This is a genomic window from Nocardia sp. NPDC058658, from assembly GCF_042716665.1.
Lineage (GTDB): Bacteria > Actinomycetota > Actinomycetes > Mycobacteriales > Mycobacteriaceae > Nocardia.
In genome coordinates this window covers 561642-616662 of sequence record NZ_JBHXRR010000001.1, presented here as the reverse complement: position 1 = coordinate 616662, position 55021 = coordinate 561642, and the positions used below count along the sequence as shown (strand labels likewise).

59 protein-coding genes (1 of these 59 running past the window's edge) are annotated in these 55021 nt (G+C 66.6%); 34 read left to right on the top strand and 25 right to left on the bottom strand.

The features are described from left to right. Positions 1–156: the beginning of a helix-turn-helix domain-containing protein gene (locus ACFWUP_RS03025; protein WP_379230169.1), read on the bottom strand. 702 nt of this gene lie to the left of the window's left edge; only the first 156 of its 858 coding nucleotides appear in the window; its start codon is at positions 154–156; its stop codon lies off the left edge, out of view. 87 nt (positions 157–243) lie between these two features. On the opposite strand from ACFWUP_RS03025, the gene ACFWUP_RS03020 reads away from it, so the two are divergent. Then, the gene (locus ACFWUP_RS03020; RefSeq protein WP_379230167.1) at positions 244–1002 is read left to right on the top strand and encodes an SDR family oxidoreductase; all 759 of its coding nucleotides are present in this window, start codon (positions 244–246) and stop codon (positions 1000–1002) included. An 83-nt stretch (positions 1003–1085) separates the two neighbouring features. On the opposite strand, the gene ACFWUP_RS03015 is transcribed toward ACFWUP_RS03020, so the two are convergent. After that, on the bottom strand, positions 1086–1874 hold the full coding sequence (locus tag ACFWUP_RS03015; RefSeq protein WP_379230166.1) for an SDR family NAD(P)-dependent oxidoreductase: 789 nt from the start codon (positions 1872–1874) through the stop codon (positions 1086–1088). A gap of 306 nt (positions 1875–2180) precedes the next feature. Between ACFWUP_RS03015 and ACFWUP_RS03010 the strand changes: the two genes are divergently transcribed. Together ACFWUP_RS03010 and ACFWUP_RS03005 are read left to right on the top strand one after the other, a co-directional pair. Beyond that, a complete protein-coding gene (locus ACFWUP_RS03010) occupies positions 2181–2762 on the top strand; it encodes a TetR/AcrR family transcriptional regulator (protein WP_379230164.1) in 582 nt (193 codons plus the stop codon). Between the two features lie 2 nt (positions 2763–2764). Then, positions 2765–3940 carry a GDSL-type esterase/lipase family protein gene (locus tag ACFWUP_RS03005; RefSeq protein ID WP_379230162.1) on the top strand — a complete coding sequence of 392 codons (1176 nt, stop codon included), beginning with the start codon at positions 2765–2767 and terminating at the stop codon, positions 3938–3940. A 365-nt stretch (positions 3941–4305) separates the two neighbouring features. Here ACFWUP_RS03005 and ACFWUP_RS03000 read toward each other — a convergent pair whose 3' ends face one another. Continuing rightward, the gene (locus ACFWUP_RS03000; RefSeq protein ID WP_379230160.1) at positions 4306–5139 is read right to left on the bottom strand and encodes an enoyl-CoA hydratase/isomerase family protein; all 834 of its coding nucleotides are present in this window, start codon (positions 5137–5139) and stop codon (positions 4306–4308) included. A 123-nt stretch (positions 5140–5262) separates the two neighbouring features. Between ACFWUP_RS03000 and ACFWUP_RS02995 the strand changes: the two genes are divergently transcribed. Next, positions 5263–5643, top strand: a complete 381-nt coding sequence (locus ACFWUP_RS02995) for a winged helix-turn-helix transcriptional regulator (protein ID WP_379230158.1) — start codon at positions 5263–5265, stop codon at positions 5641–5643. Between the two features lie 283 nt (positions 5644–5926). Here the strand turns inward: ACFWUP_RS02995 and ACFWUP_RS02990 are convergent, their stop codons facing one another. Next, positions 5927–6511, bottom strand: coding sequence for a CGNR zinc finger domain-containing protein (locus tag ACFWUP_RS02990; protein WP_379230156.1), 585 nt, complete (start codon positions 6509–6511; stop codon positions 5927–5929). A gap of 84 nt (positions 6512–6595) precedes the next feature. Here ACFWUP_RS02990 and ACFWUP_RS02985 point away from each other — a divergent pair, with 84 nt between their 5' ends. Both ACFWUP_RS02985 and ACFWUP_RS02980 read left to right on the top strand, forming a co-directional pair. Beyond that, positions 6596–8050: an MFS transporter gene (locus ACFWUP_RS02985; RefSeq protein WP_379230154.1), complete on the top strand. Its 1455-nt coding sequence runs from the start codon at positions 6596–6598 to the stop codon at positions 8048–8050. Positions 8051–8068: 18 nt separating this feature from the next. Then, complete coding sequence (locus tag ACFWUP_RS02980; protein WP_379230152.1) at positions 8069–9190, top strand: epoxide hydrolase family protein; 1122 nt, start codon at positions 8069–8071, stop codon at positions 9188–9190. A gap of 93 nt (positions 9191–9283) precedes the next feature. On the opposite strand, the gene ACFWUP_RS02975 is transcribed toward ACFWUP_RS02980, so the two are convergent. The 11 genes from ACFWUP_RS02975 to ACFWUP_RS02925 form a co-directional block, all read right to left on the bottom strand. Continuing rightward, a complete protein-coding gene (locus ACFWUP_RS02975; protein WP_379230151.1) occupies positions 9284–9937 on the bottom strand; it encodes a TMEM175 family protein in 654 nt (217 codons plus the stop codon). A gap of 15 nt (positions 9938–9952) precedes the next feature. Beyond that, entirely contained in the window at positions 9953–10498 is a 546-nt protein-coding gene (locus ACFWUP_RS02970) for a DUF6790 family protein (RefSeq protein ID WP_379230149.1), read from the bottom strand. 82 nt (positions 10499–10580) lie between these two features. Next, positions 10581–11003: a MarR family winged helix-turn-helix transcriptional regulator gene (locus ACFWUP_RS02965; protein WP_379230147.1), complete on the bottom strand. Its 423-nt coding sequence runs from the start codon at positions 11001–11003 to the stop codon at positions 10581–10583. A gap of 93 nt (positions 11004–11096) precedes the next feature. Continuing rightward, on the bottom strand, positions 11097–12746 hold the full coding sequence (locus ACFWUP_RS02960) for a tannase/feruloyl esterase family alpha/beta hydrolase (protein ID WP_379230146.1): 1650 nt from the start codon (positions 12744–12746) through the stop codon (positions 11097–11099). A gap of 163 nt (positions 12747–12909) precedes the next feature. Further along, positions 12910–13434 carry a flavin reductase family protein gene (locus ACFWUP_RS02955; RefSeq protein ID WP_379230144.1) on the bottom strand — a complete coding sequence of 175 codons (525 nt, stop codon included), beginning with the start codon at positions 13432–13434 and terminating at the stop codon, positions 12910–12912. A gap of 8 nt (positions 13435–13442) precedes the next feature. Continuing rightward, entirely contained in the window at positions 13443–13790 is a 348-nt protein-coding gene (locus tag ACFWUP_RS02950) for a cupin domain-containing protein (protein ID WP_379230143.1), read from the bottom strand. 16 nt (positions 13791–13806) lie between these two features. Further along, positions 13807–15261 carry a 4-hydroxyphenylacetate 3-hydroxylase family protein gene (locus ACFWUP_RS02945; protein WP_379230141.1) on the bottom strand — a complete coding sequence of 485 codons (1455 nt, stop codon included), beginning with the start codon at positions 15259–15261 and terminating at the stop codon, positions 13807–13809. Position 15262: 1 nt separating this feature from the next. Continuing rightward, positions 15263–15946, bottom strand: coding sequence for a DUF2848 family protein (locus tag ACFWUP_RS02940; protein WP_379230139.1), 684 nt, complete (start codon positions 15944–15946; stop codon positions 15263–15265). Then, positions 15943–16755 carry a carbon-nitrogen family hydrolase gene (locus ACFWUP_RS02935; protein ID WP_379230138.1) on the bottom strand — a complete coding sequence of 271 codons (813 nt, stop codon included), beginning with the start codon at positions 16753–16755 and terminating at the stop codon, positions 15943–15945. Before ACFWUP_RS02935 ends, ACFWUP_RS02940 begins: the two co-directional genes overlap by 4 nt. Positions 16756–16768: 13 nt before the next feature. Further along, complete coding sequence (locus ACFWUP_RS02930; RefSeq protein ID WP_379230136.1) at positions 16769–17413, bottom strand: GntR family transcriptional regulator; 645 nt, start codon at positions 17411–17413, stop codon at positions 16769–16771. Positions 17414–17434: 21 nt separating this feature from the next. Beyond that, positions 17435–18805, bottom strand: a complete 1371-nt coding sequence (locus ACFWUP_RS02925) for an MFS transporter (RefSeq protein ID WP_379230134.1) — start codon at positions 18803–18805, stop codon at positions 17435–17437. 24 nt (positions 18806–18829) lie between these two features. Between ACFWUP_RS02925 and ACFWUP_RS02920 the strand changes: the two genes are divergently transcribed. The 4 genes from ACFWUP_RS02920 to ACFWUP_RS02905 all read left to right on the top strand — a co-directional run bounded on the left by ACFWUP_RS02920 (position 18830) and on the right by ACFWUP_RS02905 (position 21150). After that, a complete protein-coding gene (locus tag ACFWUP_RS02920; protein ID WP_379230133.1) occupies positions 18830–19051 on the top strand; it encodes a hypothetical protein in 222 nt (73 codons plus the stop codon). 111 nt (positions 19052–19162) lie between these two features. Then, positions 19163–19615, top strand: coding sequence for an NmrA family NAD(P)-binding protein (locus ACFWUP_RS02915; protein ID WP_379230131.1), 453 nt, complete (start codon positions 19163–19165; stop codon positions 19613–19615). Between the two features lie 271 nt (positions 19616–19886). After that, positions 19887–20303 carry a DUF732 domain-containing protein gene (locus ACFWUP_RS02910; protein WP_379230129.1) on the top strand — a complete coding sequence of 139 codons (417 nt, stop codon included), beginning with the start codon at positions 19887–19889 and terminating at the stop codon, positions 20301–20303. 337 nt (positions 20304–20640) lie between these two features. After that, the gene (locus ACFWUP_RS02905; protein ID WP_379230128.1) at positions 20641–21150 is read left to right on the top strand and encodes a hypothetical protein; all 510 of its coding nucleotides are present in this window, start codon (positions 20641–20643) and stop codon (positions 21148–21150) included. A gap of 589 nt (positions 21151–21739) precedes the next feature. Here the strand turns inward: ACFWUP_RS02905 and ACFWUP_RS02900 are convergent. Beyond that, positions 21740–23020, bottom strand: a complete 1281-nt coding sequence (locus ACFWUP_RS02900; RefSeq protein ID WP_379230126.1) for a cytochrome P450 — start codon at positions 23018–23020, stop codon at positions 21740–21742. A 399-nt stretch (positions 23021–23419) separates the two neighbouring features. Between ACFWUP_RS02900 and ACFWUP_RS02895 the strand changes: the two genes are divergently transcribed. Next, entirely contained in the window at positions 23420–23701 is a 282-nt protein-coding gene (locus tag ACFWUP_RS02895; protein WP_379230124.1) for a hypothetical protein, read from the top strand. Positions 23702–23719: 18 nt separating this feature from the next. Here the strand turns inward: ACFWUP_RS02895 and ACFWUP_RS02890 are convergent, their stop codons facing one another. The 3 genes from ACFWUP_RS02890 to ACFWUP_RS02880 all read right to left on the bottom strand — a co-directional run bounded on the left by ACFWUP_RS02890 (position 23720) and on the right by ACFWUP_RS02880 (position 25769). Beyond that, positions 23720–24595, bottom strand: a complete 876-nt coding sequence (locus tag ACFWUP_RS02890; protein WP_379230123.1) for a hypothetical protein — start codon at positions 24593–24595, stop codon at positions 23720–23722. A gap of 80 nt (positions 24596–24675) precedes the next feature. Beyond that, entirely contained in the window at positions 24676–25215 is a 540-nt protein-coding gene (locus ACFWUP_RS02885; RefSeq protein WP_379230121.1) for a hypothetical protein, read from the bottom strand. Next, positions 25212–25769 carry a hypothetical protein gene (locus tag ACFWUP_RS02880; RefSeq protein WP_379230119.1) on the bottom strand — a complete coding sequence of 186 codons (558 nt, stop codon included), beginning with the start codon at positions 25767–25769 and terminating at the stop codon, positions 25212–25214. The genes ACFWUP_RS02885 and ACFWUP_RS02880 overlap by 4 nt, the downstream gene beginning before the upstream one ends. A gap of 244 nt (positions 25770–26013) precedes the next feature. Here ACFWUP_RS02880 and ACFWUP_RS02875 point away from each other — a divergent pair, with 244 nt between their 5' ends. The 6 genes from ACFWUP_RS02875 to ACFWUP_RS02850 all read left to right on the top strand — a co-directional run bounded on the left by ACFWUP_RS02875 (position 26014) and on the right by ACFWUP_RS02850 (position 30640). Further along, positions 26014–26148 (top strand): hypothetical protein, encoded by a 135-nt coding sequence (locus ACFWUP_RS02875; RefSeq protein ID WP_379230117.1) that lies wholly within the window; start codon positions 26014–26016, stop codon positions 26146–26148. Further along, positions 26148–26438 (top strand): hypothetical protein, encoded by a 291-nt coding sequence (locus tag ACFWUP_RS02870; RefSeq protein ID WP_379230116.1) that lies wholly within the window; start codon positions 26148–26150, stop codon positions 26436–26438. The genes ACFWUP_RS02875 and ACFWUP_RS02870 overlap by 1 nt, the downstream gene beginning before the upstream one ends. Next, positions 26435–27145, top strand: coding sequence for a DUF6745 domain-containing protein (locus ACFWUP_RS02865; protein ID WP_379230114.1), 711 nt, complete (start codon positions 26435–26437; stop codon positions 27143–27145). Before ACFWUP_RS02870 ends, ACFWUP_RS02865 begins: the two co-directional genes overlap by 4 nt. Positions 27146–27236: 91 nt before the next feature. After that, positions 27237–28622, top strand: a complete 1386-nt coding sequence (locus tag ACFWUP_RS02860; RefSeq protein WP_379230112.1) for a serine hydrolase domain-containing protein — start codon at positions 27237–27239, stop codon at positions 28620–28622. Between the two features lie 279 nt (positions 28623–28901). Next, on the top strand, positions 28902–29123 hold the full coding sequence (locus ACFWUP_RS02855) for a hypothetical protein (protein WP_379230110.1): 222 nt from the start codon (positions 28902–28904) through the stop codon (positions 29121–29123). A 254-nt stretch (positions 29124–29377) separates the two neighbouring features. Next, positions 29378–30640: a lipase family protein gene (locus ACFWUP_RS02850; protein WP_379230934.1), complete on the top strand. Its 1263-nt coding sequence runs from the start codon at positions 29378–29380 to the stop codon at positions 30638–30640. Between the two features lie 3 nt (positions 30641–30643). Here the strand turns inward: ACFWUP_RS02850 and ACFWUP_RS02845 are convergent, their stop codons facing one another. Together ACFWUP_RS02845 and ACFWUP_RS02840 are read right to left on the bottom strand one after the other, a co-directional pair. Further along, on the bottom strand, positions 30644–31432 hold the full coding sequence (locus ACFWUP_RS02845) for an IclR family transcriptional regulator (RefSeq protein ID WP_379230108.1): 789 nt from the start codon (positions 31430–31432) through the stop codon (positions 30644–30646). A gap of 93 nt (positions 31433–31525) precedes the next feature. Beyond that, positions 31526–31975 carry a MarR family winged helix-turn-helix transcriptional regulator gene (locus ACFWUP_RS02840; RefSeq protein ID WP_379230106.1) on the bottom strand — a complete coding sequence of 150 codons (450 nt, stop codon included), beginning with the start codon at positions 31973–31975 and terminating at the stop codon, positions 31526–31528. A gap of 102 nt (positions 31976–32077) precedes the next feature. Between ACFWUP_RS02840 and ACFWUP_RS02835 the strand changes: the two genes are divergently transcribed. From ACFWUP_RS02835 to ACFWUP_RS02815, 5 genes are read left to right on the top strand one after another with little or no spacing between them, the layout of a single operon-like run. Beyond that, positions 32078–33166 (top strand): NAD(P)-dependent alcohol dehydrogenase, encoded by a 1089-nt coding sequence (locus tag ACFWUP_RS02835; protein WP_379230104.1) that lies wholly within the window; start codon positions 32078–32080, stop codon positions 33164–33166. Further along, positions 33163–34593: an aldehyde dehydrogenase family protein gene (locus ACFWUP_RS02830; protein WP_379230102.1), complete on the top strand. Its 1431-nt coding sequence runs from the start codon at positions 33163–33165 to the stop codon at positions 34591–34593. Before ACFWUP_RS02835 ends, ACFWUP_RS02830 begins: the two co-directional genes overlap by 4 nt. A 21-nt stretch (positions 34594–34614) precedes the next feature. Beyond that, the gene (locus tag ACFWUP_RS02825; protein ID WP_379230100.1) at positions 34615–36189 is read left to right on the top strand and encodes a bifunctional 3-(3-hydroxy-phenyl)propionate/3-hydroxycinnamic acid hydroxylase; all 1575 of its coding nucleotides are present in this window, start codon (positions 34615–34617) and stop codon (positions 36187–36189) included. 29 nt (positions 36190–36218) lie between these two features. Further along, positions 36219–37091, top strand: coding sequence for a fumarylacetoacetate hydrolase family protein (locus ACFWUP_RS02820; RefSeq protein WP_379230098.1), 873 nt, complete (start codon positions 36219–36221; stop codon positions 37089–37091). Positions 37092–37099: 8 nt separating this feature from the next. Next, entirely contained in the window at positions 37100–38029 is a 930-nt protein-coding gene (locus ACFWUP_RS02815) for a VOC family protein (protein ID WP_379230096.1), read from the top strand. 46 nt (positions 38030–38075) lie between these two features. Here ACFWUP_RS02815 and ACFWUP_RS02810 read toward each other — a convergent pair whose 3' ends face one another. After that, on the bottom strand, positions 38076–39437 hold the full coding sequence (locus tag ACFWUP_RS02810; RefSeq protein ID WP_379230094.1) for a DUF3533 domain-containing protein: 1362 nt from the start codon (positions 39435–39437) through the stop codon (positions 38076–38078). Positions 39438–39521: 84 nt separating this feature from the next. Here ACFWUP_RS02810 and ACFWUP_RS02805 point away from each other — a divergent pair, with 84 nt between their 5' ends. From ACFWUP_RS02805 to ACFWUP_RS02765, 9 genes are all read left to right on the top strand, one after another. Next, positions 39522–41216, top strand: coding sequence for a bifunctional 3-(3-hydroxy-phenyl)propionate/3-hydroxycinnamic acid hydroxylase (locus ACFWUP_RS02805; RefSeq protein ID WP_379230092.1), 1695 nt, complete (start codon positions 39522–39524; stop codon positions 41214–41216). Beyond that, a complete protein-coding gene (locus tag ACFWUP_RS02800; protein ID WP_379230090.1) occupies positions 41209–42135 on the top strand; it encodes a VOC family protein in 927 nt (308 codons plus the stop codon). The genes ACFWUP_RS02805 and ACFWUP_RS02800 overlap by 8 nt, the downstream gene beginning before the upstream one ends. Before the next feature lies 1 nt (position 42136). Next, entirely contained in the window at positions 42137–42970 is an 834-nt protein-coding gene (locus ACFWUP_RS02795; protein WP_379230089.1) for a fumarylacetoacetate hydrolase family protein, read from the top strand. Next, a complete protein-coding gene (locus tag ACFWUP_RS02790) occupies positions 42967–43938 on the top strand; it encodes a TAXI family TRAP transporter solute-binding subunit (RefSeq protein ID WP_379230087.1) in 972 nt (323 codons plus the stop codon). Before ACFWUP_RS02795 ends, ACFWUP_RS02790 begins: the two co-directional genes overlap by 4 nt. A 20-nt stretch (positions 43939–43958) precedes the next feature. Then, positions 43959–44957: a hypothetical protein gene (locus tag ACFWUP_RS02785; RefSeq protein ID WP_379230085.1), complete on the top strand. Its 999-nt coding sequence runs from the start codon at positions 43959–43961 to the stop codon at positions 44955–44957. After that, entirely contained in the window at positions 44954–46051 is a 1098-nt protein-coding gene (locus ACFWUP_RS02780; protein WP_379230083.1) for an alcohol dehydrogenase catalytic domain-containing protein, read from the top strand. Before ACFWUP_RS02785 ends, ACFWUP_RS02780 begins: the two co-directional genes overlap by 4 nt. 31 nt (positions 46052–46082) lie before the next feature. Next, complete coding sequence (locus ACFWUP_RS02775) at positions 46083–46751, top strand: MBL fold metallo-hydrolase (protein WP_379230082.1); 669 nt, start codon at positions 46083–46085, stop codon at positions 46749–46751. 15 nt (positions 46752–46766) lie between these two features. Next, the gene (locus tag ACFWUP_RS02770) at positions 46767–47465 is read left to right on the top strand and encodes a class II aldolase/adducin family protein (protein ID WP_379230080.1); all 699 of its coding nucleotides are present in this window, start codon (positions 46767–46769) and stop codon (positions 47463–47465) included. Positions 47466–47586: 121 nt separating this feature from the next. Continuing rightward, a complete protein-coding gene (locus tag ACFWUP_RS02765) occupies positions 47587–48897 on the top strand; it encodes a DUF1254 domain-containing protein (protein ID WP_379230079.1) in 1311 nt (436 codons plus the stop codon). A 109-nt stretch (positions 48898–49006) separates the two neighbouring features. Here the strand turns inward: ACFWUP_RS02765 and ACFWUP_RS02760 are convergent, their stop codons facing one another. Together ACFWUP_RS02760 and ACFWUP_RS02755 are read right to left on the bottom strand one after the other, a co-directional pair. Then, the gene (locus ACFWUP_RS02760; RefSeq protein WP_379230077.1) at positions 49007–49801 is read right to left on the bottom strand and encodes an SAM-dependent methyltransferase; all 795 of its coding nucleotides are present in this window, start codon (positions 49799–49801) and stop codon (positions 49007–49009) included. A 94-nt stretch (positions 49802–49895) separates the two neighbouring features. Beyond that, positions 49896–50300 carry an HNH endonuclease gene (locus ACFWUP_RS02755; RefSeq protein ID WP_379230076.1) on the bottom strand — a complete coding sequence of 135 codons (405 nt, stop codon included), beginning with the start codon at positions 50298–50300 and terminating at the stop codon, positions 49896–49898. 158 nt (positions 50301–50458) lie between these two features. Here ACFWUP_RS02755 and ACFWUP_RS02750 point away from each other — a divergent pair, with 158 nt between their 5' ends. Beyond that, a complete protein-coding gene (locus ACFWUP_RS02750; protein ID WP_379230074.1) occupies positions 50459–51367 on the top strand; it encodes a hypothetical protein in 909 nt (302 codons plus the stop codon). A 57-nt stretch (positions 51368–51424) separates the two neighbouring features. Further along, on the top strand, positions 51425–52513 hold the full coding sequence (locus ACFWUP_RS02745) for an acyl-CoA dehydrogenase family protein (protein WP_379230072.1): 1089 nt from the start codon (positions 51425–51427) through the stop codon (positions 52511–52513). A 6-nt stretch (positions 52514–52519) separates the two neighbouring features. Here the strand turns inward: ACFWUP_RS02745 and ACFWUP_RS02740 are convergent, their stop codons facing one another. After that, entirely contained in the window at positions 52520–53479 is a 960-nt protein-coding gene (locus ACFWUP_RS02740) for a helix-turn-helix domain-containing protein (RefSeq protein WP_379230070.1), read from the bottom strand. A 553-nt stretch (positions 53480–54032) separates the two neighbouring features. Between ACFWUP_RS02740 and ACFWUP_RS02735 the strand changes: the two genes are divergently transcribed. Continuing rightward, entirely contained in the window at positions 54033–54785 is a 753-nt protein-coding gene (locus ACFWUP_RS02735) for a hypothetical protein (protein ID WP_379230068.1), read from the top strand. The last annotated feature ends 236 nt before the right edge of the window (positions 54786–55021 follow it).

The following is a 55021-nucleotide window of genomic DNA, read 5'->3' as shown; positions in this document are numbered from 1 at the left end:
GTCGACCGATGCCCCGGCGAGTTGGGCCACCTCGTCGCGCCGGAGTCCGCGCACGCGCCGTCGCGGCCCGGACACGAATCCGACCTCTTCGGGCCGGATGCGCTCGCGGCGTGACCGCAGGAATGTGCCCAGTTCGGCGTACTTCGCGACGCTCATGACATCCAGTCTGCCGGACGTCGGTCCCGCGACACAGGGGATGACATCCCCTCGTACCCGCCGCCCGCGGCGCCGATAGTGGAGTACATGACATCCACCGACACCACATCAGGAAAGTTCGGACGGGTTGCCGTCGTCACGGGAGGTTCACGGGGCATCGGGCGGGCGATCTCGCTCGAGCTCGCGGCCCGCGGTAACACCGTCGTCGTCGACTACACCGACAACGCCGCCGCCGCCGAGGAAACGGTGGCCGCCATCGCCGCGGCGGGTGGCACCGCCATCGCGGTCGAGGCCGACGTCGCCGACGAGGACGCCGTCGCCGCGCTGTTCGACCGTGCCGAAGCCGAATTCGGCGGTGTCGACGTCGTCGTCAACTCCGCGGGCCGCCTCGCCCTGTCCACCATCGCCGACCTCGATCTGACTGTTCTCGACGCGCTCCACCGCGTCAACATCCGCGGCACCTTCGTCGTTGCAAAGCAGGCCGCACGACGGCTGCGTGACGGCGGCTCGTTCGTGAGCATGTCGACGTCGGTGGTCGGCACCCAGCTCCCCACCTACGGTGCCTATGCCGCCAGCAAAGGTGCTGTGGAGGCGATCACGCTGATCCTGGCCAGGGAACTGCGTGGCCGCGACATCACCGTCAACGCCGTGGCTCCCGGCCCGACCGCCACCGCGTTGTTCCTGGACGGCAAGAGCGAGGATCAGATCGCGACGCTGGCCAAGAATCCACCGCTCGAGCGCCTCGGCACACCCGAGGACATCGCCCGCGTGGTCGCCTTCCTCGCCGGTCTCGATGGGCACTGGATCAACGGCCAGATCCTGCGCGCGAACGGCGGCATGATCTGACGTCCACCCGACCCTGGCCGCCCAGGCCAGCAGCCCATCGGCACTTCTCGTGGGCTGAGCGGCTGTGACCTGTGGGATTTCAGCTACGGCAGGATCGCGTCGATATATCCGCCGTCGACCCGCAGCGCGCCGCCGGTGGTCGCCGAGGCCTGCGTCGAGCTCAGGTACACCACCATGTTGGCGATCTCCGACGGTTCGATCATGCGCTGGATCAGTGATTGCGGACGGTGCTCGCGCATGAACTCGCGCTGCGCCTGATCCCATGGCAACGACTTGTCGACCAGTTCGTAGACGAACTCCTCCACCCCGGCCGTGTGGGTCGGACCGGCGATGACCGAATTGACCGTGACGCCCGTTCCGGCGGCGTCCTTGGCGAATCCGCGGGTCACGGCCAGCAGCGCGGTCTTGGACACCCCGTAGTGGATCATTTCCACCGGCGTGACCACGGCGGAGTCGCTGGCGATCTGAATCGCGCGACCCCAGCCCTGGTCGATCATGCCGGGCAGGAATGTCCGGATGAGGCGGACCGCCGAGAGCACGTTGACGTCGAAATAGGTGCGCCATTGCGCGTCGGTGATCTCGCGCGCCGGTACCGATTCGAAAATGCCCAGATTGTTGACCAGGATGTCCACGGCGGGCAATTCCCGCACCAGGTGCTCGACGCCCTCTTCGGTGGTGACATCGGTGGCGATGCCGATGACATCGCCACCCGCACTGCGCAATTCAGCAACAGCGACATCCACGCGTTCGACATTGCGGCCATTGACCACCACCCGCGCCCCACTACCGGCAAGGCCCTGCGCGATCGCCAAACCGATTCCTTGCGTTGAGCCGGTCACCAGCGCTGTTTTTCCGGTCAGATCGATAATCACCAGTCCACTCCTCCATTGCGACATTGCGGCAAATAAGAACGCCTGACCTGCGCCACCTTAGTCGGGAGCGGCTGGCGGCGACCCGACCGGCGGGAGTGAGGAGGTCCTCGTTCACGGCGAGGGCGGCCAGGTGGAGGCGGGTGATCCAGCTGTCCATGGCGCCGACCACTTTCTGTGCGCGTCGACTGCTAGCCGGTTGATTGCCACAACGCTTGCCCTTGCAGATAGCTGGATCATTCGTCGAAGGTATTTTCCTATAATATGTAGGTAATTGCATAATGTTAGTAGCTAGATTGGAGAATGCTGATGGTTCGAGTGGGGTTGACCCCTGACCGGCTGACCCTCGCGGGTGTCGAGCTCGCCGACCAAGTGGGTTTCGAGCAGGTGACCGTGTCGGCGCTCGCGCGGCACTTCGGCGTGAAGCCCGCGAGTCTGTACTCGCACGTGAAGAGCACCGAGGACCTGAAGACGCGGATCGCGTTGTTCGCGCTCACGGAACTCGCCGACCGTGCGGCCAACGCGGTGGCCGGCCGGTCCGGCAAGGACGCGCTCGCCGCGTTCGCCGATGCCTACCGCGACTACGCGCGTGTGCATCCCGGCCGTTTCGACGCCGCCCGATTCCGACTGGATCCCGAGACGGCGGCGGCGAGCGCGGGAGTGCGGCACGCGCAGATGATGCGCGCGATCCTGCGTGGCTACGACCTGACCGAACCAGATCAGACCCACGCGGTTCGCCTGCTGGGCAGCGTCTTCCACGGCTACGTCACCCTCGAGCTGGCCGGTGGGTTCAGTCACACCGACGTCGACTCGCAGCAGTCCTGGGAGTGGGTCGTCGACTCGCTCGACATCCTGCTGCGCACCCGAGCAATCCCTGCCACCGAGAAGTAGGAATGATGAAGACCGACACCATGTGGGTGACCACGCCCATCACCCCTGATCTGCTGCGCGGATTCCTGGACCTGGAACCGACCCGACACGGTGTGCTGCCGCATCGTTTGCCTGCGGTGGCGCGCAGGCAGATTCCCGACAGCCAGCTCGCCATGGCCGAGGCGCAGCCGTCCGGAGTGCGGCTCGTGTTCCAGACCCGCGCCACCACCGTCGAACTGGACACCCTGCCCACGAAGCGGGCCTACCGCGGTATGCCCGCGGTGCCAGACGGGGTCTACGACCTGCTGGCCGACGGCGAACTCGCCGCGCAGGCGACGGTCGACGGCGGCAACGTCCGTACGATCACCGACCTGCGCACCGGGGCCGCCGAACTGACCGATGGGCCGGCGGGCACCGCGCGGTTCACCGGTCTGCCCGCCGGTGACAAGCGGATCGAGATCTGGATGCCGCATGCGGAGATCACCGAGCTGATCGGCCTGCGCACAGACGCCCCGATCGAACCGATCACCACCGACGGCCAGCGGGTGTGGCTCCACCACGGTAGTTCCATCAGCCAGGGGTCCAACGCCGCGCACCCGAGCGGCATCTGGCCTGCGCTCGCCGCGCGGCACGCCGGCGGGGTCGAACTGATCAACCTCGGCTTCGGCGGTAGCGCGCTGCTCGACCCGTTCACCGCCCGCGCCATGCGCGACACTCCCGCGGACCTGATCAGCGTCAAGGTCGGCATCAATATCGTCAACACCGACACTATGCGGTTGCGCGCGTTCGGTCCGGCGGTGCACGGATTCCTGGACACCATCCGCGACGGGCATCCGCACACTCCGCTGCTGGTTGTTTCGCCGATCCTGTGCCCGATCCAGGAGGACACCCCCGGCCCGCTGATGCCCGACTTCTCGACCGGCATCATGCGGTTCAAGGCCACCGGCGACCCCGCTGACGTTGCGGCGGGTCGCCTGACGCTCACGGTGATTCGCGACGTGCTGGCCCGGATCGTCGAACAGCGGGCCGTCGACGATCCGAACCTGCACTATCTCGACGGCCGGGACCTGTACGGGGACAACGACTTCGCCGAGTTCCCGTTGCGCGATGCACTGCACCCCGACCCGGACGGCCATCGCCGAATCGGAGAGAACTTCGTACGGCACGTCTTCGGGGCGGGACGCCCGTTTGCGGGCTGAGGTCACCTCGGCGCCGAGACCGTTCGGCATCAGGATCAGGTCAGCGGTGTCGGTGACGATCCGGCTGGTGGTGGCTCGACCCGATCGTCGGCCTCGACCTTGTTGTGCTCGCTCTCCACACCGGCAGCATCGCACGGACGATCGTTCCCCATCGGTCACACTCGGCCCGACCACTGTCGCCTTCACCGCGGCGTGAGCGGACGTTTCCTTCCGATGGCGTCCTGACACCAGATCGGTTGCACGCCAGGATTAATTGCCCCACGGCTCCCACGCCGAGTCGCCGTCACCGACCACATGCGAGACGAACCCGAACCGCGTTACTCGCCCATTCCGTCGCCGCCGCGTCTCACCGTGGTAGCCGGGTCCTATCCGGCCAGACCCCGGAGCAGACCCTCCAGATCGCGCTCGCCCGCGCGAGTCTGGGCACCGTTGGCCATTCCGCCGCGGATCAATCGCTCGGCCGCGGGACGAGCGAATGTGCCTGCCCAGGCGAGGTGCTCGCGCCGCAGGCCCTCGCCGAGGTCCTCGGGGGCGACGGCACGCTTGGCCGCCGCGATCACCCCGTCGGGCAGGGCCGCGATGTTGCGGGCGAGGCGGTCGACCAGGTCGTCGAGCTCGTCGGCGGGAACAGCCCGGTTGATCCAGCCGTAGGTCTGTGCGGTCTCGGCGTCGAACAGTTCGGCGCCGAGCACCGCCTCCAGCGCGCGGTGCCGCCCGACTCGGGCGGCCAGGTACTGTGTGCCGCCACCACCGGGGACGATGCCCATGAGCGCTTCGATCTGACCGATCCCCGCGCGACCGATCGCCGCGAAGGACATGTCCGCGGCCGCAACGAATTCCGCTCCGCCGCCGCGCGCCATCCCGGCGAGTTTGACGATGGTCACCTGGGGGTGGTGCCGGAGCAATTCACCGAGAGCTTGGAAGACGTTGACGCCGTCCGGCAGGTCGGTCGCGAGTCCTGCGAAAGCGTCGGGTGTGTCGACCAGCGACATGTCGACGTGCGCGATGAAGAACTCCGGGTCGGCGCTGTCGAACACGATCACCCGAATCGAATCGTCGTCGCGGACTGCGGCCAGCAGGTTCCGCAGGTCGCTCATCATGGCGACATTCAGCACGTTGACCGGCGGGTTGTCGAGCGTGACATAGGCGATGCCTGCGGCACGGCGCACTCGCAGGGTCGTGTAGGCGTCCTGGTTCATGGAGATCTCCCGATTCGTACCCGATAGGCATCTAGGTTCCTGATGCATACTTACCCTGCGGCGACGGGAGACCGGCGTCAATAACGCACTTTCAGCATCGTAAGGATTGCGGAGGATACCGATATGACCAGCTCCGACCCCGGCATCGTCTTCCGATCCGACTGCCCGAGCCGCCCGATCCTCGATCAGATCGCCGACAAGTGGTCGATGATGGTGATGGCGATCCTCGACGAGCCCCGCCGGTTCAACGAGATCAAGCGCCGCCTCGACGGTGTGACCCAGCGGGTCCTGACCCAGACCCTGCGGCGGCTGGAACGTAACGGGATGATCGTTCGCCGCGTGCTGGCGACGTCTCCGGTCGGGGTCGAGTACTCGCGCACCCCGCTCGGCGAATCCCTGCGGGAGCCGTTCGATCGGCTGTACGCCTGGACGGTCGCCAACGCCGATGAAATCCAAGCGCGCCAAATGGATTACGACCGAAGGCAACCCGCGCCGAATCAGTGACAGGAAGTCATCCGAACTCCGAAAGGGTTGGCGCGCGTTACGTTTTGGTCACCGCGCGACAGCACCGATGTGGTCGAACATCACCGGCCGACTGACCGACTCAGCCGAAGGGTCTCTCGCGGACGAACCGGGTCAGTGTCGCGGCGAAAGCCTGTGCTTCCGCCTCGGGCCACGCGGTGAGATGCTGGTCGAAGCGGCGGGCGAGCCGGTCACGGTGACATGGGCAGTCGAACCGCGCGCCCCGCGGCATGAGTGCGGCGCGCACAGGGGCAGGTGCGGGCGCTCAGCGTGTGCTGATCCGGCTCCGGTAAGCCGCGACGCTGGCCCGGTGTGCGCATGTTCGGGTGCAGTACTGCTTCGAGCCGTTGCGCGAGAGATCCACGAAAGTGGCCCGGCAGGACGGCCCGGCACAGACGCCGAGGCGAGCGGGACCGAGCGTGGCGATCACGGAGGCGAGTGCGCTGAGCGTAGTCGTGGCAAGATGCGCCGAGCGGCGGTCGGTGTCGGAGGTCACCTCGGTCCACCAGCGGCCGTCCTCGTGGCGCAGTACCGGGGTCGCGCGGCTGCGGCGCAGGCCGTCGTTGATCAAATCCACAGCTTCGTCCGCGTCCGTGTTCGCCCGTTCGAGCACCGCGCGCACCGTCTCGCGCAACGCGCGGGCTTCCGTCAGGTCGGCGTGGGTGAGATGCCGCGGACCGGTCCCGTGGTTCGCGGACGAACTCGGAGGCTCAGCCGTGGGATGGTCGTCGAGGAAGTCCCGGAGCTGCTCGACGGTCTCGAGCGCGTCCTCTCCCTTGATCGGTCTCAAGGTGTTGGCCAGGTCGACGGCCGTCTGGACCGCCGAAGTGGTGTAACACGCATCAAGCATTTGACGTGTCTCCTCATCGCTCCGTAGTGTGACATCCATAGTAGCGTTCACGTGTCACGCAATGTGCCAGGGGAGGAGGCGACGATGTCGCAGACGCTGCCTGCCGTAGGAGCCGCCAGCGGGGGATCGGACCACGCCCCGGACGGGCGTCGGCTGGGGCTGACATTGGGGATGCTGGTGCTGCCGATGTATGTGGCACTGGGAGCGCCGTCGGTGGCACTGCCTGCCATCGGCCGCGCACTCGCGGTGCCGTTCGGGGCCACCGCATGGATTCTCGCCGCGTGGTCGCTGACCTCCGCGCTCGCGATGCCGGTCGCGGGTCGGCTGCTTGTCCGCTGGAGCCCCTTCCGGGTCCTCGTCGCCGGGGTCATCACGCTCGCCGCGGGCTCCGCGCTCGCTGGAGTCGGGCCGACACTGTCGGCGGTGATCGTCGGCCGACTGATCGGCGGTGCCGGGGCGGGCGCGACCGTGATCGCCGTCTTCGCCGCGGCCACTGCACTTCCCGGGCGGCAACGTATCCGCGCCCTGGGAATCATCGCGGCCGCCAGCGCTACGGCGTCGGGGTGCGGGACGCTGTTGGGAGGGGCGGTGACCGAGTGGCTCGGGTGGCGTGCGGTGCTCGCGATCCCGGTCCTCGCGCTACCCCTGCTGCTGGTCGCATTGCCGAGTAGGCGCGCGCTGACGCGTAGCGGTGGCGGCGAGCGAAACGGCTCGACCGGGCGACTCGATATCGTTGGCGCGGCCGTGCTGTCGGTACTCGCCGGCTCGGTGATCACGTTGCTGCAGGCACACTCGGTCGGCCTGACCGCTCCGGTCACGCTCGTCGTGGCAGCCGCCGCAGCGCTCGCCGCCGTGGGACTGTGGTGGCGCGTGCGAAGCACGCCCGACGGGTTCGTGCCTAGACGGGTGATCGCATCCCGCGGTTTCCTGGCGGCCGGTCTCATCGGCGCGACAGTCTTCGCCGGCTACTACGGGGTTCTGTTCCGCGCGCCGTCCCTGATCGAGCAGGCCACAGGGGGTGGCCCTCTGGAAGCCGGCCTGTTCCTGGTCCCGGCCGCCGCCTGCTCGGTGCTGGCCGGGCGACTGGTCGGCACCTTGACCGACCGGTTCACCGGCTGGCAGGTGTCGGCCGGGCTTGCGGCACTCACCGTGGTCGGCGTGCTCGTGGTCGCGATCTTGACCGGGCCGATCCCGATTGTCGTCGGCACTGCGTTGACCGTGTGCGGATTCGCAGGCGCCCAAGCCGTACTGGTGAGCCTCGCGCCGGACCTGGTCGCCGTGGACGACAGCGACACCGCACAGGGCCTGCTCAACTTTATGAACGCCCTGGGTGGCGGGATCGGTCCCGCCGCTGTCGCGGGTCTGTCGGGCATCGTGGCGGTGCCGGTGGCCCTCGCCGTGCTTGCGGCACTCCCCATGATCGGTCTCATCGTCAGCCTGACTCAGCGCCCTACCGCCGACCGCCGCTCGAGCCCCACGCCGACGCATGGGGAGCCCGCGACGACGGGCCCACCTGCATCCGATCCGCCGACCCCGTGACCAGTAAGGAGCCTTCCCATGTCCGCCGAGCCATTCGAGGTCAGTATCACCGAAGCCGAGATCGCGGACCTGCGTGAACGACTGCGACGGACACGGTGGCCCGAGCGCGAGCCGGTCGACGACTGGTCACAGGGTCTGCCGTTGGCGTACGCGCAGGAGCTGTGCCGCAGCTGGGCCGAGGACTACGACTTCGGGTTCGCCGAGCGGCTGAACGTGTTCCCGCAGTACCGCGACACGGTCGACGGGCTGGGCATCCACTTCCTGCACATCCGCTCGCCGGAGCCGGACGCCTTCCCGCTGGTGCTCACGCATGGGTGGCCGGGTTCGGTGCTCGAGTTCCTGGAGGTCCTCGGCCCGCTGACCGACCCGTGCGCGCACGGCGGTGACCCGGCGGACGCGTTCCACGTGGTCGCGCCGTCGTTGCCCGGGTACGGCTGGAGTGACAAGCCGTCGACGACCGGGTGGGGCATCACTCGCACCGCGCGCGCCTGGGACACATTGATGGTCTCGCTGGGTTATCAACGTTACGGCGCGCAGGGCGGTGACTGGGGATCGGCGGTGTCCGGCGCACTGGGCGAGGTGGCGCCCGAGCGGGTCGCCGCCGTGCACCTGAACCTGGGATCGGTGGCGGCGGGCACGTTCGACAACCCGACGCCCGCGGAGCTGGCGAACTTCGAGGCCGAGAAACAGTTCCAGTGCACCGGGCGGGGGTACTCGGCGATCCAGGCGACCCGGCCGCAGACGCTCGGGTACGGCCTCACCGATTCCCCGGCGGGCCAGGCCGCCTGGATCGCCGAGAAATTCTGGGCGTGGACCGACAACGACGGTCATCCCGAGGACGCGGTGTCGCGGCAGCAGATCCTCGATGAGATCTCGGTCTATTGGTTCACCGCGTCGGCCACGTCGTCGGCGCGCCTGTACTGGGAGAGCTTCGCCGACTTCCGAGGCAAGGTCACCGCACCATCCGGGCTGTCGGTCTACCCGCGCGACATCACCCGCCCGTCGCGGCGGGAGGCCGAGCTGCGGTTCACCGACCTGCGCTGGTTCGAGGAGCTGCCGCATGGTGGCCACTTCGCCGCGCTGGAGCAGCCGAAGTCACTGGTCGAGCAGGTGCGCGGGTTCTTCCGGCTGTTCCGCTGACTATCCGTGCCAATACTGGGTAGCCCGCGCCTCGATCTCCTCGGTCGAGGTGGTGGAACCCAGTTCTGCTGACCCACATAACGCGTCGGGACGTCAGTTTCGCTGGTGGTAGGCGCGTGCGCAGCGATCGATCAGGCGTCCACCGAAAGTGGCCGACAACGGAGCGAGAAGCCAGGCGTACCAGACGTAGGGAGTGAGCCAGGCGAGTGCGGCCGTCGCGAAGAAGACGGCGGCGACGGCGTACGAGGCGTTGGCGCTGGTACGAAGATCGGCGGCAGCGATGTGTTCGGCCAGCGTCGATCCTCGTGCGGCCAGATCCCGCACCACGCCTTCGCAGGCGAACAGCAGCGCCGACGTCACAGCGAAGAGGCAGACGGCGAGCTTGTTGTCAGGAGCGTGCCCGAACACCGCCGTCGAATAGGGCAGGATCGCGACCAAAAGTAGTAGCGGCGCATGCCATGCAAGGGTGCGCCGGTCCAGCAGCGCCACCTCCTCGATCAACATGTGATGGCGGTGCCACACCGCCCACAGCAGGAAGAACGCGAGCAGGAACGCCACAAAAGAAGCCCGTTCGTGCCAGAGGAACGCGGCCAGGGCGCCGGCATCGACGAGATCCTCATCCTGCGGCCTCTTGATCTCGACGACCAGCAGGGTTGTCGCAATGGCGAGTACAGCGTCGGTGAACGCGCCGATTCGGTGCGGTGACCAGCGTGCACTCTGGCCGGTCGGGTCATGGTGAAGCCGCATGGGAGCCTCCGGGTGTTATGTCGTTCGGGTGGCTGCTCGAGCGGCGGGCGCGAGGGTAGGCCGCCCAGAGTTGGTGAGCTGTTGCGACCGGAGCGCGAGGACGATCATGACCGCGGGGAAGAGTAGGTCGCAGACCAGCACTCCACCGGTGTTGCCAGGAGCATGGTCGCCGTGGGCGAACCATTGGTAGACGTGGCCGATCGCCGCACCCCACAGGAACATACCGGCGCCGAGGCCGATGGTGATGCGCTCGCGAGCGGTGGCCGAGGCGGCGCGGAATCCCATGACGGCGAGCCCGAGGTTGGCGAAGGCGATCTCGAACTGGAACGGGGTCCGGTCGAAGCCGATCGCGGTGGCCATCACATCCGGGATGGTCAGGAAGGCGATCGTCATCCACAGGCTGCCGCAGCCGAGTGCGGCGACGGCCCACCACCGCTGCCAGGTTTCGAGGGCTGCAGCACGGGAGGGGCTGTGCCGAGTGCGGATCAGTGCGCCGACAACCGCGATCACTATCCAGACCAGGGGGAAAGCCGATTGGGCGAAGTAGGACACCTCGTTCATGACCTTGAGTCTTGCATGGTTAATATTAACCACGCAAGACTCGAGATTATCGAGAGGGAGGACTCCGAAGCGCCGGATCGAGCTATCGGCGTGGCTCGAGGAGCTTGGCCAGCGCGGCAGTGTCGTGTAGGTAGCGTTCGTACGGGAAGCCCGCTTTCAGCAGCGCGTCGCGCAGTTCGTTCTGGAGCGGTCTGTCGCTGCTGTGGAAGGCGTGGCGGCCGGCTTCGGTGGTGCTGACCAGTCGTCGTCGTCCGTGCTCGGGGTCGGGCTCGACCGCGACGAATCCGGCTGTTTCCAGCGGGCGTAAGGCCCGGCTGACCGCCGGGTCCGATACTGCCAGTGCCTGCGCCAGCTGGTGCTGGGTCACCGGCTCGATTTCTTCCAACGTCCCTAGCAGGCGTAGCTGGCTGTACGTCAGCGCCGCGGAGTCGTCCGCGCGTCGGCGCGCGGCCTCTCCGAGTAGGTGCACCACGCGATGCAGCAAGTCCCCGAGTCCGTCGTCCACTAGCCGAACGTATCAGAATCTTGCCTTGTTAACATTCATCCTTACGCCGGTCAGGCCGGTCGCGATTGAGCGTAGCCGTCCGGTATGGATGCGTTATGACTGGCAGCGGTAGCTCGCCTGGTCATCAGGGTTCGGCCCGACATAATCGATGCGGCTCGGATACGGGCACAACGGAATGACACGCCCGGCTGCGGGTGCTCCCTCGGGCATGGTTGCACGCAAGGTATCGGGTGCCACGCCGTTCTCAACCCAGGCGACGAGTGCGTTCAGCGGGTCGGTCGGGATGGGACCCTGTCCGCCGCGGCAGTGACCGACTCCCGGCGCGATGAACAACCGTGCGAACTCGTCAACCGTCGACCGCCCACCCATAGTCGAGTGCACACGATCGAAGTATTGCTCCGTACCGGGCGAGAAGATCTGGTTATCCCCGGTGCCGTGCCACGCGATGAGCTTGCCGCCCGAGTTCTCAAAGGCGGACAGATCCGGGTTGTCGGTATCCATGATGGCCCCGAATTGTTCGATCGAGTAGTGGAAAAGCTGCGTATACTGCTCCGGCGTAAGCGTTTTCCAGTCCCAATTCCTGTCTCTGACAAGGGAATTCGCGAACCATGCTTCGGTGATCGGAAACGGAACACCGACGAGTTGATCATTCTGTTGTTCGGTGTAGCTCACTCCGCTGGGTCCGAAGCCGGGGGAGATCTCGCCGGCGACATCTGTTCCGCGCGGCGGGCCGAACCACAGTTGTCGTCCGTCTTCGCCGCGGGGGCCATCCCAGATGCTCGACATGACATCGGCGTCAGCCTGCGTGATCACGCCGCAGTCCGTGGCGGTTCCTACGATTCGACGAGGGTCCCACGTACAGGTTCCCATGATGACTCCGTCGGTGACACCGTCCTCCGGGTCACAGGCGGCCACGGCGGCGACACTGAACGCGTCCTGCTTGCACAGCGGTAGCGGATTGTTCGCCATTTTCATGGCCAGTTGTGCCCACATCTCCGAGGGAACGAACTTGGTCCAGTTCAGGGCGGGCGACTCCGCCAGAATGCCGTCGTAATCGTCGGGGAAGCGTTGTGCTTCACTCATGGCCTGTCGTCCACCTGTGGAGCAGCCGTTGAAGTAGGTATAGCTCGGAGCCTGTTGGTAGTACTTCGCAGTAATTTCTTTACCGTCTCGGGTCATCCAATGGATCGCGTCGTATGCCCAGTTTCGCATGAGCGTGGTGTTCACGGAGCCGTCGTCGTTCAGGAGGAACGCTGCGTCGCCCGACCCTCCGGCGTTGCCGCAGTTGGTAGTTACGGCGGCGTAGCCCGCCTTCACCGCGGCCTCGAGAGCCTTGTACTTCGGTCCGCAGCTGTAACCACCACCACCCACGCCCTGAAACCGCCCGTTCCATGTCGTGGTCGGTAGCCACAGTGTCTCGGTTACTTTATTGGCGTCGGCATCGGTTCGTACGGCGACAACCTCGCACAGTTCCGGCAATTCGGTCTGGATCGGAATTCCGTTTTCGGATGTCATGGTCCGTGGTCCGGCCGGCACGACCGTCGCGGTCACGACATCGAATTCCGCGAATTCGATGGATTCCAGTGTGCTGCAGTCACTAGCCGTGGGTGCGGCGGACGGGCGCGCCGACGTTGTCGAGTTCGAGGTTTTGCCGTCGGAACACCCGACAGTTGTCGCGCAGACGACCGCGACGAGACCCGCAGCGAGCTGCGTTCTCAGCCGGAAGGGGCGATTGTTGACCATAGGGGATCCACTTTCTGGTTAGTTTCCCGCGGGTCGTCGCAATTCCTGTGACGTTCGACCCATATACCGGTTCGGTTGTGTGACCGGCTACCACGCGTGGCTGGCGCCGCGGTCCTCAGCTGTTTTGGCGGATGGCGCGTATGGCAACCGAATCCGTCGCGCATCAGAACAACCAGGGCAGTTCGTCGTGGCCGAAGTCGCGGAAGTCACCGAAGCGGCCGGAGTAGAAAACCAGCCCTGCGCCGTCGCGCCAACGCATATCGGTGACCTCGCCGTAGACGACACGGTGGTCGCCGATGTCGTGTGCGGCGTGCACCCGACATTCCAACTGCGCGAGCGATTCCTGGATCAACGGCAGGCCGCTGGCACTGGCGTCGTGGGGAACGCCCTCGAATCGGGCGCCGCCGCGGGTGGCGAAGCGGCGGGCGAGCGCTTCCTGACGAGCGCCCAGAACCGACACCGCGAATCGGCCACTCGTGTCGACGGCCTCGGTGGTCCGGCTGCCATGGGTCAGCGAGACGAGCAGGATCGGCGGTTCGAGGCTGATCGAGGTCAGCGAACTGATCGTCATCGCACACGCCGCGCCGTCAGCATGTTCGGCACTGACCACGGCGACGCCGGTGGTGAATCGGCCCATGACGCGCCGCATATCGGCGGGCGTCGGACCGTGGAACGCTGGGAGTGTCATGGTGATCCCTACCTGCTGTGGTATCGGACTTCGAAGGTCACCACGCCCTCGTCGGTACGCCACGGCCCGTGCGGCATCCCGGGCGGGCGGCAGGCGTACATGCCCGCGGTGAAGGTTTCACCGAGGGTGATATCGGTGAACGAGCCCTCCAGGATGTACACCTCCTCCCAGAAGTCGTGTTTCTGCACACCCATCGGGGAGGAATCGGCTCCGGGTTCATAGCGCAGGATGCGGGTGGCCACGTTGGCCTCGGGGTCGCGGGCCAGAATGCGTTCGGTGACCGCGGGGTTGTCGCCGGGACAGATGGTGTAGTCGATGTCGGTGACGGGGAAGAATTCGAATTCGGGCTTAGCCATGGTTGATCGATCCCTTTCAGGTGATGTCGAGTTTGTAGGAGGCGAGGAACTGTTCGACCTTCGCCAGGGCCTGCTCATAGCCGTAGTTGCGGTAGGTATAGGCGCCCTTCACCACGAACGGTGCTCCGGCGTAGAACAATTCGTACTGCTGGTGCCGACCGGCGAATTCGGAGCCGATGATGTCCCAGGCAAGTTTGAACAGCTTGATGCGTTCCTCCGACGGCACGCCGGGAGACTGCACATAGTGGGCCAGGTCCCCGGAAGTCAGTGGGCTGGTGAGATCTTCGACGCTGGACGGCAGTTGCAGTACGCCACCGCCGACGAGATCACGCAGGATCGCCAGCACCCTCGGATAGATTTCCGACTGCAGGCCCATCGACCCGTACAGGGCACGCTTACCCGGTATCCATTGCCCAGCGGAGTCCGGCTCGGCGGTGTATTCCGCTGCCAGCACCGCTGACTCGACGCTGGAGACCAACGCGGCGAGTTCGCCGAGCTTCTCCTGCACACTGGGGATCTTGTCGACACCGTTGACCTGTGTGACGCGGCGGGCGACGCCGGCGATGAACTCCAGCTTGGTGGCGAACCTGATCTGAGCCTGCCAGTTGCCCAGCGCGTGTGCCCCGGTATCGAAGAACTGGCGGCGCACCCCGGCGGTGTCACGGTCGACGAACACCCGATCCCAGGGGATCAGCACATCGTCGAAGACGACCAAGGCATCGGGCTCGTCGTATCGGGTTGTCAGCGGATAATCGAACGCACTGGTCGCAGCCGGAGCATATGGGCGGCGGCAATAAAGCTTGAGGCCGTCGGCAGCGGTCGGGACAACGAACGACACCGCGAAGTCCTGGTCATCCGGGCCGAGCGGTTTGATGCAGGACACGAAGATCTCATCGGCGATGGCCGCGCCGGTCGCCAACATCTGCGAGCCGCGAACAATGATGCCCTCGTCGGTCTCCCGCACGACCCCGACCTGCAGATACTCCCCTTCCCACCCGGAAGCGGTGGTGGCGCGCGAGACCTGGGGCGGGATGATCGCGTAGGAGACGTAGAGGTTCTCGTTCAGGACCCGCTGGTGGAAGGCCTTCACATTGGCCGAGAAATCGCGCTGACCGTCGGCGAACACTTCGGGGTGCGCCGCGAAGGACGCCAGAAAGGTTCCGACGTGATCTGGGCTTCGCCCGATCCATCCATGGGTGTGATCGGCCCAGGTCTGGATGGCCTCGCGGCGCAGTCGCAGTTCCTCGGCGCTGCGGGGAATGCCGAATACCCGGTTGGCGATCGCACCGGTCTCCGGTGCGAGGTATTGCATGTTGCCACTGGGATCGGCGGCGAGGTCGAACAATTCGGCGATGGTGTGAGCGACCGGCGCGAACGCCGGATGAGTCGAGACGTCCTCGATCTTCGCGCCATCGACCAGGACCACACGGCCATCGTTCAACGACGCCAAGTACTCGGTGCCGGTTCGCATGTCAAACTCCTTCGCAGGTGGTGTCATAGGTATGTGTCAGGCTTCGGCCGTCGGGCAGACCGAGCTCGATTTCCCATCGGGCGCCGGGGGTGAACTCGCCATCGATCAAGGGCAGCGTCCCGGCGAAGCAGATGAGGTCTTGACCCTCGTCGCCCAGCCGATCGGTGATGATGCCCAGGAGGTCGACCGGCGTCCGCAAAGCGGCCAATGTGCCGTCCTGATAAGGCTTTCCATCGACCCAGCTGCGCGCATGGCAGGCGTCCCAATCGAAGCTGTTCCAGTCATCGATCTCGACAACGGTGCTCCCGACAGGCTTGGGGCAGGCACGTTTGGAATCACCGATGTCGACAGTTTCGAGCCTGCGGTCGGTGTGATCGGAACCGACGCCGAGGTAATAGCGCCCCCGGTGACGAAGCAGCACCGGCTCGACTTCACCGGAGGTGTGGCGGCTGCGGATCGGCGTGCTCGCCGCGGTCGTGATGGTCGCGCGGTCGACGCGGTAGAGCATCGGTACCTGCGATGGCGGGGCAACGCCGATCGCGGCAAGTTCGTCGATGTGGTGGCGGACCGCTGCTTCGTCGCGGCCGGTGTAACCGGCGACCAACGTTCGGGCGGTACCGAGTCGGACCGTGTCGCCGGTGCCGAGGACGTCGAATTCGATCAGGTCAGCGATAGTTTCGGTCATGATAGGACCTCTCGGCGGTTGAGGAAGCTGTAGTCATCGAGGCGATCTGCCAGCACCGGGAATTCGGCCCGTGTACGCCCGACAACCGCAGGGTCGATCGCGGCGATGGTGATCGATTCGCTGTCATCGGCTTCGGCGATCACCTTCCCCCATGGGTCCACGATGCGACTGTGCCCGGCCAGTTCGACCCCGTTGTGGGTGCCGGTGGCGTTGCAGGCGATGACGAAGACCTGGTTGTCGACCGCGCGGGCCGAGGTCAGCAGCCGCCAGTGAGCCAGCCGCTTGGCCGGCCAGGCCGCGGGCACGATGACCAGTTCCGCGTCGGCGTCGACCAATTCGGTCCACAGACCGGGGAACCGCAAGTCGTAGCAGGTGGTCGCGGCGACGGTGCCGAACGGCGTCTGCGCGGTCCGGATCCGGTCGCCGGGCTGGAGCAGTTCCACCTCGCGCGAGGCGTAACCGAAAACATGAATCTTGCTGTAATGATGGATGATTCGGCCATTCGGGCCGATCAGCACCGCGGTGTTGCGCAACTTGTCGCCATCGGCGCGTTCGACGATGCTGCCGAGGTGGACGTGGCAGTTGCGCTCGCGGGCGATCGCGGCCATGACCTGCACGGTAGGTCCATCCAGAGTTTCCGCGTCACCGCGGTAGTCGTCGAAGTGGTTGTATCCCACTCGCCAGAGCTCGGGGGCGACGATCAGGTCGACGTCAGTGCTCAGTTCCCGCAACAGCTGGCGCACGCGTTCTAGGCGATGCGCTGCGGTTTCGTCATCGGGGCTAGCGAGTTGAGCCAGTGCGACTTTCATGAGTTTCCTTTGTTCAGAGGTTGGGCCGTTTCATCGAACGCAGCGTCGTATCGAGGTGTTCGCGCACCGCCCGCACCGCGGCCTCGGTATCCGAAGCCGCGATAGCGTCGACGATCGCGCGGTGTTCGATGAGGACTTGTTCCTTGCGGTGGTCATCGGCCATGACGATGCGCACGCCCATCCGCATCTGCCGATCGCGCAGCGAACGGTAGAACTCGTGCATCAAGTGATTGCCTGCCGCGCGAATGATGGTGGTGTGGAATTCCAGGTCATGGCCGATGAACTCGACCGGATCGGTGTCGGATTCCTGGCAGTCGACCAGGGTTCGCAACCGGTTGGGGATCGAGCCAGGATCGGGCGCGACCTCGGCGACCGACCATTCCTCGACGACCCGCCGCGCCTGCATCACGTCCTCGATGTCGCTGTCCGACAGCGCAGGAATGAAGGCGCCCTTGTGCGGCACGCGCCGAACGAAGCCTTCGGCTTCCAATCGCAGCAGCGCCTCACGGACCGGGGTCCGGGAGGTTCCCGATGCCGCCGCGACCTGCGCTTCGGACAGAAACATTTCTTTGTCGCGGGGCAAAGTCACGATGGTGTTCTTCAACCACTCATAGGCCAGCTCGGGTGCCGAGCCTGCGGTGGTTTTGGGTGTGGTCATGAATCTGCCCCTTCGAGTCGGTTAGCTGGTGACAACAGCCGGAGTATCGGCTGCGCGTATCGGTGTGTCCTGGGTGGGAACCTCGGCGAGGTCCACCGCGCGAGTCTCATCGGCAATCAGGGCCGCGACCAGCGAGATCGCGCCCATGGCCGCCAGATAGACCGCGATCGCGTATCCGGTGCCGAACCGGTTGTACAGAGCGATGGCGATGATCGGCGCCACCGACCCGGCCAGCACCGAGGCGAGGTTATAGGCCAGCGAGACCGCCGAGTAGCGCACCTCGGTCGGGAACAGCTCGGAGAAGAATGCTCCGATTACCGAGCTGTACGCGGCGAAGATCAGCAAACCGACCGCGACGGCGAGGATGATGGCACCGGTTCGCTCGGTATCGAGCAGAGCGAAGAAGGCGAACGACCACACGATCGTCGCGCCGGACGCCGCGATGTAGATGGGACGGCGCCCGATCCGGTCGGCCAGGACCGCGAACGCCGGGATCGCCACCAGCGCGACCACCATGCCGACCATTACCGCCGTCAGCCCGATACCGCGCCGCAGTTCCAGGATCTGGGTGATGTAGGTGATGACGAACAGCGAGAAGATGTAGAAACCCGCGTTCTCGCCGAAGCGAGTGAACGCCGCGAGCAAGATCTGCCGCCAGTGGCCCCGAACTGCCTCGCCCAGTGGCGCTTTCGGCGGATGAAGGCTCGATGCCTGCTTGGCCTGTTCGAACAACGGGGTCTCGGTGACATACAACCGCAGCACCAACCCGATCACCACCAGCAGCGCCGACAAACCGAAGGCGATACGCCAACCCCAGGACAGGAACGCATCCTCGGACAGCACCGCACCCAGCAACGCCAACACTCCAGCGGCCATCAGATTCCCCAGCGGCGGACCAAGATTCGGCCACGCAGACCAGAAGGCGCGACGTTTCGAATCACCGTGCTCGGAGACGAGCAACACCGCGCCGCCCCACTCGCCACCGAGCGCGAATCCCTGCACCAATCGCAGCAACACCAACAAAATCGGCGCGGCGATGCCGATGGCGCCGTACGTGGGTAGGAACGCGATCAGGAAGGTCGAGACACCCATCAGCAGCAGGCTGGCGATCAGCGTCGCGCGCCGACCTTTGCGGTCTCCGAAGTGTCCGAAGACCGCCGCCCCCACCGGCCTGGCCACGAATCCGACCGCGTAGGTCGCGAAAGCGAGCATGGTGCCCACCAGCGGGTCGTGGGAGGGAAAGAAGAGCTTGTTGAACACCAGCGCGGCGGCGGTTCCGTAGAGGAAGAAGTCGTACCACTCCACGGCGGTACCGGCCAAGCTCGAGCCCGCGATGACGGGCAGGCTGGTGTGTGATCTGCGGTTGATAGATTTACTGGTGGCGGTTGCCATGTCGACTCCTAGGTCGCATCGTCGATGCCTGACGATCCGCTGCCCCACGTCTACCTCGACGTAGACGCTCTCCAGGGCGCGGTGGTGCTGCCGGGCTCGGTGGTTGTTGACGCAACCACCGAGCCGTCGACTTTCCTGCTCGTTCTCGGCCGTAAAGCCGATCGCGCCAAGTCCGTAGACCAGTTGTATACCACCGGCCGACAATCCCGCCATAGATTCGATTACTTTTTACATTTCAACCCGTAGCCGACATAGGCTGACACCGAACAGTTCGGAGGCGAACCGTCTATGACCTCCACTCCTCACCGACCCCGACCCCGACACCGTCGCGGGTCTCTACGCCGACGCCGCCCGCCGATGTCGTCGCCGAGATCGCCCATCGCGGGCCGCAACGTCGACGGATACATCGACGCGCCGTACTTCCGCTCGATCTTCGCCCAGGATGTGAGTACCGAGACCGCCGCGGATCTGGATGTGCGGCTTGCTTTTGTCGCGTTGGCCGACATCGGCGCCGCTGCCGCCCGTGCGTTCGAGAACCCGGCGCGGTTCCATGGTGTCGAGCTGGAACTCGCGGGGGATTTTCTGAACTTCCGGGAGGCCGCGCGGATTCTGGCGCAGGTGACCGGCACGGAGATCGAACTGCCCGTCAGTCCCGAAGCTGCCATCGAGGAGGGGCTGATGCCGGTGTTCGCGCTGTCGCAACGATTCACCAGTGCCCACCCCGCCCCTGCCAGACCCGCGTCAGCGCACGAACTCGGGCTGCCCACAACATCATTCACGACGTGGGCACGAGAGACGCTGGGCCGATGACGCCTTCGACGTCGTGTTGATCCGGTCGACAACGTAGCCGGCCGGATCAACAGGTTCACTCAGTCGAAGACGCGCAGGGTGTCGGTTCTGCGGGGGTGACGGTAGGGCAGTTGGTCGGCGGTGGTTTCGGCGTCGGCGAGGCCAAGTCAGCGCGGTCGCAGCTGCGCCCATGGGTTGGGTCGATCCATCCCTGGGGTGGGTTTCGGGCTATCGGCTGGCCCGGGATCGTTGGCGGTACACCGGAAATGGTGTCGGAGAGGATCGATAGAGGGTGTCGATCCCACAGCTCGAGATCAGGGGCAACACGATGTTCGTAAAGCGAATTGCATTGCGTGTCAACGCGGTAGCGGTCTGTCTGGCTCTCACGGTTCTCGGTGCCGCAGTCGCAGGCTGTGACCCGACAACCGAGCCACGCGGCGCCGACGTCACCACGACCCGCGCCGTCGAAGCCGATATCAGCGCGGACGATGCGTCCTTCCTCGAGGAGATCAGGATCAACGATGCGGTCCTGCCGGGGAAGTCGGCGAAGGAGATGGTCGCCGCGGGCCGGGCGACCTGTGAACACTTGCGTGGCGGCGTGTCCGTACTGGACGAGACTTCCGCAGTTGAGCAGACCTATCAGTTCGATCAGGGGCCGCTGTTCGTCAGCGCCGCGACCACGAATCTGTGCCCGGACTTCGTTTCATGACCGGCGACACCGACGCACGGTAGTGCGATTTCGCGCCCATGATGTCAAGCACCGCCTTCCCGTGCAGCCGTCGATCGAGCAGGGCCATGGCCGCCTCGTCGTAGCGGGCCAGCGGGCCATGCCAGCTGATTCCGGGATCGAGGCGGCCCGCGGCGACACTCTTGCCGGATCGGCGCAAACCTCATATGCGCCCAATGCCCTCAGTTCGTCCTGCTGAGCGGAATTTCGGCTGATCGCCACGACCTCCGCACCCGCTCGAGCGGCGAGTTGCACCGCGTAACGGCCGACACCACCGAACGCACCGGTGACCATCACCCGCCGTCCGACGAGCCGGCCCATGCGTCGCAGCGCATGCAGAGCGCTCAGCCCGGCGATCGGAATCGTGCTGATCGCGCCAGCTGACTTTCATGGATCGTTGCTCGAGATGTTGGACGCGCTCTCACCGGAAGGCCTCGCCGATACTGAGCTGTGGACACTGATGGGCGGACAAAGGAGTCAGAGACAGTCGCTGGCGCGGATTCTGCAACGCCGCAAGATTGATGAGGAAACGGGCATGATGATAGCCCTCAAGCACGACCGCGACGTAATGGTGCGAGGCACGGCCGCCCAATGCCTCGCAGCCTGGGCCGGCGAAGGATATACCTACCCTTCATCAGTCCGCGCAACCGAAACTCTTGCCACAGAACCCGGTACGCAGGTCGCACTGGGAATCACATACGGCGTCGCGGCGTATCCCGACACGGCGATCGCGATCGCAATCGCAACAACGTTGGTCGAGCACCCGTCGTCACGGGTGCGGCGATGGGCCCGCAGTGTGCTGGAACCGGATCCCACTGGACCGTCATGACGACGGCTGGTCGCTGACGGCCAACTTGCCAAGTCGAGTGTGGTGAGTCCTCCGGCGCCCCGCGCTGTTGGGAGGCACTATTGGCCCGCGCCCCGCGGGGATGGTCCGTGATCCCCCGCAGGGCTTCCCCCGCCATCTCGCCGGCTCCGCAGTTGCCGTGGTTGTCGTCGGAACAACAGAGGGCCGATCGCCGGGGCAGGCTGCTGGGGAGTTGCGTGCTGCTATGGCAGGGAACGAGCTCGGAAGCGCCCCACAGAAACCCCACACTTTTGACCGGAATCAATGTGAATTGATGCGAAATGTTGAGAACAGCCGTTTCGTGAAAAAGCTTGGTGCTGAGCACTATTGGGCACTGATGGGTAGGGTCTGGACAACTGGAACGCGCGCCAAGTGGTCGCAGGTTCAAATCCTGTCAGCCCGACAGTGGAAATCCCCCCTGACCTCGGTCGGAGGGGATCTTCTTGTGTCCCGGAGATTTGACGTGGTTTGGCCAAATTTCACAGCAACTCACTCGTGGTGCCACTCAATCGGGTAGCCGGGGCGGTGAGGCTGACGCGGGTGTCGCTTTTCGTTGTGGGTGGGGCGGTGTTCAGTTGATCAGGATCGGTGCCCCGTCGGCCGGCACGTGGGTGATGTTGCGGATGCGGCCCCGCGCTGTCGCGTTCGCGGGCAGGGATAGAACGTGGCGGCGCAGGATCTCCTGGAGCACCGCCGCGCCTTCCATCAGTGCGAAACCTGCTCCGATGCACCGGCGCACCCCACCACCGAACGGCAGCCAGGTGTTCGGGGCTACGCTGCCGTCGAGGAAGCGGCCGGGTCGGAACACGTTGTCCGGGAATGCTTCTGGTCGCTTGTGTGCGAGGAAAATCGAGGTTGCGACGACGGTTTCGGCGGGGAGGTCGTGGCCGCCGATCGTCATGTCGCGGGTGAGCTTTCGTACCACACCGCCGATGACCCAGTGGTAGCGCAGAGCTTCCTTCATCACCGCTTCGAGGTAAGTGGTGTCGCCGTCGAGCGCGGCTCGGCGGGCGAGGTCCTGTTCGGTGGGGTTGGCGGCCAGTTCGTGTAGCGCCCAGGACAGTGCGGCGGAGGTCGTCTCGTGGCCGGCGGCGAGCAGGGTGACCAACTGGTCGCGGAGTTCGTCCGGGGTGAGCGGGGTGTCGTTGCCACTACCGGTTGCCATCAGTCGCGACAGCACATCCGCGCCCGAGGTGTCGCTGGACGTGCGGCGTTGCTCGATCTCGGCGTAGAGGTGGGTGTCCAGGCTGGCGCGGTCGTGGTGGAACCGTTTCCAGGGGCCGCGGTTCTGTAGGGCTGGGTAGCGGGAGCCGAGCAGGGTGAGTGGGGCGATGTCGGTGATGCGGCGCATGGGTGGACCGAGCAGGTCGCGGCGGCTCGGATCGGCCACACCGAGCACCACCTCGCCGATGACGCCGAGGGTGATCCCGGTCATCGCATCCAGGCTGCGGACCGTCGAACCGGCCTGCCAGGTCTCCACGTGGGTGGCGGCGATCTGCTCGATCATCTTGCGATAGCCGGTCAGGGCGGGCCCGGTGAAGGCGGGCATCAGCAGGCGGCGGGCGCGAGCGTGTTCGGCTTCGTCGGTGATGAGCACCGAATGATCGCCGAGTAGTGGACGCAGGATGCCGTTGCTCTCGCCGGCGTGCAGGTCGGTGGGGGAGGCGGCGAAGATCTCGCGGATGTGTTCAGGGCGGGTGAACACGACCAGATGCCGGGCGTACGGCGGCACCATGCGCAGGGTGAAGGTGTCGCCGTAACGGCGAGCGGTGGCGGTCATGAAGTGCTCCCGCGCTTGCACATACCGCATCGTCTGTGCGATCGGGGGTAGTCGGGGGCCGGGCTGGTACATGGCGGCGGTCCTCTCCTCGACACCTCACTCCACGGTAACCTCGGTTGCTCGGGCCGGGTGTCGATTCGGAAGTCCACGAGTTCGCGGCCTCGCGGGTAGCGCGATCGAATGGTGTTTTGTCTGAATTGTTAGTCTCCGTGGATGATTTCAGCACCGCAAGGGTTTTGGGCGGTGGCGGGGGTTGCGTTGATCTGTTCGATGGTGGCGTGTTCCGGCGAGAACGCTGCGGCGACTTCGCTACGTCCGTCTGCACCGCCCACCACCACGACGGTCAGGCCGACTCAGACCGATGGGACGTTGCCCGACGGGAGCGATACGCATGGCTACCGGAACTCGTTCGCCCGATGTAAGGACACCGAGCGACTGGTTCTGCTGGTCAGTCAGACCACTGGGCAACCGGTGAGCACTTTCCAGGGCACCCAGGTGGGCGGGGATCAGCGATTTGTCGTGTGTGAGGACCAGACCGCGACCCGGATCATGCGGGCGGTGGCGCCGGCGTTGCGGCCGGATCCCTTGGAAGGCGTCTTCTTCACTTTCACCGCCAATAGTCAGCAGTTCGTGGCTGATGGGATGAAGATCGACCTGGCGCGCGCGACGATCACCGTCACCGATGATCCGAAACACCCCGAATTCCGTGCGGTGACGTGGACGGTGAACGAGTACTGGAGTGCCGTCTACTGATTCGACGGAACGGTGGATTCAGCGCGTGATTCCCGAGGGCGGGGTACGCAGGATCTGTTGGATCATTCGGGCCGCGCGTGTCGGCGGCGGGTGCCATGGGTCGAAATCGTCGGTGGGCCAGGCATATACGGGGACATCGTCGGCGAGTAGCGAGCTGAGGTCGGGTTGGTCGAGTTCGACGGACGACCATGCGTACAGGTGGTTGACGCGGGGAGCGATGATGCCGATGTCGAGTAGGCGGCCGAAGCCGTGCTCGTCGCTGATGTAGGTCTCGACGTTGTCGGACAAGGGGTAGCGGTCGGGCAGAATTCGCGACAGCGACAGGAACATGCCGGTCATTCCCAGTCGCGGATCACCCAGCAGTGGTGCCACCGGCGCGAGCCAACCGAGCGCCAGGCGTGGCGCGGACACCAGTGCGTGGGCGTACAGCACTCGAATCAGCACCAGGTTCATGAAGAACCGTTCGGTGCGACTTTCCTGCTGTGCGAGCGCGCGGTTGGCGAGATAGCCGGCCACGATGCTGGAGTTGTGGGCGCGATACCAGTTCGCCGAGGTCGGTTCGGCGAGGAAGCGGGTCGTCAGTTCGACGCTGGCCGTGGACGGGGTGCCGCTGACTCCTCGGGCCAATGCTCGCGCTTCCCAGCCGTCGCGCAGCAGTTGCTCGTTGATCGCGCGCCACCACGGGCTGCCCGGTCGCGGGTCGGTGGGCGGTCGCAGCAGGCCCCGGTTCAGCTGCCAGTGCATGAATGCGGTCGCCGCGCGCTGGAAAGGTAGTCGGCGGGAACGGGATTCGTCGTCGTAGAGGTGCTCCAATGACTTCGAACGCCCGTGTGGATCGTCTCGGACGCCGACGACTTGATGTTCGGCGAACATCGCGGCATCCGAGAGTTGCACGGGCCGATTGTCGCACGGGTGAGCGTCCGAACGCAGGCACGTAGAGCGCGGGCAAAGCGCTCTACGTGCCTGTACCGGGATCAGCTGGTGGGGGAGAGCAGTTGGTTGAAGAACGCGCGGTAGCTGCGCAGCGCGCGCCGCATCGACTCGGTGTCGGGGCTCTCCGACCATCGGCTCGCGATGATCTTCTGGCGCTCGGCGTAGGTGCTGGTGAGCTCCTGGATCAGTTCGGTGACCAGGTGATCGGCGTTGGCGACGGCGTCACGGGGATCGTCGACGAACTCGCCCTGCAGATCGCGCCAGCGTCCGCGCAGCCGGTTGAGGGACTGCTCGTCGAACAGCGGGACGATGTCTTCGTCCGTGGCGGCGGCCGGACCATGCTGCGCGGCAACCGGTTCGGGCTCCGCACCCGTCGCGTCGACGAGGTCTGGCTCGCCTGTGGTGTGGGTCGCCGCGGGCGTGGCGTAGCCGGTGGCATCGGTGTCGCGAGGGGTTCCGGTCTCGTTCACGGTGCCGGATGTCTTCGGTACCGCAGGATCGATGCCGTCGATTATCTGGTGACCGCGGTGCTTTTCGTCGGTGCGTGCATGGTTGGTGGTTCGGTCGTATTCGGTGCTCATGAGACGGTGTCCTTCGTGTGCACGGTGTGGCCGTTCGTCAGTTCGAGGAACAGCGCGCGGTAATGCACGATGGCGGTCCGCAGGTCCTCGGTGCTCGCCCGGCCGTCGGCCTGCTTGACGGCGATGTCGTGCGCGTCGCGGTAATGGCCGAGGGTCGCGGCGTGCCCGACGGAGAGGTCGGCGACCTGCTGGTCGAAACCTTCTGTGGGATAACCACGCTCGGCCATGACGGTCGTGACGAGCCGGTCGGCCTCGCGGACGGCGTCGGCGGGCTCGTCGACGAAGCGCTCCTGCACGCTCGCCCAGTCGGCGGTGAACTCGTTCTTGCGTTCGGGAGTCAGTTCGCGCAGCTCGAGCGAATCGTGCCTGCGCTCGCGTTGCAACAGTTCACGTTCGGCGGCACGGCGACCTTCGGTGTGTTCGAGCGTCCGATCGTATTCGGGTCCGAATCGGTCGCGCAGGCGCTTTCGGCGCAGGAACGGCGGAACCAGCAGCGCCGCACCGGCGAGCACGACGACGATGACGATGGCAATGATCAATATTTCGGAAATCACAAGTTCTCCTTCGATGAGCCTCGTGTTCCGGTTATGCCTCGAAAATTGATTCTCAAACGGATTGAGGCACACGGTCTGTGGTATGAAGACCGATAATCGTGTTGAGGGGAGGGCAACTCATGACGACGCTGTCGGATGCTGTCGCAGCCACCGGGGTCCGCGTGTACGACCATCTCGACCCTGCCGCGGAGGTGCCTCGCGTTTCGCGGGCGGCGGCACAGGGTGATGTCTTGGTGCTGCGGGTGTGCTCACAGTCTTCGGCGGGTCGACTGCGGTGTTGATCCATCAGGAGCACGGCGCGTTGGAGGTGCTGCCGGGCACGTATGAGGTGCGGCGCCAGCGTGAGTTCGCCGGGGTGTGGCGGACGGTGGTCGACTGATGCTCCTCGACTCGCTGACGGCCGTGCAGCGGGAACTCCTCGCCGCGGTGCGCGACGAGTGGATCGCGGTGGGGTTGTCCACCGAGCCCGCGGATCGCGAGGCCGCGGAACAAGGCGCGATCGCGGCCTACCTGGCGGGCGGGCCTGGCGCCGCCGACGGTGATCGTGTGGCTGGAATCGCCGCTGGCCGGGGCCGATCGGCCAGGACCAGGCGATCCGCCTGGCCGGTGTCCGCGACCGGATCTGGGACCAGGCGGGTCCGAGAGCGTGGGCGAAAATCCGCGCCGTGACCAAGGGCCACGCTCGGAAGCAGGTGTGGACTCAGCTCGAAGCGCGGGCTCGCGCGCTGATCGGCGAGCAGGCCACGGAGCAGGTGCTGGCGGAAATCCGGGTGGCCGTCGCCGGTGGCCTCGACGGTCCCGTCTGGCAGCAGGTCGGTTCGGCTGTCGGCGAGAAGATGCCGGGAGAATCGGTCGTGCCCTGGTGGGAGGGCGACCTCGGACCCCAGCTGGGCGATTCGCTTGCCTTCTACGACGCGGTCGACCGGCTGGGTATCGACCTGGGTGGCTTGTTCGACGATGTGGTGCGGGTGGTTCGCAACGCCGGCTGGTGGTGGCCCATGGACGGCGGGTTGATCCTCACCGAGCGGCCAACGGTGCTGAGTCGCGACGACGCCGGACGCCTGCACAACGCGACCGGGCCCGCAGTCGCCTATCGGGATGGATTCACGGTGTGGGCGTGGCACGGCACCCTCGTCCCGCAATACGCGATCACCACCGACTGGGACGTCACGGGCATCCTGTGGGAGTACAACGTCGAGGTCCGGCGGTGCGTATCCTGTTGTGCGTCAACGGTAGTGCCGACCGCGACGGTACTCGCCGGCGCTTCGGGCTCGTCGTTCCCGGGCATCATGACGACCCGGTCGCGGCGGCAGCCTCGCTCTACGACGTCCCCGTCGAGGCCTACCGGCAACTGGAAATCAGACGGTGAGCACTGAGGAGCGACGGGTGCTCGGCGGTATGTGAACCGAAACAAAAGTTGGGCCCGCTTCGCGGCCCGGGTGGTTCGGGGAATCTAGGCTCACCAGCATGGTCAAGAGTCGATGGCGCATGTCAGCCCGTGGGAATGCGGTTGTGCTGGCTGCGGGGTTGGTGTTGAGTTCGGCGGTGGTTCTGGCTCCGGCCGCGGCGGCGCAAGCCCGATGCGCTGAAGCTGCCCCCGGCGCCGCTCCTGAACGCCGCGCGCCGGCCGAGGTCGGCATGGATGACGCGGCAGTCGCTGCGGCGATCGAGTTCGGCGTCGGCGCCAAAGCGCATGCGATTCAGGTCTATCGGCACGGTTGTCTGGTCGCGGACCATTCGCCGACGGGCGATCTGCCGATGCCGCTGTTCAGTGCGAGCAAGGGCGTGACCGCCGTCGCCGTGGGCCGGGCGGTGACGCTGGGGTACTTCGGTGTCGACGACCCGATCGGCCGATTCTTTCCCGAGGCCGACGCCGAGCACGCGCGGATCACCGTGCGTCAGGTGCTCACCCAGACCACTGGCCTGCATTTCTCCTGGCCTGCCGATATCGCGACGATCGGCACCGGCACGGTGTCACGAACACTCGACTCCCCGGTCGACTTCGCACCGGGCACGACATTCCAGTACGCCCAGGCGGTCCTCTCTCTGCTGCCCGAGATCATCGAGATCACCACCGGACAGGACTACCAGGACTTCGTCCAGCGGGAATTGATGGATCCGATCGGGATCCCGCGCAATCACTGGTCCTGGCTGCGTGACCGCGACGCGGCCACCGCGGTCGCGGGTGGTCTGTCCATGCGTCCGGCCGACCTGGCCCGGATCGCCAGACTGGTATTGCAGCAAGGGGTTTGGGACGGGCGCCGGTTGATCGACGCCGGCTACGTGCGCCAGATGAGTACTCCTACCGAAGCCAACGGTGGGTACGGCTTCCTGCTGTGGCTCAACGCCGGCGACACCTTCCGTGGTACCAATGTGCCGATGCCCGTCCATTACGACCATCGGCTCTTTCCCGGGCTCCCACACGACACCGTCGCGTTCGCCGGCGCGCTCGGTCAGTTCGCGGTCGTCGTTCCGAGCCGCGACCTGGTCATCGTTCGCATGGGTGTGCCGTCGACGTTCGACCCGAACAACATCACCGGATTCCTCACCAGCACAAGCAATCCCGACAACCGGATGCTGTTCTACCGGCTCGTCGCCGCGATCAACGACCAGCCCGAACCGCTCGACGATCCGAACATCGCACCCGACCCGGTCCATCGCGTCGGCTCCACCCCGGAAGAACGCGCACTGCTGCTCGACCAGGACACCGTGCTCGCGATTCTTCTCGGCACCGGCGCCTATGCTGAGAACGCCTGCGACAGCGCGGTGTGTCATGGCAGCCCGCTGCCGGCCGACCTGTTCTCCCGGGCGGCAGATCTCGGCCGCCAGATCGCGGCGGCAACGCCTCGGTGAAAGGACGACCATCGACCTGCTCGGTGACGAGCCGATTACGCGAGCCTACGACCTCAACGCCGAGTACTGGATCTCGATCATCCGTGCGGGAAGCGACCCGTACCGAACGCAGATCACCGACCCCGCGCTGCTGGCGGCGATCGGGCCGGTCACGGGGCTCGATATCCTGGATGCCGGGCGCGGAGAGGGCAACACCCGTGCTTCTACAGCGCGCGATCCGATCGCGCCGTCTCACCCGCCGCCGGATTAGCGGTCGATGACTATTTTCGGGGACGAATCGTGGAGCAGCACTTCAACGTCGCGTCTCAGGTGTCACCGGCGGCGTCAGTACAGAAGCTCTATTCCCTCGATCAGTACATCGGCATGATCACTGCCGCCGGGTTCGTGATCACCGGGATGCGAGAACCGCGGCCGAGCACCGACCAGCTACTCGCTGACCCGCAGTGGCGTGTGCGATTCCAGCGCCCGCTGTTCCTGCTCGTCGAAGCCAGGCTCGACTGAGATTGCATCGCGAGCCAATTTCTCCTTGATCATGCTGTGAGGGAACACAATTCGTGTTCCGTGTCACCCGAAATGGGTGGGAGCTGTCTAGGGTTTGTGATGGGCAAGGTCGCCTTCGGCCGTTTGTGAGATGAGGTCTGTGGACCTGGGCTCCGATATCGCACAGCTCGATTGTCGAATCCAGGAAGACCCGTGGAAACGTGTCAGAAACTGATCATCGCGATGTCCCGCAGCTCCTCTCCCTCGACCCCTTCATGCGCTGTCCGACCGATATCGCCACCTACGCACCGGGTTCACTGATCCGGAGCAGACGTGTCGAACTGTCACTGTTCGGATCCGTTCGGCAACGGGTTCAAGCCTGGCAGTTGGCCTACCGCAGCAACGACCTTTTCGGCCGGGCGGAAGTCGCGATAACAACCGTCGTGCTCCCCGATGGGGCTGTCCCGAATCAGGACCGACCGCTGTTGTTGTTCCAGTCCGCGATCGACTCGGTGACCGAACGTTGCGCGCCGTCGTATGTGTTGCGCCACCACACGCGGGCGCCGGGTTCGATCACCCCCCTCGAATGGCCGCTGATCGCGAATGCGCTTCGTCGTGGCTGGGCGGTCGGTATCGCCGATCACGGTGGTATGAAAGGAAGTTTCGGCGCGCCACGGGAGCCGGGTTATCGCAGTTTGGACGGGGCGAGGGCCGCGCTGTCGTTCGCGCCGCTCGGGCTGGGTCCGCAAACGCCGACCGCGCTGTGGGGGTACTCGGGTGGGGGCATGGCCAGCGCGTGGGCGGCCGAGATGGCGCCGAGTTACGCCCCTGAGCTGAATCTGGTCGGTGCGGTGCTCGGCGCACCGGTAGGCGACCCCGGTGCGGTGTTCCTTCGGCTGCACGGAAGCCGATTCTCCGGTTTTCCGTTGATGGTCGTGGCGGCACTGCGTCGGCTCTACCTGGACCTCGACGCTGCCCTCGATGCCGACATCTCGTCCGAGGGACAAGCGTTGCTGGCAGCCGTCGAGAAGTTACCGCCGATCGTCGCGCTGCTGCGCATGTCGGGGCAGCGTCTCGACGACCACCTGCGACGCCCGCTCGCGGAGATTCTCGCCGAGCCGAAGGTTCGCGCGGTGCTCGACGATCTGCGGTTGGGGATGTCCGCCCCGGCCTGCCCGCTGCTGGTGATGCAGCCGGTCAATGATCAGGTGATCCATTGCGGCTGTGTGGACGATCAGGTCGAACGGTATCGGGATGCGGGCACCCACGTCACCTACGTGCGTGACCGTTTGAGTGACCACTTCACCTTGCTTCCACTGTCCACCCCGTTGAGCCTGAGCTGGTTGTCGGACCGCCTCGCCGGTGAGCCCTTGGCTGCGCCGAGTACGCGAACTGTCCTGTCGTCGAGCATCTCGGCGCCGAGCCGGCGCGGACTGATGGGGGTTGTCGGTACGGCGCTGGCGGTAGCGGCCGGGCGGCCCCTGATCGGTGCGCCGATCGCTTCGCGCGGACGTCACCAGATGGGGAAGGCAGCCTGATACTCAGGAGTCGCGTAGTTCGAGCTGGCGAGAGATGGCCGCCGCCGCGTCTTTCACCGCGGACTCGACAGCGCGTAGCTGGCTGCGGGGCACGCGGGCGGCGAGGGCGGCGACGCTGACCGCGGCGCAGACCGAACCCGCGGCATTGCGTACCGGTGCGGCCACGCCGAGGATGTGGGGGTCGAGTTCGCCCTGCGACACCGCGATTCCGGCTTTGCGGATGCGCGACAGCCGAGTGCGCAGCGCCGCGGGATCGGTGAGGGTCTTCGCGGTGAAACGTTCGAGCGGGGCCTGTTCCAGTACCGAGGTGACCTCGTCGGGGTCGGCCCAGGCCAGCAGGACTTCGGCGGCCGCGCCCGCGTTGATCGGCAGGACCTGGCCGCGCTCGTAGGACAGCCGCACCGCGTGCTGGGCTTCGACGAGATCGAGGCAGACCACCGAACGGCCGGAGCGGCGGGTCAGCAGCACCGTTTCGTCGACCTGCGCGGCCAGTTCCCGCATCACCGGTAACGCGGCGTCGGACAGCCCGAGGCCGGCGCGGGCGAGGCGGGCGAGTTGAAAGATCCTGGGCCCGAGGCGAAATCCGCCGGGGGTTTCCTCGATGAACCCGTTGCTGGACAGGCTCTGCAGGTACCGGTAGCCGGTCGAGCGGGCGACACCGAGCCCGGCGGCGACCTCGGTGCCGGTCCACACCGGCTTGTCGGCGGAGAACAGCAGCAGGATGTCGAGCGCCCGATCGGCCGTGGAGTTGCGTTCCCGGTAGGTGCTCGGTGCGGCGTTTCGTTCGGTCATGGACACACGCTAGTCGCCCGAATTTGTCCCGTAAAGCAGGATGTGTGTTCTGTTCACCAGGATTCTGAAGCTGCGGCGAGGCAGTGATGTGGGTCAGGGCTGTGAGCCGAGTGCTTCGGCGAGCGCGCGCAGGTCGGGCAGTGCCGCCGCGATGCGGGCGCGGGATTGCTCGCTCAGGGTCGCCAGCGCCTCGGAGACGCCGGCGTCGAGACGGTCGGCGAGTTCGGTGCTGGCGGCTCGCATCTTGGCGGTGGGGTGGAGCTGGATCACCCGGCCGTCGGTGGGGTCGGCGCGGCGGTCGAGGAACCCGTCCTTGGTGAGGTTCGAGACCAGTGTGCTGACGTTGTTGGGCTGCATGCGCAGCGCTTCGGCGATCTCGCGGACGGTGATGCCGGGGCGGCTGTCGACCAGTTTGAGGACCTCCACCTGGGCGAGCGGGCGTGGATTCTCGCCGCGCGGCGTTCCCTGACTCTGCCGGAGTGCTCGATGCAGCGTCCAGCTCGTTCGGGTGATGTCGGCGGGCAGGTCGTCGGTGGGGGGCACATCTCAGTTTACCTCTAGCGATAGACCATCCCTTGTTTTGATATGTCCTGCATTACAGGATGCTGCTTTTGTTACGTAGGACACACTCGTAGCGTGGCGGTCATGCCGATCGATTCCCTTGCCGCTGTCGCCCGGGCCGCGGCGCCCGATTTCTCCTGGGAGACCGTCCTCGTCGAGGACCCAGGTCCCGGCGAGGTCCTGGTCCGCCTTGTCGCCACCGGGGTCTGTCATACCGACCTGTCCGTCCTGGCGGGCCGGTTGCCGACGCCGCTGCCCGCCGTCCTCGGTCACGAAGGTGCCGGGGTGGTCGAAGCGGTCGGAGTCGGTGTCACCACCACGGCGGTGGGTGACCGTGTCGTGCTGTCGTTCGCGTCCTGCGGCGCGTGCACTCGCTGCCGGACCGGCCGTCCCACCCAGTGCCCCACCTACTTCCCGCTCAATTTCGGGGCCCGCAGGCCCGATGGGACAACGCCGCTGCGCGACCGGTCGGGGCAGCCGATCGGCGGACTGTTCTTCGGCCAGTCGTCGCTGGCGCAGTACGCGGTGGCCTCGCAGCACAGCGTCGTGCCGGTGGTGGTCGCCGACGACGACGAACTGGCGATGCTCGCCCCGATCGGCTGTGGCATCCAAACCGGTGCGGGCGCGGTGCTCAATCTCCTTCGCCCGCCGCCGGGTTCGCGGGTGGCCGTGGTCGGGGCGGGTGCGGTCGGCTTGTCGGCGGTGATGGCCGCACGGCTGTGCGGTGCGAGCGAGATCGTCGCCGTTGACCGGGTTCCCGCTCGGCTCGACCTGGCGCGCGAGCTCGGCGCCACCGCGACAACCGCCGACGCGGGCGAACTGCGCGAGTTCGACTTCATCATCGAGACGACCGGGGTGCCGAGCCTGCTCGAAGGCGCACTCGAACAGATCCGGGCGGGCGGCACCGTCGCCATTATCGGCGCACCCGCCGCGGGCACCCGTATCGCTGTCGACGTCAACGCCATGATCGACGGCCGGACCCTGCTCGGTGTCACCGAAGGCGGCAGCGACCGGATCACCTTCATCCCGGCACTGATCGAGCTCTACCGCGCCGGCCGGCTGCCGCTGGATCGTCTCGTGCGCTTCTATCCACCGACCGAACTGCAACGCGCTGTTGACGACGCGCGCTCCGGTGTCACCGTCAAACCCGTCATCCGATTCGAGGCCCCATGACACGTCCACACGCCCGCAACCTCGTCGACGGCCAGTGGCGCGACGGTCACGCCGTCGGCACCAGCCTCGACCCGGCCACCGGCCTGCCGTTGGGCACCTTCGCCGACGCGGGCGCGGTCACCGCCAGGGCCGCGATCGACGCCGCCCGCCGGGTGTTCGACACCACGACGTGGTCGCAGGACCGGCACGCTCGGGCAGCGGCGCTGTTCGCGCTCGCCGACGCGATGACCGCGCGCCGCGACGAACTGGTCGAGCTGCTGTCCCGGGAGAACGGGAAGAAGCTCGCCGATGCCGCGATGGAGGTCGACGCCACCATCCCCAAACTGCGCTACAACGCCGCGCTCGCCCTCACCGACAGCGGCCGGGCCGCGCAGCTGGCGCCGGGGATGTATTCGATGGCCCTGCCCCAGGCCATCGGTGTCGCCGCGGTGATCGTGCCGTGGAACTCGCCGATCATCCTGGCGGTGCGCTCGTTCGCGCCTGCGCTGGCCGCAGGGTGCACCGTGGCGATGAAGATGCCCGCGCAGACCGCCCTCACCAACGGGCTGCTCTACGAAATCATCGCCGAGGCGGTGCCCGCCGGTGTGGTCAACGCGTTCACCGAGTCCGGCAATACCGGTGCGCCGGTACTGGTTTCGGACCCGAACACCGATGTGATCAGCTACACCGGCTCCACCGCGGTAGGGCGCGCCATCATGGCGGCCGCGGCACCCGGGCTCAAACCGGTGTCCCTCGAACTCGGTGGCAAGTCGCCGATGATCGTGTTCGACGACGCCGACCTCGCCGCGGTCGTGCCGACGCTGACCGTCGCCATCACCACCTTCGGTGGTCAATTCTGTATGGCAGGCAGCCGAATCCTGGTGCAGCGCGGCATCGCCGACGAACTCCGTGAGTTGATGGCCGAGGCGTTGTCGGGGGTGAAGGTCGGTCCCGGCACCGATCCCGAGACCGAGATGGGCCCGCTGATCGACCGGGCCGCCGCCGAGCGCGTGGACCGGCTCGTCGAGGAGGCGGCCGGCTACGCGGAGGTGCTGGTCCGTGGCGGGCTGGTGGAGCCGACCGGTACGAGCGCCTTCCTGCGTCCCGCGCTGATCGAAGTGGCCGACGTGACGGTGCCGGTGGTGCAGGACGAGATCTTCGGCCCGGTCGCGACTTTCGAGATCTTCGATACCGAACTCGACGCGATCGAACGCGCCAACGCCACCCAATACGGGCTGGCCGCCTCGATCTGGACTCGGGATGTCGATCGCCCGATGCGGGTCGCGCGCCGGATCGACGCGGGCACCGTCTGGACCAACACCTGGGGCGTCATCCACGACCAGATGGAGGAAGGCGGCTTCAAGCACAGCGGTGTCGGCAGGCTCAACGGCCACCGCGCGATCGAGGAGTTCCAAGAGATCAAACATCTTGTCCACCAGGGCAACTGAGAACCAGGCTAGTGAGGATCAATGCGCAATCCAGATCACGACGTGGTGATCGTCGGGGCGGGACCGGTCGGGTTGGCCACCGCGCGAATGCTCGGGCTTCGCGGCCATGATGTCGTCGTCGTGGAGCGCTGGCCGCAGCCCTATCCGCTGCCGCGCGCTGTGCACTTCGATGACGAGATCGGCCGGGTCTTCGGCTCGATGGAGCTGACCCTCCAGGTCCGATCCATCTCCGATCCGGTTCCCGACCATTACGAATGGCGTAATGCGGACGGTGCGGCACTGCTGCGCATCGACTGGTCGGGACTCGGACCCAATGGCTGGCCGACCGCCAACTTCTTCTCCCAGCCGCAACTCGAACAGGTGCTGGCCGACGCTGTCGAGACGATGCCCACCGTCACGTTGATGCGAGGCGTCGAGGTCGTCACCGTCGACGAGCAAACCGGGCGGGTCGTCATCGGGGTGGCCGACACCGCCGGGCATGGCGCGCCTGCGTCGACTGTCACCCGAACGCTGAGTGCTCGCTATGTCATCGGCTGCGACGGAGCCAACAGTCTGGTGCGCGAGCGGATGGGCGCGACGATGCACGATCAGGGCTTCTTCTTCGATTGGCTGATCGTCGACACGATCCCGACCGACGACATCGTCTGGTCGCCGCAGAACTGGCAACTGTGCGATCCGGCCCGCCCGACCACGATGGTTTCCGGTGGACCGGGTCGGCGCCGCTGGGAATTCATGCGATTGCCCGGCGAGGACCCCGCCGGACTCGGCACCGTCGATCGGGCCTGGGAGTTGTTGTCGGCGTGGGGGAGGACGCCGGCCAACACTCGACTGGAACGGCACGCGATCTACACCTTCGCCGCCCGCTGGGCCGATCGCTGGCGCGACGGACGAATGCTGATCGCCGGCGATGCTGCCCACCAGATGCCACCGTTCGCCGGTCAAGGCATGTGCTCGGGACTGCGCGATGCGGCCAACCTGGCCTGGAAACTGGATCGGGTCCTGCGCCGGGTCTCGCCGCCGGACCTGCTCGACACCTACACCACTGAACGCAGCGTGCACCTGCAGCACGCGATCACGATGTCGGTGGAGCTGGGAAAGGTGATCTGTGTGCTCGATCCGGAACAGGCCGCGCAGCGCGACGCCCGCATGATCGCCGGAAACGCTGATCCCGCAGTGGTATTGCCCGTGACCGCCCGTCCCGTGCTCGGGGCGGGAGTGGTACGAGCCGACGGAGATCTCTCGGGCACGATGATCCCGCAGTTCCCCGTCGACGGCGACGCGGTTCTGCTGGATGCTGCCACCGGCTACGGCGCGCTGTTGCTCCTCGCCGCGCAACGACCAGCCGCCGACCTGCTCGACGAGCCGCTGCGCGCGTCGCTGGCCACGGCGGAGGTGACCGCGCTGTCGGTAGCGAGCGGTGGCAATCCCGACCTGGGCGATCACGACGACGCCTGGACCGCATGGCTGGCAGCCAATTCCCTTGCCGCCGTGCTGATCCGGCCTGACCACTACGTGTTCGGCACGGCCGAGTCCATCGAGGACGTGACGGCCCTGGTAGCCGACTATGTCGCCTGCCTGACCACCAGCGTCTCCTGACGCACCCATCACAGAGGAGAACAACTGTCATGCGTATTGCCAACTTCCGGGGCCGTGCCGCCATCGTTCACGGCGAGCCGGGCCGAGAGCGCGCCGTCGAGATCGCCACGGCGTCCGGCGGGCGATTCAGTGGGGACTTCGCCGAGCTGTATGCCCAGTGGGACGGCGTGCGGGAATGGGCGGCGCAGCTGTCCGCCGAGGAGATCGACGAGTACTCGGTCGCGCTGGACCGGGCCGAGCTCGGCGCTCCGTCGCCTGTGCCGCGCCAGGTCTTCGCGGTCGGTTTGAACTACCGGGCCCACGCGGCGGAATCGGGATTCGCTGTGCCCGAGCATCTTCCGCCGGTCTTCACCAAATACGTCTCCAGTTTCAGCGGCCCCGACACGACGGTGACGATCCCCGAAGGGGGAAATGTGGACTGGGAAGTCGAACTCGTGGTGGTGATCGGACAAACCCTGCGGTGCGTTGACCCGTCGCAGGTGTGGGCCGGGGTGGCGGGCTTGACCGTCGGTCAGGACATCTCGGAACGCACATCCCAACTGCGCGGTCCCGCACCGCAATTCGGTCTCGCCAAGTCCTTTCCCGGGTTCTCGCCGCAGGGTCCGTGGTTGGTGACACCGGATGAGTTCGCCGATCCCGACGATCTCGTGCTCGGGTGCTCCATCGACGGTGAAGAGGTCCAGAAGGGCCGCACCAGGGAGCTGATCTTCCCGATCCCGTCCCTGATCGCCGCCCTGTCGCAGACGGTGACGTTGTTCCCCGGCGATGTGATCTTCACCGGCACCCCGGCCGGCGTCGGTGTCGGCCGCGAACCGAAACGTTTTCTGCGGCCGGGTGAGCGTCTCGATTCCTGGATCGACGGCATCGGTGCGTTGCGGCAAACCTTCGTCGCGGCGCGGTAGGAGCTGACATGGCACTGCACGGACTCGGCAAAGTCACCATCGGAGTTCCCAACCCGGCCGAAACCATCGGCTACTACACCGATTTCGGCCTCGACCATCTCGGCGAAGGGCGATTCGCCACCCGCGACGGCGGCGAACAGCTCGAAGTGGTCCACGCCCCGCTGCGCACGTTGCTCGACCTCACCGTCGCCGCCGACGACAGCGACGACATCGCCTCGGTGGCAAGCAAACTCGCCGCGATCGGGGTGCCCAGCGCCAGCGATCCCTTGTCGGTGCGTGCCATCGAACCGGTCACCGGCACTGTGGTGCGCGTGCTGGTGCGACCGCGCATCGTCACCGAACCGGCCGTGGCGCCGACGCCGTACAACGGGCCGGGCCGCATCGACCGGTGGGGCCGGGCGCCGTTCCTGTCGCGCACCGAACCGGTCCGCCCCCGCAAGCTCGGGCACGCGGTGCTGGGGACCACCGACCTCGCCACGACCATGCGCTTCTTCGTCGACGGACTGGGTTTCCGGATCAGCGACTACATGGGCGACAAGGCCGCGTTCCTGCGCTGCTCGGTCGAACACCACAACGTGCTGGTGCTTGCCGCGCCGGTCAACTTCCTGCACCACACGAGCTGGCAGGTCGACGATGTCGACGAGGTGGGCCGGGGCGCGCAGACGATGCTCGAAGGCCATCCCGAACGCCACATCTGGGGCCTCGGCCGCCATTTCGCCGGCGCCAATTTCTTCTGGTACCTCAAGGACCCGGCGGGCAACTTCTCGGAGTACTACTCCGACATGGACACCGTGCCCGAGGGCGAACTCTGGAGCCCGGCGGTGCTCGAAGGTCTGCAAGGCCTCTACGCCTGGGGCCCACCACCCCCGCCGTCGTTCCTCGCACCCGACGATCTGGCCGCACTGATGAGCGGCGCGCACTCCACTCGCGGGGGGTGACCGGCGTTGCCGAGCCCTTCGGTGAGAGGGGCTCGGCGACAGCGGGTCACGAAGTCGGGCTGCTAGCCGCCAGGGGCTTCGCAGGGTCCTCGTGTTGGGGTACCCGGTGCAGGAACTCTTGAATGTGCGCGATGGCTCGCGGATGGATGCGGTGCAGACCGCGGCGGTCGTAGAACAGGTTGCCCAGCAGACCGAGTGCGAGGCCGGCGAACAGACCGAGCACCAGTAGGACGAGGGCGCGGCTCAGGCCCGCGTCGGCGTGGGCATCGAAGTAGATGATGGCGCGCACACCGTCGGCTACGGCCCGCATCGGTTCGAACGACCCGAGGAAGCGCCAGAACGGGGGCAGCGCCTGTTGGGGAATCGCGCCGCCCGACACCGGGATCGACCAGCCGATGAAGAAGACCATGCTCACCACGATGCCGATCGGGCCCAACAGGGTGACCACTGCGAGTGTGCCCGCCCCGATCGCGTTGATCGCGAGCAGGCTGAACAGCCACAGCAGGCCGCAGTGCGGCAGATCCAGATCGAGCACGAACACGCTCGCGGCCAGGATCGCGGTGGCCGCGGGTATCGACGCGATCGCCAACGTGAGGCATTTGGTCACGTAGGTGCCGAGGCGGGTGATCCGGCGCGGCGCCAGCATGCGCCGCTTGGGTCCGATCTCGGTCGGGCCGAAACCCAGTTCGGCATCGACGAGGCCGTTGACCACATTGGCGCCGAGGAAACCGACCATCATCAGCAGCAGCGCGTAGAAGAAGGCGGTCATACCGTTGCCGGTGCGATCGCCGAAGGGCAACGCCTGATGCTGGACGACGGTGACCGGGTCGGAGAGCAGCACCGCGTTGGCGGGGCTGACCGCGCCCGGCGCGTGGGCGAGCAGCTGTCCGGCGGCCGCCGCCGATCCGCCGCGCGCCGCCGATTCGGCGATCTTGTTGCCGATCTCGGCCGCCATGGTGCCCGCACCGGGGTTGGTCAACACCGTGATCTCGGGGCGCTGCGGGTTCGGGCCGAGCAGCGAGCCGAGCTTGGCGGAGTAGTCCTCGGGAAGCACGATCGCCGCGAACAGTTCGTTGTCCGCGATCGCCGAGGTGGCCGCTTCGACGGAGTCGAATCGCTGCCAGCTCACCGCCTCGCTCGGCTGCTGCGGCTGGTCGATGATGCCGGTCACCACTTGGTCGCCGACGTTCATCGGGCGGTCGGGGACGCCCTTGTCCAGCGAGACCACGCCGATCGGGGCGTGGTCTAGATCGGCGGCCGGGTCGGCGACGCTGCCGGTGAAGACCACCGTGATCGCGAACAACGCGGCGGACAGGACGACGCTGGGAACCAGCCAGTTCTTGGGGTGGCGGAAGTAGCTCAGCACCGCCATCGGGGGCGGCTCGTGGCCGATGGGAGTTCGGGACATTACTTAACTCTAACACTATAGGTCTAGCACTAGAGTATTGTTGGAGCCGTGGGCTGGAGCACATCCGAACACAGCGGAAATCAAATGAGTCCTGCGATACAGGACGGCACTTTTGTAATGCAGGACACCATGCAAGGGTTGGGCTATCGAGTTCGTCCCCTAGCGGGAGAAGGTGAGGTGATGGCGCCGGTGAAGTCGCCAGACGAAACCCAGGTGGTGATCTGCGGTGCCGGTCCGGTCGGACTGACGGCCGCGGCCCTGCTCGCCGCACGGGGAGTCGACGTGGTCGTGGTCGAACAGCATCACGCGACCAGCGACGAGCCCAAGGCGATCAGCATCGACGACGAGTCCCTGCGGGTGTTCCAGCGCGCGGGCATCGTCGAGCAGGTGCTGCCGATCGTGGTTCCCGGCACGGGCACCCGCTACTACGACCGCAACGGCAGGCCGCTGTTCCGGGCGCGCGGTCCTCGGCCGTTCCGGTTGGGGTATCCGTTCAAGAACCCGTTCGCTCAGCCCGATCTCGAGCGCGTCCTGGTCAAGGCCTTGGCGCAGATGCCGAATGTGTCGTTGCGATTCGGTGTGGAAGTGACCGGGTTCGACCAGTTGGCCGACTCGGTGCGAGTGCACGCGCGCACCGACAGCGGCCCGGTGGCCCTCGACGCTGCCTACGTCCTCGGCTGTGACGGCGGCCGATCGGTGACCCGGCTCAGCCAGGGCATCGAGATGACCGGCCGCAGTTACCCCGATGTGTGGTTGGTCGTCGACACCCTCGACGATCCGCACACCGAACGCTTCGCGATGCACCACGGCGATCCGGCCCGGCCGCACGTCATCGTGCCCGGTCTCGACGGCCGCTGCCGGTACGAATTCCGGCTTTTCGACGGGGAAGGCACACCCGCCGAGGCGCCGTCCTTCGAACTGATCCGCTCGTTGGTCGCGCCCTATCGTGACCTGACACCCGCGCAGATCGAACGTGCCGTGAACTACCGGTTCAACGCGGTGATCGCCGACGAGTGGATGGTCGGGCGTTCCTTCCTGCTCGGCGACGCGGCGCACATGATGCCGCCGTTCGCCGGACAGGGACTCAACTCCGGCATCCGGGACGCGGCGAACCTGACATGGAAGATCGCCGATGTGCTCGCCGGGCGGCTGTCGCCGTCGGTGCTGGCCAGCTATCAGAGTGAACGCGCGGCCCATGTCCGGGCGACGGTGCGGATGTCGGAGCGCCTGGGGCGGGTCGTGATGAGCACGTCGGCGCGCTTCGCCGAGCGCCGCGACGCGGCCATCGAGCGCGCACTCGGCACCGAGGAGGGCCGCGCCTATCTCGAGGAGATGCGGTACCGGCCGACGCAGCGCTTCACCGAAGGTGTTGTCCTCGATGTCGATCGACATGCCGGCGTCGGCGTCGCGCTGGGGCAACCCCTGGTCTTCGACACCGCCGACCACAGTGTCGCCCGGCTCGACGACGTTCTCGGCGCGGACTGGGCGCTGATCGGCGTCGATGTCGACGAGCGGGACTGGGCAGCGGTCGAGCCGGTAGTTCGTCAGCTCGCGACAACCACGGCGCTGCTCGCGCTGGGGGAGTACCTCCCGCGGACCCGACGCCGGGTCCTGATCGATGTCGACGGTGCCGCTGCCCGCGAATTCGGACTCTATGCCGGGCAATTCGTGCTTCTCCGACCCGACCGGGTGGTCGCCGCCGCCTGGCATCCCGACCGGTCCACCGACACGGTCACCGCCATCTCGACCTGGACAGAAAGGGCTTCGATCCATGGATAGACCACAGCGAATCGTCTTGCAGGAACGCGAGGCGGCAGGCACCCTGACCCGGACCACCGTGTCCCACATCGGTTTTCGCGTGCCCGATGTCGCGGCGTCGGCGGCGTTCTACGGCCGGGTGCTCGGCTTGCAGGTGCACGAACAGCTGACCGGCGGACTCCGTCTCGGCTGGGGGACCGGACACCACGTCATCGATCTCCTCGAAGGCGAAAAGGGGCTGGACCACTACGGTTTCGAGGTCCGTGACTTCGACGGCGTCGACGGCATCGCGAAACGGCTGACCGCCGCCGGGCACACCGTCTCGCCACTTGACCCGGCCTATCTCGACGCCGGACTCGGCGACGCCACCGGCATCCTGGCCACCGACCCCCACGGCACCCCCGTCCACTTCCACACCGCGGTCGCCCGCGAAGGCGAGAACGCCGCCGACACCGGTCGCAGGCCGATCAAATACCAGCACATCACCCTGGCCACCGACGACGTGGTGCCGATGGTGGAGTTCTTCGTCGACACCGTCGGATTCCGCATCTCCGATCAGCTCGAGGACGGCCGATTCGCCTGGCTGCGCAGCGACCGCGACCACCACACCCTGGCCGTGGTCAACGTCGGCGCGGGCGGCGACATCGACCACTACTCCTTCGACCTGGCCGAATGGGCGGATTTCAAGGCGTGGTGTGACCGGCTGACCGACGAGAACGTCGATGTCACCTGGGGGCCCGGTCGACACGGCCCCGGCAACAACCTGTTCGTCTTCTTCGACGACCCGGCGGGTAACCACATCGAACTGTCCGCCGAGATGGAGAAGTTCCACGACGACCGCGCGACCTATGTGCCGCGCCGGTGGAAGCCGATCCCGAATTCCGTGAACCTGTGGGGCGGCCAGCTCGCCTCCTGGCGCAAGACCAGCGAAGGACACTGACATGGCGTACATGACCTACGAACATCGCGGCGCGCGCCGCGTCGGCGAAGTGCAGGGTTCGGCGCTGGTTCCGTTGCGCGGACTCACCGAAGTCGGCTCCGCGACCACCGCGGAAGTGCTGGCCGAGGCCGAGCGTGACACCGGTGGCCGCGTCGAGATCGATGCGGTGCGGCTGCTGCCGGTGGTGCCCAACCCGTCGAAGGTGTTCTGCGTCGGGCTGAACTATCGCGAGCACGTGACCGAGACCAAACGCGAACTGCCGACCTATCCGGTGCTGTTCCCCAAATTCGCCGACAGTCTCATCGGCGCCTACGACGACATCGTGCTGCCGCCGGAGTCGACCCAGGTGGACTACGAAGGTGAACTGGCGGTCGTCATCGGCAGAACCGGTCGTCGCATCGCCGAAGCCGACGCGGCCGAGCACGTTCTCGGCTACACCACGGCCAACGACATCACCATGCGCGACTTCCAGTACAAGACCCACCAGTGGATGCAGGGCAAAGCGTGGCAGGCGAGCACGCCACTGGGCCCCGCGTTGGTGACGCCGGCCGAGGTCGACCTGTCGAGCGCGGGTATCCGCACCGTGCTCAACGGCGAAAAGGTCCAGGAGTCGGACCTGTCGATGCTGATCTTCTCCATCCCCCGGCTGATCGCCGAGATCTCGACCTTCACCACCCTCACCCCCGGCGACGTGATCCTGACCGGCACCCCCGGCGGCGTCGGCTATCGCCGCGACCCGCAGTTGTTCCTGCGCGACGGTGACCAGGTCAGTGTCGAGATCGACGGTGTCGGATCGGTCCGCAATCTGGTTCGCGGCGAGGTGATTCCGGCATGAGTGCTCGCCCCACCGAACCCCGGATCGACCGATCGCTGCGACTGCAACTCCAAGGTGATTGGGGCACAGCCAATCTGCACCGGGTGTGCGGCTGGATCTCGCAGGAACTCACCGACCGGGCAGGCCCACACACGCGGGTCGGCATCTGGAACGGCCGCGGATTCTCCGACAACGTGCGCGCGGTAGGGCGCGGTGAAGTCGATATCGCCCTGACCACCCCCGCCGCGTTCACCAGGGTCGCACTCGACGGCCGCGGCACCTACCGCGACGAGCACTATCCCGATCTGCGCGCGCTCGGTGTTGTGCCCCAACGGGATCGGCTGGTCTTCGCCGTCCACGGCGATCTCGGGGTCAGCACGTTCGCCGAGCTGCGCGAGCTGAAACCGGTGCTGCGGGTGGCGACGTCGGTCAATGACGGGGTCAATGCCGTCGGCCTCGCCGCGCACGAACTGCTCGCCAGGTCCGGCGTTGACGTCGAAGGCTGGGGCGGGCAGTTCCTCGGCGACGAACGGCCCTTCGAGTCGCTCGATCACGTCCTCGCCGGGCGCGCCAACGCCATCGTGCACGAGGCGGTGATGTTGCCGCACTGGCAGCAGTTCGGCGCCGACTACCGCTTCCTCGAAGTCGAACCCGAGGTGCTCGCCTCCTTCGACCGGGACTTCGGGTGGCCCGCCGCCACGGTCGCCGACGGATTCTTCCCCGGCCGCAGCGCCTTCCAGACCTTGGACTTCTCCGATTTCCTCGTCGTGGCCCGCGCGGACATGGCCGAGGACCTCGCCTATGCCGTGGCCTGGATTCTGGGGGAGACCCGCCACCTCCTCGAGGCGCAGTACCAGCACCTGCCGCCAGAGCGCAGCCCCGTTACCTACCCCCTGGACCCGCCGACCATGGGGATCACCCCGATTCCCCTGCACCCCGGCGCGGCGGCCTACTACCAGGCACTGCCTGTCGCCGAATTCGCTTCCTGACGAGACAAAGAGGTCTCCGCATGAGTGTTGTCATCGAAGACGTCGTCACCATGACGTCCGAGGTTCCCCTGCGCAGCATCCGCCGCGACGAACGGGACCTGCTGGCCCCGCCACACGCGGGCAAGCTGCCGATGAAACTGTGGCGCGATCATCCGCCACTGACGGTCGTCCACTTCCCCCAGCAGTACCAGGCGCGGCCGTTCGCGCCACCGCGCGGGGTCTACGAGAACGACCAGATCCGCATCGAATGGCAGACGATGGACAATCGCCAGCCCTTCTACCACCGCAATTGCGACGTCGACGAGATCTCCTACCAGATCGATGGCGAACGCACCCTGATGACCGAACTCGGCACCATCGAACACCGGCCCGGCGAGTTCTCCCGCATTCCCCGCGGGGTCGCGCACGACAACTACGGACGCACCGAAAGCCATCTGCTGTTCTACATTCCGGCCCCGGTCACCGAAACCGGCAGTGCCGTGCGCACTTCGGCGGCCGTGCTGCCACCGTTTCCCGGCTGGCAGCCAGGACAGCTCAACGAGGCCGTCACCCAGTGCATGGGATCACTTGGCCACGACATCGCCGTGTTCCCCATCGACGAGCACGCGCTCCTGGATCGAGTCAACGACGAACACGACCGGATGTCGGTCTTCGCTGTCGGGCCCGGGTCGAATCCGCTGTTCGCGACGGACCGATTCAGGCTGGGCACAGAGACTTTCACGACCGAACGCGATGACGTGCGGCGCTACACCCGCACCCTCGACGCCGACGAGATCCAGTACCAGATCAGCGGCGTCCGCACCCTGGTGACCCAACGCGGGATCGTCGAACTCGGTCCGGGCGACTTCGTGCGGATCCCGCTCGGCATCGCCCACACCAGCGTCGGCCAGGAAGACGGTGCCTATCTCAGCCTGCTCTCCCATCTCGCCCTGCCCCAGGTCGCCGAGAACTCCCGCACCGCACAGCCCTGCACACCCGAACACCTCGATGCCCTCGCCGGGGAAAGTAGCTCGCGATGACCATGCTCGCCGCCCGTGCCAACCAAGGCTCACACACCCTGACCCTCGAACAGATCCCGATTCCCCAGCCAGGACCACTCGACGTGGTGGTGAAGGTCGTCTCGGCCGGGCTGGCGCCGGGCATGATGGCACTGCTGAGAATGGGTGCGTTCAAACACCTTCCGACAACTCTCGGACACGAAGCCGCGGGCACCGTCGCCGCGGTGGGGGAGCAGGTCACCGACGTCACGGTCGGTGATCGCGTACGGGTACACCCCAACCTCAACTGCCGCACCTGCGACTACTGCCGCACCGACCGCGACATGATGTGCCCACAACAGGCGATGATCGGGCACGCGGGCTTCGGCGCGGTGCCGATGCCGCTCTACGAGCGTTACCACGACGGTGGCCTCGCCGAATACATCCGGGTGCCGCACTGGCTGATCGACCAGCTCCCCGGCAATGTCAGCTTCGACGTGGCCGCCAAGGTGCACGATCTGGCCAATGTCGTGCGGATCCTGAAGTGCGCGCAGTTGCCGCTGGGCTCGACCGTTGTCACCACCGCCGCCACCGGGACGATGGGCACGGCGACGATCAAACTGGCCGAGCATTTCGGCATCGCCCGGTTGTTGCTGGTCGGGCGCTCGGCCGAACGGCTCGCCGCGGTGACGCCGCTGGCGGGCAAGGTCGAGGTCGAAACCGTCGCCCTCGACGAGTTGCCGCCCGACTGGGAGAGCACCGGCGGCCTCACCCGTCGGCTGCGCGAACTGGCACCGGCCGGTGTGCACGCCGTCGCCGACTACATCCCGGCGGGCGCGGCCACCGGTCAAGCGATGGCGGCGCTGCGCACCGGCGGCACCCTCGCCCACATGGGCGGCAACACCACGCCGTTGTCCCTGCCGCCACTGGCCTTGATGGTGAACTGCTGGCGCTTCGTCGGCACCCGCGCCTGCACCCGGTCCGATGCCGAACAGGTCCTCGCGCTGCTCGGTTCCGGCGCGCTGAACGTGGACGACCTGATCACCCAGCGCTTCCCCCTCTCCGATGCCGACACCGCGGTCGAGGCGATGGTGAACCGCAAAGAGCCGATGTGGATGACCGTGGTCAACCCCTGAACGTCGCGCTCCGAACGAAAGGCGAAAAGCTGTGAACATCACCCACTTCGGGCACGCTTGCGTTCTCGTCGAGATCCCGAACGCGGGCACCTCGACGCGAATCCTGTTCGACCCCGGTACCTACTCGCAGGGTTTCGAGGACCTGACCGACCTCGACCTGATCCTCATCACCCACGCCCACCCCGACCACCTCGACGCTCCCCGGCTCGCGGCGCTGATGGCAGCCAACCCCGCCGCCGAGTTGATCGTCGGCGAGGGCACCCTCGCGGCACTGGACGACCCCGACTTTCCCGAACACATGCGCAAGCCCGCGCACGTGGTGCGGCCGCGCCAGAAGCTGACAGTGCTCGGTCACGACATCGTGGTCACCGGTGGTGAGCACGCCTGCATCCATTCGGCCTTGCCCACCTCGGAGAACGTCGGCTATCTGGTCGATGACGTCGTCTTCCACCCTGGCGACGCCTTCGACGAGATCGGTGTCGCGGTCGATGTGCTGTTGCTGCCGATCGGCGGGCCGTGGATGAAGATCGGCGAGGGCATCGACTATCTGCGGTCGATCGCCCCGCGCGTGGTGGTGCCGATTCACCAGGCAGGTCTGGCGCCCGCGCACCAGAACATGCACTGCCAGCTGCTGAAGAATCTCGCGCCCGAGACCACCGAAGTACTGGTACTCGACCCTGCCGTCGCCCACTCCCTCTGATCGCCAGGAGACACCGTGACCGACCCACGAACCCACGTCGTGCAGGCGAGCCGCGCACTGGCGGTCGCCGGGTTGGGCGACATGGTGTGGGGACACGCCTCGGTCCGCGATCCCGAGGGCCGTGGCGTGTGGATGAAGGCATCCGGGTGGGGATTCGAGGAAATCGATGACGACAAGGTCGTCCTCGTCTCACCCGAGGGCACCGTTCTCGACGGAACAGGCCGACGCCACCTCGAATACCCCATCCACACCGCGATCATGGCGGCCCGACCCGACGTCGGCAGCGTCGTGCACACCCACGCACCGGCGCTGGCGGCTTTCGCCTCGCTGAACTGCGAAATCCGCCCGATCTCCCACGACGGGGTGCTGTTCGCCTACTCGCGGCTACCGCGTTTCACCGAAACCGGTGCCCTGATCGACACCGCCACCCTCGGCGCCGCGTTGGCCACCACCCTCGGCGACAACGACGCGGTCCTCATTCCGAACCACGGCGCGGTCACCGTCGGCCCCGACGCGGCGACGGCTGTCATGTATTCCGTACTGCTGGAACGGGCGTGCCACACCCAGCTCATGACCCTGTCGGCGGGCGGCCCGAAGACCTGGTCCAGCGAGTCCGAGACCGAATTCAAGCGCGACCAGGTCTGGAACCCCACACAAATCCGGGCCGGCTACGACTACCTGCTCCGCGTTCGGTACGGAGGCGCGTGCGATTGACAGCACGCCGTCGATTCGGAACCGCGCAATTCATCCCCTGCGGGTGATGTCTCGCACGGCGTCGGCACCGACGATGGATGCGGCCGACCCCACCGGGACCATGATCTGCAACGGAGGCGTGATGAGCGTGTTGTCCAGCGATCTGAAAACCTTGAGCTACGAGGCGTATGTCTACCTCTACTCACTGGTCACCATGGATGTCACTCGTCGGCAGCAGACGAACTCACCGGCCGGGAAGACCCCGGGTTTCGGACCGCCGAACCAGTTCCATCACATGTACGAATTGCCTGATGTCGATTTCCGCGCGGTCGTGCGCCCGAACTTCGACACGCTGTACTCGTCGGCATGGCTGGATCTCACCGAGGGGCCGGTCCAGATCCACATTCCCGACAGCCACGGCCGGTACTACATGATGCCGATGCTCGACGCCTGGACGGACGCCTTCGCCACCCCCGGCAAGCGGACGACCGGCACCGAGGCCCAGGATTATGTCGTCGTCGGGCCGAGCTATAGCGGAGAGCTACCCGCGGGCATCCCGGTGATCCAGGCGCCGACCCCGATCGTGTGGGTGATCGGGCGAACCCAGGCGAATGGCCCCGACGACTACGCATCGGTCAACGAGTTCCAGAACGGACTGCGGATCACCGCACTCGGTGACCGGACGCCGTTCACCGCCGATCCGGCCCTGGTCAGCGAGATCGAACCGCTCCGCCAAGTCAACGAGATGCCCGCGACGGAGTTCTTCGGCCACGCCGCCAACGTCTTGAAGACGATCCCCGCGCACGCGACGGACTTCTCCGTTCTCGCCCGCATCTCGCTGCTCGGTATCGTTGTCGGTCAGGATTTCGACGCGAAGCGGTTCTCCACCGCCGACCTCGCCGAGATCGACGCAGGCGTCAGCGCCGCGCGCGCCGACCTGCTCGCCGCGCGAACCACGATGATCCCGCCCATCGACGGCTGGATGAGCATCCTGTACACCATCGGCGTCTACGGCAACGACTACTTCCGCCGGTCGGCGGTCACCCTGATCGGCCTCGGCGCCAACCCCGCCGAGGACGCGATCTACCCGCTGCTGGTTCGCGACGCCGCGGGCAACCCCCTCGTCGGCGACGACAACTACGTACTCCACTTCGACGCCGACAAGCTACCGCCGGTCGCGGCATTCTGGTCGGTCACCATGTACGACCTCGAGGGCTTCCAGATCGCCAACGAACTGGACCGCTACGCCCTCGGCGACCGCGATCCGCTGAACTACAACGCCGACGGATCGCTCGACATCTACATCTCACACAAGAACCCCGGCCCCGACCGCGTAGCGAACTGGCTCCCCGCGCCGAGTGCCCCGATGGGCATCACCCTGCGCCTCTACGCGCCCGACGCCGCAGCCCTCGACGGAACCTGGACCCCGCCGCCGGTCCACAGAGCGTCCTGACAAGTCACGCTATCGGTGCATCCGCTCAGTCACCGGTCCACTCCGAAACCGGCGGAAAAATTGCGCACGTACCCGGCCGCCCTGAGTATTCGGGGCGGCCGGGTTTTGCTCATGGCTTGCGGGCGATCGCTCCGACCATGAGGCGTTCGGGAAGGGTGAGTTTGTCGCGGACGATCCGGTCCGGACGCCACCGCGGCAGGTAGACCAGGCCGGGTTCGACCATTTCCAGGCCGGCGAAGAACTCGCTGAGCTCGTCGGTGGTGCGGAAGCGTCCGGTGCCGAGGAAAGTCAGGAAGGTCTTCTCGAGTTCGCGGGCCTCGTCGCCGGAATCGCAGAAGTGGGTGATGAACACATAACTGCCCGACGGCACCGCGTCCAGGTAGGCCTTGACGATGCCCGCGGGATCCTCGTCATCGTGCAGGTGGTGCAGCATTCCGACGAGCATGATCGCGACCGGCTCCGAGAAGTCGATCATCTCCCGTACTTCGGCCAGTTCGAGCACCGTGCTCGAATCGCGTAGGTCGGCGGTGACGACCCGGGTGTTGTCGTTGGTGGCGAGCAGCGCCCGCCCGTGTGCCAGCACAATCGGGTCGATATCGACATAGACCACCCGGGCCGCCGGGTCGACACTCTGGGCGACCTGGTGGGTGTTCTCCATGGTCGGCAGGCCTGCGCCGAGATCGAGGAACTGCCGGATCCCCGCCTCTTCGGCGAGATATCGCACGCCTCTGCCGAGAACAGCCCGGTTCAGCCAGGCCAGTTCGCCGATCTGCGGCAATGTCGCGCGCAGGTGGTCGGCCACCGCGCGGTCTGCCTGGTAGTTGTCCTTGCCGCCGAGTACCGCGTCATAGGCACGCGCGATGCTCGGTGTGTTCACGTCGAACGCGTCGATTTGCTCCGCCACGGGAGTCCCCTCCTCCATGCCCGGTCCACTCGAACCGAGCCACCCCCAGCGTAGGACTCGGGCGGGTGTCGCGCCTGTCGAATAGTGCTGTATCTCAATCGAATTCAGGACGGGCGGCGTCGGAAGACTCCGCGCTGGGCGGCTGCTGCTGAGCGAACCGGGTGGTGAGTTCGGTCGCTATCTCGTAGTGGCGCACGAGGAACGAGCGTTCGTCGAGCTTCTTGCGGCGCAGCCAGCTGGTCACCTCGGCGTTGCACTTGCTGGCGTTGCACGACCCGCACGCGGGGACCACGTTGCCGAGTGTGTAGCGGCCGCCGCGGGAGATGGCCTGGACGCAGTCCTTTTGCAGGGAAGGGGCGGGTGCGCCGCAGTAGGCGCAGCCGCCCCATGACGTTTTGAGCGCGTCCCATTGGGAGTCGGTGAGGTCGTGGGTGGCGTTGGCCATGCGCTTCTTGCGTTTGCGCGCGGCGCGGACTTGTCTACTACCGCCGGTCGGCATGAGGGGTGACATTACGCGTCGCGCGGCGGCGGGTCAGTGACGCGCCACTGCGAATTCTTCCGCTTCCTGAGATCGGAAATCGAAGACCGGGCAATGCGGCGAACCCGGTGCTCGAGGCCGTGACGATGAGCCGAATTCACTCACCGGAAGGAAATTCTGTGCATATTCGTCGCATCGTCATCGCCGCCGTTGCCGCGGTCGCGCTCATCGGAGGGTCGGTTTCGCTGCAAGCCGGCGCCTCGCCCGTCGCCGGTTCGGGTGATTCCGGCAGTGCGGGCAGCGGTTCGGCCGCGCCGACCAGCGCCGAGAACGCCCCGATCGAGGAGGATGCCCCGGAGCTGGACGGGCCTGGCTCGACCGCCGAGGTGACCGTGGAGAAGACCACCACAACCACCTTCTACCGGCCGAGCACCCTCAGCAACGCCAAGTACCCGGTGGTGGCGTGGGGCAACGGCACCGGCGCGAAGGTCTCCTTCTACGACGGGTTGTTGCGCAACCTCGCCAAGGCCGGCTTCATCGTCGCCGCGGCCAACACCACCCAGTCCAACCTCGACGGCGGCAAGAAGGTGCTCGACGGCGCCCGCACCCTGATCGCCGCCAACGACCAGGCCGACAGTGTCTACTTCGGCAAGATCGACACCACCAAGATCGCCATCTCGGGCCACTCCCAGGGCGGGCTCGCAGCGGTGAACTCGGGCTCGAACGAGATCGTGAGCACGGTCCTGGCGATCCAGCCCGGCCCGGGCAACCAACAGGACGAGCTGCGTGTGCCGACCCTGTACCTGGCGGGGGAGAAGGACAACATCGTGCGCCCGGGGTGGGTCCTCGACCAGTACAAGCGCACCACGCAGGTGCCCGCCTGGTTCGCCGAACTCGGCGGCGAGGGTCACCTGGACGTCGGCAAGGCGGACAACGGCTTTCACCCGCTCATCATCAACTGGCTGAAGTACCAGCTCTACGGCGACGCGGCGGCGAAGAACGTCTTCGTCGGCCCGCAGTGGAGCCTGTCCACCGACACCGCCTACACCAAGGTTCTGCGCAACGACAAAGCTTCCGCGCTGAACTGAGCACGAGGGCCCGCGCTGCGTATCCTGGTCGGATTCCGTTCGAGTGGAGGGTAATTCGTGATCAGTGAGCAGGAGATCCTGGATCGGGTGGCCGAGCTGGTGGTGGGTTTCGCCGCCGACGCGGCAGGCTACGACGAGCGGGCCGAGATTCCGGTCGAGGAATTGACCGCGCTGCACGACGCGGAGGTGGACCGGGCGGTGCTGCCCCGGCGGCTGGGTGGGTTCGGATTGAGCTACCAGTCGTTCGGGGCGGTGGTCCGGATGCTGGCGAAGGCGGACCCGTCCATCGCGACGATCTGGGTGATGCACGTCGGTGCGGGGGTCGGGCTGGCGGAGTTGACCGGCAGTTCGTTTTTCGCCGACGAGTTCCTCGCGGGTAAGCGGTTCGCCAACGCCCTGTCCGAACCGGGCAGCGGGAACCGCTTTCTGCAACCGCAGCAGGTGGCCGAACCGGTGGCGGGTGGCTGGTCGCTCACCGGGGCGAAGCGGTTCGTCTCCGGCAGCGAGATCGCGGACTACCTGCTGGTGAACGCGCTGGTCGAGGGGGCGCCGACGTTCTTCGGGGTGGTTCCGGACGAGTCCGTCTCGATCATCCCGATCTGGGACACCCTCGGTTTGCGGGCGACCCGCAGTCAGCTGCTGGCCTTCGACAACACCGTATTGCGCGCCGAATACCGCGGTCGCGCACCGGGACCGGGCGATTTCGCGGCGATTCCGGCCGGGCTGCCCGCCATCTCCCTCGGCGTCGCCGATGCGGCGCTGGGCGCACTGGTCGAGCACGCGCGGTCGCGGATGATCCTGGGTAATCCGCTGTCCCACCAGCAGTGGGTGCAGCACGAGGTCGCCGACGCGCAGATCCGGCTCGCCGCCGCGCACGCCCTCTACGACCAGGGCTTGCGCGAAGCCGACAGCGCGAACCCCGCCTTCTTCCCCACGCTGTCGCGGGCGAAGTATCTGGCGAACAAGGTGGCCGTGGACGTCGCGCAGCTGGGTGTGCGCGTGGGTGGCGCGTCGGGTTATCTGCGTGGGTCGCCGATTCAGCGACACCTGCGCGATGCCGAGGCGGGGCAGCTCATGGCGTATTCGACCGAGGTGCTCGCGGGCGAGATCGGCCGGGAAGTACTCGGTGTCGCGCCGAGTCCCTGACCGTGGTCACCACCCCGCCATGGCATCGCGGCGTCGCGCGGTGCGATAGGCGGCGGGGGTGACGCCGTACTTGGCGCGGAAGGCGCGGGAGAACTGGTCGACCGTGCGGAAACCGCAGCTGTCGGCGATGTCGCGTAGGCCGCGGGTACCGTCACCGAGGGCGCTCGCGGCGGCGGCCAGTCTGCGGGAGCGGATGAGCCGCCCCACGGACATGCCCTGAAGTTCGAACGCGCGGAACAGCGTTCGCCTGCTCACGTGCAACCGGACCGCGACCGCGTCCGGATTCACCGCCGGATCGGCGAAATTACGGTCGATGAAGTCGGCCGCTCGGCGGCGCAGCACGTCCTCGGCCGTCAATTCCCTTGTCGCATCGGCGAGATCGCGCTCGAGCAACGCGACCACCGCCGCCCGGAACATGATCTCGTCGATGCGCGCGACGATCCGCAGATGGCCGGGACTCGTTGCACCACAGGCTATATCGCGAGCGAACATCAGCGCCGACACCGCCGCCCGTGACAACGGCCACGACCGGCCACCTGCCGCGGCGGCGTCGAGGCCCCAGGCGGTCAGCGAATCGACCGGCAGGTAGAGGGACAGCACATCGGTGGCCGGGTTTTCGCGGCGTGTGAGTGCCGCCCGGTACGGGCTGTCGAGGCACAGCGCGAACGCTTCCCCGGCCACCGCGGTCGACCGGTGCCCGCGTTGTTCGAGGGTGGCGCGCCCGGTGAGCACCAAGCCCAGTTGCAGGTAGTGGCTGTAATGGTCGGGGGCGGTGCGGGTTCCGCGTTCGGCGGTGATGTCGGAGGAGCGCAGGCGGGCGACCAGTACCGACCCGGTGCTCGAGGTCCACAGTGTGGCGGCGAAATCCTCCTTGGCGCGGAGGTGGCAGCCGAAGGCCACCCGCTGCAGATCACGCGGTCCGCGCAAAGTTACGCCGCGATCGTCGGCCGGGCAGGGTCGATCCATCGGGCAGACAGTTTCGAGCAATTCGCTCGCCGATTGCCCCAAATCGAACAAAGCGGACTTTTGTCGGCTGGAGCGTCGTTCGGTACCGATGCTGTGCGCGCCCGCCTCGCCGTGCATATCCCACCTCCGCGCAAGGGTGTGCGGTCGCCGGAAACGGGGTGGGACGCGTCTCCGTCACCGGTTGCCTGCACCTGTCGACAACTGGAACTGCTCTCGAAAAGGCAAGGATAACAGTCTAATTCGATGACGCGTCCGCACCGGTGGATCTGCGCGGCGTCGGGTGGACGACACTCGCATTCCGTGCCAGGTTCGCCGGGATGTCGTGCCAGGACCGACTTGCGAGGGGTGGGCCGTAGACGGCTCCGAAGGCGGGTCCGGCCTGCCGATTCCGGTCACCCGGTGGTCGTCGTCGGTGGTTTGCTTGGTCATTGCGGTCCTCGCACCTGCGGCCTAACCTCGACTCCGTTGGCCCCCTTGCTGTTCCGTGGTTGACGGTCACGTGTCCTCCCCGAATTTCCGGCGCGCATCATCGACGACGAAGGACTACTGAAACATGCTGTGGGAAGCACTGCTGTGGGTGATCGTCGCCGCAGGACTGGCCGGGACCGCCGCCTATTTCGTGCGCAAGCGCGGTAAGGGCCGCGACGGTGAGTCCACCAACGAGTCGGTGGGACAGGTCTTCACCCTCGTCGGCGGACTGCAGGTGGTGCTGGCGTCGTTCCTGCTCATCGGTGTGCTCGACACCAATGCGGGCGCGGCGAAGGCCGCCTCCGACGAAGCGGACCGACTGCTCGCCCTGCAGTGGGCGGGCGACGCGTTGTCGGAACCGGCCCGCAGCACCGTCACCAGCGCGGTGCACGCCTATACCGGCGAGGTGATCGAAATCGAGTGGCCCGCCATGACCGCCGGTGCCGTGGTCGACGACACGGCGTGGAATCAGCTGTCGGCGGTGCGCCCCGCCATCGCCGCGACCCCTGCCGCCGACGAATGGCAACGCTCGCGCCAGATCGCGGCGGCCGACCGGCTGTGGGAGGTCTACGAGGCCAGGCAGGTCAGGATCGAAGCCGCGGGCAGCACACTGTCGCCGATGATGTGGCTGGCGCTGGCACTCGGCGCGCTGCTGTCGGTGGGTTTATCGCTGTTGTTCGCGGGCACCAGCGCGCGCGTCCACGTCATCGTGGTGTCCAGTTTCGCGGCGGTGGTGACGTTCATGATCTTCACCATCTTCGAACTGCAGAACCCGTATGGCCGGGCGGCGGCTGTCGCGCCGACGGCATTCGACGCTGTGCTGGCACAGCTGAGGTGAAAAAGACTGTGCGGGTGGTGATCTGGGCCGCCGTGCTGGCGGGAGTCGGCCTGTTCGCGCCGGGGTCTGTCGGTGCGGTTCCCGGCGGGCCCACCGTGCCCGATCGGCCGCAGGAACCGCGACCGTCGCTCTTCCTGACGATCAACCCCGCACCGCCCCCGTCGGTTGAGCGGCCGAGTGTCGTCGTACCGCCGCCTCGCGTCGATGCGCCGACAGTCGAACCCACGCCTCGCGTA

What these genes read in the sequence shown, in the direction of transcription:
- ACFWUP_RS02960 (WP_379230146.1), bottom strand. Translation starts at nt 12,746, where the DNA reads ATGGTCAACAATCGCCCCTTCCGGCTGAGAACGCAGCTCGCTGCGGGT.
- ACFWUP_RS02970 (WP_379230149.1), bottom strand. Translation starts at nt 10,498, where the DNA reads ATGAACGAGGTGTCCTACTTCGCCCAATCGGCTTTCCCCCTGGTCTGG.
- ACFWUP_RS02785 (WP_379230085.1), top strand. Translation starts at nt 43,959, where the DNA reads ATGAGTGTTGTCATCGAAGACGTCGTCACCATGACGTCCGAGGTTCCC.
- ACFWUP_RS02985 (WP_379230154.1), top strand. Translation starts at nt 6,596, where the DNA reads ATGTCGCAGACGCTGCCTGCCGTAGGAGCCGCCAGCGGGGGATCGGAC.
- ACFWUP_RS03020 (WP_379230167.1), top strand. Translation starts at nt 244, where the DNA reads ATGACATCCACCGACACCACATCAGGAAAGTTCGGACGGGTTGCCGTC.
- ACFWUP_RS02945 (WP_379230141.1), bottom strand. Translation starts at nt 15,261, where the DNA reads ATGCGAACCGGCACCGAGTACTTGGCGTCGTTGAACGATGGCCGTGTG.
- ACFWUP_RS02940 (WP_379230139.1), bottom strand. Translation starts at nt 15,946, where the DNA reads ATGACCGAAACTATCGCTGACCTGATCGAATTCGACGTCCTCGGCACC.
- ACFWUP_RS02845 (WP_379230108.1), bottom strand. Translation starts at nt 31,432, where the DNA reads ATGACCGAACGAAACGCCGCACCGAGCACCTACCGGGAACGCAACTCC.
- ACFWUP_RS02735 (WP_379230068.1), top strand. Translation starts at nt 54,033, where the DNA reads ATGCTGTGGGAAGCACTGCTGTGGGTGATCGTCGCCGCAGGACTGGCC.
- ACFWUP_RS02800 (WP_379230090.1), top strand. Translation starts at nt 41,209, where the DNA reads ATGGATAGACCACAGCGAATCGTCTTGCAGGAACGCGAGGCGGCAGGC.
- ACFWUP_RS02950 (WP_379230143.1), bottom strand. Translation starts at nt 13,790, where the DNA reads ATGGCTAAGCCCGAATTCGAATTCTTCCCCGTCACCGACATCGACTAC.
- ACFWUP_RS03010 (WP_379230164.1), top strand. Translation starts at nt 2,181, where the DNA reads ATGGTTCGAGTGGGGTTGACCCCTGACCGGCTGACCCTCGCGGGTGTC.
- ACFWUP_RS02780 (WP_379230083.1), top strand. Translation starts at nt 44,954, where the DNA reads ATGACCATGCTCGCCGCCCGTGCCAACCAAGGCTCACACACCCTGACC.
- ACFWUP_RS02830 (WP_379230102.1), top strand. Translation starts at nt 33,163, where the DNA reads ATGACACGTCCACACGCCCGCAACCTCGTCGACGGCCAGTGGCGCGAC.
- ACFWUP_RS02900 (WP_379230126.1), bottom strand. Translation starts at nt 23,020, where the DNA reads ATGTACCAGCCCGGCCCCCGACTACCCCCGATCGCACAGACGATGCGG.
- ACFWUP_RS02925 (WP_379230134.1), bottom strand. Translation starts at nt 18,805, where the DNA reads ATGGCAACCGCCACCAGTAAATCTATCAACCGCAGATCACACACCAGC.
- ACFWUP_RS02790 (WP_379230087.1), top strand. Translation starts at nt 42,967, where the DNA reads ATGAGTGCTCGCCCCACCGAACCCCGGATCGACCGATCGCTGCGACTG.
- ACFWUP_RS02935 (WP_379230138.1), bottom strand. Translation starts at nt 16,755, where the DNA reads ATGAAAGTCGCACTGGCTCAACTCGCTAGCCCCGATGACGAAACCGCA.
- ACFWUP_RS02815 (WP_379230096.1), top strand. Translation starts at nt 37,100, where the DNA reads ATGGCACTGCACGGACTCGGCAAAGTCACCATCGGAGTTCCCAACCCG.
- ACFWUP_RS02835 (WP_379230104.1), top strand. Translation starts at nt 32,078, where the DNA reads ATGCCGATCGATTCCCTTGCCGCTGTCGCCCGGGCCGCGGCGCCCGAT.
- ACFWUP_RS02955 (WP_379230144.1), bottom strand. Translation starts at nt 13,434, where the DNA reads ATGACACTCCCAGCGTTCCACGGTCCGACGCCCGCCGATATGCGGCGC.
- ACFWUP_RS02870 (WP_379230116.1), top strand. Translation starts at nt 26,148, where the DNA reads ATGCTCCTCGACTCGCTGACGGCCGTGCAGCGGGAACTCCTCGCCGCG.
- ACFWUP_RS02885 (WP_379230121.1), bottom strand. Translation starts at nt 25,215, where the DNA reads ATGAGCACCGAATACGACCGAACCACCAACCATGCACGCACCGACGAA.
- ACFWUP_RS02795 (WP_379230089.1), top strand. Translation starts at nt 42,137, where the DNA reads ATGGCGTACATGACCTACGAACATCGCGGCGCGCGCCGCGTCGGCGAA.
- ACFWUP_RS02765 (WP_379230079.1), top strand. Translation starts at nt 47,587, where the DNA reads ATGAGCGTGTTGTCCAGCGATCTGAAAACCTTGAGCTACGAGGCGTAT.
- ACFWUP_RS02805 (WP_379230092.1), top strand. Translation starts at nt 39,522, where the DNA reads ATGAGTCCTGCGATACAGGACGGCACTTTTGTAATGCAGGACACCATG.
- ACFWUP_RS02740 (WP_379230070.1), bottom strand. Translation starts at nt 53,479, where the DNA reads ATGGATCGACCCTGCCCGGCCGACGATCGCGGCGTAACTTTGCGCGGA.
- ACFWUP_RS02825 (WP_379230100.1), top strand. Translation starts at nt 34,615, where the DNA reads ATGCGCAATCCAGATCACGACGTGGTGATCGTCGGGGCGGGACCGGTC.
- ACFWUP_RS02980 (WP_379230152.1), top strand. Translation starts at nt 8,069, where the DNA reads ATGTCCGCCGAGCCATTCGAGGTCAGTATCACCGAAGCCGAGATCGCG.
- ACFWUP_RS02850 (WP_379230934.1), top strand. Translation starts at nt 29,378, where the DNA reads ATGCGCTGTCCGACCGATATCGCCACCTACGCACCGGGTTCACTGATC.
- ACFWUP_RS02920 (WP_379230133.1), top strand. Translation starts at nt 18,830, where the DNA reads ATGCCTGACGATCCGCTGCCCCACGTCTACCTCGACGTAGACGCTCTC.
- ACFWUP_RS02905 (WP_379230128.1), top strand. Translation starts at nt 20,641, where the DNA reads ATGCGTCGCAGCGCATGCAGAGCGCTCAGCCCGGCGATCGGAATCGTG.
- ACFWUP_RS02990 (WP_379230156.1), bottom strand. Translation starts at nt 6,511, where the DNA reads ATGCTTGATGCGTGTTACACCACTTCGGCGGTCCAGACGGCCGTCGAC.
- ACFWUP_RS02930 (WP_379230136.1), bottom strand. Translation starts at nt 17,413, where the DNA reads ATGACCACACCCAAAACCACCGCAGGCTCGGCACCCGAGCTGGCCTAT.
- ACFWUP_RS03005 (WP_379230162.1), top strand. Translation starts at nt 2,765, where the DNA reads ATGATGAAGACCGACACCATGTGGGTGACCACGCCCATCACCCCTGAT.
- ACFWUP_RS02820 (WP_379230098.1), top strand. Translation starts at nt 36,219, where the DNA reads ATGCGTATTGCCAACTTCCGGGGCCGTGCCGCCATCGTTCACGGCGAG.
- ACFWUP_RS02915 (WP_379230131.1), top strand. Translation starts at nt 19,163, where the DNA reads ATGTCGTCGCCGAGATCGCCCATCGCGGGCCGCAACGTCGACGGATAC.
- ACFWUP_RS02995 (WP_379230158.1), top strand. Translation starts at nt 5,263, where the DNA reads ATGACCAGCTCCGACCCCGGCATCGTCTTCCGATCCGACTGCCCGAGC.
- ACFWUP_RS02860 (WP_379230112.1), top strand. Translation starts at nt 27,237, where the DNA reads ATGGTCAAGAGTCGATGGCGCATGTCAGCCCGTGGGAATGCGGTTGTG.
- ACFWUP_RS02975 (WP_379230151.1), bottom strand. Translation starts at nt 9,937, where the DNA reads ATGCGGCTTCACCATGACCCGACCGGCCAGAGTGCACGCTGGTCACCG.
- ACFWUP_RS03000 (WP_379230160.1), bottom strand. Translation starts at nt 5,139, where the DNA reads ATGAACCAGGACGCCTACACGACCCTGCGAGTGCGCCGTGCCGCAGGC.
- ACFWUP_RS02810 (WP_379230094.1), bottom strand. Translation starts at nt 39,437, where the DNA reads ATGTCCCGAACTCCCATCGGCCACGAGCCGCCCCCGATGGCGGTGCTG.
- ACFWUP_RS02755 (WP_379230076.1), bottom strand. Translation starts at nt 50,300, where the DNA reads ATGCCGACCGGCGGTAGTAGACAAGTCCGCGCCGCGCGCAAACGCAAG.